This is a genomic window from Pseudomonas sp. Fl4BN1 (genome assembly GCF_009908285.1).
Classification (GTDB): Bacteria; Pseudomonadota; Gammaproteobacteria; order Pseudomonadales; family Pseudomonadaceae; genus Aquipseudomonas.
The window spans coordinates 460,497-508,873 of the sequence record NZ_JAAARM010000001.1 but is presented as its reverse complement, the minus strand read 5'-3'; the positions used below and the strand labels follow the sequence as shown (position 1 = coordinate 508,873).

The following is a 48,377-nucleotide window of genomic DNA, read 5'->3' as shown; positions in this document are numbered from 1 at the left end:
GATCCAGTCTCTCTGACCCTATACAACGGGCAGCACAAGGAAGTCGGCGATGCTGTCGCCAAGGCCTTCGAAGCCAAGACCGGCATACACGTCAACGTGCGCAAGGGCAGCAGCAATCAACTGGCCAGCCAGATTGTCGAAGAAGGCGAACGCTCTCCCGCCGACGTGATCTACACCGAAGAATCCCCTCCCCTGAACAAACTCGGCGAGCAAGGCCTGCTAGCCCAGAGCGATGCCACCACCCTCGCCATGCTGCCCAAGGAATATGTGGCCGGCAATGGCACCTGGATCGGCATTACCGCGCGCGTGAGGGTCGTGGCCTTCAACCCGAAACTGATCGACGAAAAAGACCTGCCCAAGTCAGTGTTGGAATTCTCCCAACCACAATGGCAAGGCAAGGTCGGCTTCGTACCCACCAGCGGCGCCTTCCAGGAACAGGCTGTGGCGATCATCAAGTTGCACGGGATGGACGCCGCCGAAGAATGGCTGACCGGCCTGCGGGCATTCGGCAAGGTTTACAGCAACAACATGGTGGCCCTAAAAGCCGTGGAAAACGCTGAAGTGGCTACAGTCCTAGTGAACAACTACTACTGGTTCGCCCTACAACGGGAAAAAGGCCAACTGGACTCGAAACTGCATTACTTTACCGACGGTGACGCCGGTGGACTGATTACCGTGTCCAGCGCGGCAGTACTCAAATCCAGCAAACACCCAAAAGAAGCCCAACAATTCCTCGCCTATATGGCCAGCGAAGACGGTCAGCGGGTGATCACCCAGACCACCGCAGAATACCCACTGCATAAAGGCATGGAATCAAACCGCGGACTCAAGCCGTTCAGCGAATTACAGGCGCCAAAAGTAACTCCGGCCGATCTCGGCAATGCCGAAGAAGCCCTGGACCTGGAACGTGACGTCGGCCTGAACTGATGAATCCATCGCTAACCGCCGCCTCAAGCTCCCGCCACACCCCGCGGCGCAAGCGGCCATCTATCTGGCTGCTGCTTCCGGTCCTGCTGCTGGTCTGTCTGAGCCTGCTGCCACTGCTGTATGTCGGGCTCAAGGCCTGGCAGGCTGGCTGGGCCGAAGCCTTGCACCTGCTATGGCGCCCGTATGTGTTCCGCCTGCTGCGCAATACCTTGCTGCTCATGCTCGGAGTGACCATCACCTGCGCCGTCATCGGCTTGTCCCTGGCCTGGCTGCTGGAGCGCAGTGACCTACAAGGACGACGGTTCTGGGGTGTACTGCTGTGCCTGCCTTTCGCCGTGCCGGCCTTCGTCAGCAGTTTCACCTGGGTGTCTCTGAGCTCCGGATTCGAAGGGCTCGGAGGCGCAATCCTAGTGATGACCCTGTCCAAATACCCCCTGGTGTTCCTACCGGTGGCGGCGACCCTGCGCAATCTCGACCCTTCCCTGGAGGAGTCGGCGCGCACCCTCGGACAGAACCGCTGGGGAGTGTTCTTCAAGATCACCCTCCCCCTGCTCTGGCCCTCACTGCTGGCCGGATCACTGCTGATTGCCCTGCACATGCTGGTGGAGTTCGGCGCTCTGTCGATCATCGGCCTGCAAACCTTCACTACGGCGATCTATCAACAATTCGAGTTGGAATTCAGCAATGCCAATGCGGCGATGCTCTCGGCAGTGCTGCTGTTACTGTGCCTGATGCTGCTAGGCCTGGAGCTGCGGGCTCGCGGCAAGGGACGACACGTGCGCACCGGCCAAGGAGCGGCGCGGCACGCCGAGCAGGTGCGCCTCGGGCGATGGTCCATGGCCGGCCAGTTGTATTGCCTGATTCTGACCCTGATTGGCAGCGGCGTTCCCTTGGCGATGCTCGCCTACTGGCTGGCAGTCGGCTCATCAGCAGCCTTCCCGGTCGCAGCCATCAGTGAGGCCCTGCTTTCCTCGCTGGCGCTGTCCCTCGGCGGCGCGGGCTTGTGCCTGGCCTTGGCGATGCCGGTTGGCCTGCTGGTAGTGCGCTACAAAGGGCGACTGGCAATCTGGGCCGAACGCCTGCCCTATCTGCTGCATGCCCTGCCAGGGCTGGTGATCGCGCTGAGCCTGGTGTACTTCGCCTTGCACTATGTGCCGGCGCTGTATCAGACCTCGGCGTTGCTGCTGATTGCCTATGCCCTGCTGTTCCTGCCGCTGGCGCAAGCGCCGATTCGCACCGCACTGAACAAGGCCGCACCACAACTGGAAGAGGCAGCCAGAACCTTGGGAGCGTCATCGTTCAGCGCCTTTTGTCGAGTGACCCTGCCGATCATCTTCCCGGCACTGGGCGCGGCTTTTGCCCTGGTATTCCTGGATGCGATGAAAGAGCTGACCGCGACCCTGCTACTCAGCCCAACCGGATTGAATACCTTGGCCACTGAGGTCTGGGCGCATACGGCAAATGTCGAGTTTGCGGCTGCGGCGCCTTATGCGGCGCTGCTGATTCTGGTATCGGGACTGCCGGTCTATCTGTTGACGACGCGGATGTACTTGAGTCGTTGAGAGCATCTTCGCCAGCAAGCCGCCCCCGACACGATGCTGCAGGAGCCGACTTGCCGGCGAAGCCTCAGGCGCGGAACTGTCCCAGGCTGGCCTTGAGCTGCGCCGCCAGGCTGTCCAACACCTTGCCGCTGGCGGTGGTTTCCACCACGGCCTGGGCGGCGCGCTCGGCCTGGGCATGAATGGTTTCCACCCGCCCACGCACCGCTTGCGCGCCTTGAGCCTGATGCGCCGCAGCCTGGGTGGCAAGACCAATGGCGGCATGCACCTGCTCCACCGAAGACTGCACCGACTGCTGCAACCGGGCACTGTCGCGCAACACCAGCAAACCTTCACTGGCCTGACGCCCCGCCTGACCAATAGCCGCCACCGCCTCCCGCGCGCCTTGTTGCAAGGCACCGATATGTGCCTGGATATCGCCAGTGGAACTCTGGGTCTTGCTGGCCAGGGCTCGCACTTCGTCTGCCACCACGGCAAATCCACGCCCAGTCTCACCGGCCCGAGCCGCTTCGATTGCCGCGTTCAGCGCCAGCAGGTTGGTCTGCTCGGCAATGCCGTGAATCACCGTCAGCACCACCTCGATCTGCTCACTCTGTTGAGCCAACCGCTCGATCACCTTTGCCCCGGTATCCACCTGCCCCGCCAGGGCCTCGATTAAGCTGCCAACCTGTTCCGAGGTGCGCGTGGTTTCGTCAGTCGCCTGGCGAATTTCCACCACTTGCTGCAGCGCGGCCTGCATCGCCTGGCTTTCCGCCTGAGCCTCATCGGCCATCTGCGACAAAGCCCGCAAGCTCTCCGCCACCTCGTCGCGCTGCGCCTCGGCCACAGCATCCGCCCCGGCATTACGCAGACTCATGGCACCGATCTCGACCCCGGTACGCTGCGCCACATCACCCGCCTCACGCACGATGGGCTGCAACTTATCCACAAAGCGGTTCACTGCCGATGCCATGTCACCGATCTCATCATTGCTGTTGAGCGGCACCCGCTTGGTCAGATCCCCCTCGCCCGCTGCCAGATCATTGAGTGCCGAGATCAGCAGATGCAGCTTGCTCACCACCCGTCGCCCCAGCACCACCGCCAGCAACAGCAACAGGGCCAGGCCCACCAACGCCAGGCCAACACCAATCTGCCAACGCAAGGTCGCCGCAGCCTTTTGCACCGTGCTCGCAGTATTGGCCTGCATTTCTGTGGCAGTGGCCTGCGCCGACTGCAAACGCGAACGCATCGCCGCCGAACTGTCGGCAGAGGCTCCCTTCAAGCTGTCACCGACCAACTGATCGCTGCTGGCGATCAAGACCCCAAAGCGTTGATCCAGCGCGGCGATATCCGCCTCCACCGAGGCCGTCGACACCCCCATCAACACCTTGCCGATCTCTACCCCGTTGGGGTTGATCGACGCCTCAAGGTAGTAGACCGAAGGATCGTTTTTAGCCGCATCCAGGACCTTGTCCAGCGCCCGATCACCATTGCCCTTTTCCAGCAAGGCCTTGTTGATTGGGTTCTCCCGATTCAAATAGCGAGTCAGGTGCTCACCCGCAGCATCGTCATAGACCACGAACAGCACATTGGGATTGCGCTGGGCACGCCGCGCGAACTCGGACAGAGTCGGCACATCACTGTCCCACATGGCCCTGGGCGCAACGGATGCCAGCAACTGAGCCATGTCATTGGCGGAGTCCTTCAGGTCTTTTTCCAGGGCGGCACGCAACTGAACCTGCTCTTCCTTCAGTCGCGAAGACAGGCCGGCAGTCAGGCGCTGGCGAGTGTTGCTGGACAGACTCTCCAGGCTGGAGGTGACCTCCTTAGCGGCCTGCTCGAGCTCGCCAGACAATTTCTGGCTATCAACACCCAGACGAGCAGCCAGGTCCGCCTCAAGTGCAGTCACCGTGCTCCGAGTCAGAGCAACAGCTAGCAGCACCTGCACCAAAAGGGCGATACCGAGAGTAACGAAAACAGGCCGCAATAAACGGCTTTGTAACAATGAGAGAACGGCCGACACAGGAAATCCCTCTGCTTTGACGCCATTGTTTTGATGGCACTCTAGACGAGATTTTCACAGCAAGGGTCATGCCGTGCGGCACGCAGAAATGACAAAGGGCCCGATCAAGGGCCCTTTGTTCTTTACATCAACAACTTATCAAGCGAACGGATGACGCAGAACGATGGTTTCGTTGCGGTCCGGACCTGTCGAAATAATGTCGATCGGCGCGCCGATCAGCTCTTCAACACGCTTGATGTAGGCACGGGCGTTAGCCGGCAGCTCTTCCAGGGTCTTGGCGCCCACAGTCGATTCGGTCCAGCCCGGCACTTCTTCGTACACAGGCTGCAGGCCTACGTAGCTGTCGGCGTCGGTCGGCGCAACGTCCTTGCCTTCTGCATCTTTGTAACCGATGCAGATGTTGATGGTTTCCAGGCCGTCGAGTACATCCAGCTTGGTCAGGCAGATGCCCGAGATGCTGTTCACATCGATAGCGCGACGCAGGATAACGGCGTCGAACCAGCCGCAACGACGCGCACGGCCGGTGGTGGCGCCGAATTCGTGACCTTGCTTGGCCAGGTGAGCGCCGACTTCGTCGAACAGCTCAGTCGGGAACGGACCCGAGCCTACGCGAGTGGTGTAGGCCTTGGTGATGCCCAGGATGTAGTCCAGGAACATCGGGCCAACGCCCGAACCGGTCGCCACGCCGCCAGCGGTGGTGTTGGAGCTGGTCACGTACGGGTAGGTGCCGTGGTCGATGTCCAGCAGGGAGCCTTGGGCGCCTTCGAACATGATGTCCTTGCCGGCGCGACGCAGGTCGTGCAGCTCGGCAGTGACGTCCAGCATCAACGGCTTGAGCAGCTCGGCGTATTCCTTGCACTCAGCCAGGGTCTTTTCAAACTCGATGGCCGGCTCTTTGTAGTAACCCACCAGCATGAAGTTGTGGTAATCCACCAGTTCACGCAGTTTGTCTTCAAAGCGCGGCATGTTGAGCAGATCGCCCACACGCAGGCCACGACGTGCAACCTTGTCTTCGTAGGCCGGGCCGATGCCGCGACCGGTCGTACCGATCTTCAGCTCGCCACGGGCCTTTTCACGGGCCTGGTCCAGCGCAACGTGGAAGGACAGGATCAGCGGGCAGGACGGGCTGATACGCAGGCGCTCGCGCACCGGTACGCCTTTCTCTTCCAGCTTGGTGATCTCACGCAGCAGAGCGTCAGGTGCAACCACTACGCCGTTGCCGATCAGGCACTGCACGCCTTCGCGCAGCACGCCCGACGGGATCAGGTGCAAGACGGTTTTTTCGCCATCGATGACCAGGGTGTGGCCAGCGTTGTGGCCACCTTGGTAGCGCACTACGGCGGCAGCATGTTCGGTCAGCAGATCAACGATCTTGCCTTTGCCCTCATCACCCCACTGGGTGCCCAGGACTACGACATTCTTACCCATAACACTTGTCCTCATTCGCGCAAACTTGGTGCCGGCAGCCGCCGGCAGGAAAACTCAAGAAGCCAGCGGCAATACTTGCCAAAGCCCATTCTGCTGAATCAATTGCCGGTCGCAGTCCGCTTCACGGGCGGCGGCCAAAGGCTGCCCAGGCAGAGCCTGAACGACACGCTGACCCTCACTGCGCAACTGGCAGACGGTCTGCCAGAGTGCCGCATCAGTGCTGTCAGGCATCCAGATACCGCCAGACGGTAGCTCGACTTCAGCACGCCCCAGGGTCACCAGGGTTTTCAAATCGGTGGAGAAGCCAGTCGCTGGACGGGCACGCCCGAAATCCGCGCCAATGTCATCGTAGCGACCGCCCTGAGCAATGGATTGACCCACGCCCGGTACAAACACCGCGAACACCACACCGGTGTGGTAGTGGTAGCCGCGCAACTCGCCGAGATCGAAATACAACGGCAAATTCGGGAACCGCACCGACAGGCGCTCGGCAATCGTCAGCAACTCATCCAGTGCCAGCAGCACCGAAGTCGGCGCCCCGGCCAAGCGACGGCGGGCATCGCCCAGCACTTCGCGACTGCCACACAAGTCCACCAGGGAGCGCAGCATGTCCGCCAGATCGGCAGGCAGGCCTTCGGTCAGGCTGATGACTTCATCGATCGCCTTGCGCTGCAGGGCGTCGAACAACTGTTGCTCCACGGCTCCGGACAGGCCTGCAGCCTGGGCCAGGCCACGGTAGATACCCACGTGCCCCAGGTCCATATGCACATCAGGCACATCGGCCAGTTGCAACATGGCCAGCATCAGACTGATGACCTCGACGTCGCTGCTCGGGCTGGCATCGCCATACAACTCAGCGCCCAACTGGATCGGGCTGCGTGAGGACGATAAGGCCCGCGGCTGCGCATGCAGCACGCTGCCGGCGTAGCACAGACGGCTCGGCCCTTCACGGCGCAAGGTGTGAGCATCGATACGCGCCACTTGTGGCGTGATGTCGGCACGGAACCCCATCTGCCGGCCCGACTGCGGGTCAATGACCTTGAAGGTACGCAGATCCAGATCCTGGCCGGCACCTGTCAGCAGGGATTCCAGGTATTCGATATGGGGAGTGACGACGAACTCGTAACCCCAACTCTGAAACAGATCCAACACCTGACGACGCGCCACTTCGATGCGCGCCGCTTCCGGCGGCAGTACTTCTTCGATGCCATCTGGCAGCAGCCAGCGGTCTACCGTTGCCATTACGCCATTCCCCTATGGTCCGGGCGGCAAGCCTGGGGCCAGCCTTAGAGTGAAGCAGAAAACAGTCGCATCCGACGCGAGCTCAGCCGGACAGGCAGCCAGGAATCAGCTGTACAGACCATTTTCCTCGAAAAATCTCGCCGGGCTCTGAACGAACCACGACCAATCAAAGATGCAGACGCAAAAAAGCCGGGAATTTCCCGGCTGCCGCATCATACACCCGTTTTTCCAAAGGATCACCCCGCGAGGCGTTTTAGCCGCCCGGCGGGGTGCCCCTAGGTCAGGGGCGGATCAAGGCTTGGACTTTTCCAGATAGTGGAAAAAGTCGCTGCTTGGATCCAGAACCATGACGTCGGATTTGTTCGCGAAGCTTTCACGGTAGGCACGCAGGCTACGGTAGAACGCGTAGAACTCCTGGTCCTGGCCGTAGGCCTTGGCGTAGATCGCCGCTGCCTGCGCATCACCATCACCGCGCGCCTCTTCAGACTCACGATAAGCTTCAGCCAGCAGCACGCGACGCTGACGATCAGCGTCGGCACGGATGCCTTCCGCCAGTTCGTTACCCTTGGCACGGTGCTCACGAGCCTCACGCTCACGCTCGGTGCTCATACGCTCGAACACGCTGCGGTTCACTTCCTTCGGCAGATCGATAGCCTTGACCCGGACATCGACCACTTCGATACCCAGTTCCTTTTCCGCCATCTTGTTCAGCGAAGCAGTGATATCCGCCATCAGCGCATCACGCTCACCGGAAACCACCTCATGCAGGGTGCGCTTACCAAACTGGTCACGCAGGCCCGATTCCAGACGACGGGAAAGACGCTCGTCGGCAATCTGCTTGAGACCGGAAGTCGCGGTATAGAAGCGCTCGGCATCTTTCACCCGCCACTTGGCGTAGGCATCAACCATCACGGCTTTCTTTTCCAGGGTCAGGAAACGCTGCGTCGGCGCATCCAAAGTCATCAGGCGCGCGTCGAACTTACGGACCTGGTTGATGTAGGGCACTTTCCAATGCGGGCCAGGCTGGACATCCGCCTGGACCACACGACCGAACTGCAGCAACACCGCGCGCTCGGTCTGAGCGACGATGTAGAAGCTGTTCCAGGCAACCACCGCCACGACAACGCCCACGATCAGGGCGATCAGCGATTTATTGCTCATCAGCGACTCTCCCTAGAACGCGTCTGCTGCTGTTGCTGCATATGATCAGCCGCCGCACGCGCATTCGCTTCATTGCTGGCCGCAGAAGCCGAGCCCGTTACCGGAGTGCCACCGCTACGACCACTGTCGATCATCTTGTCCAGCGGCAGGTAAAGCAGGTTGTTCTGCCCACCCTTGCTGCCAGTCACCAGGACCTTGCTGGTATTGCTGAAAACTTCCTGCATGGTGTCCAGGTACAAACGCTGACGTGTGACTTCAGGAGCCTTGCGGTACTCGGCAACCAGCTTGGTAAAGCGATCCGCCTCACCTTTGGCCCGCGATACCACCTCATCACGATAACCGTTGGCATCCTCGAGGATGCGCTGGGCCTGACCACGAGCTTCCGGAACAACGCCGTTGGCATAGGTCTCGGCCTGGTTACGCGAACGCTGCTCATCCTCACGAGCACGGATCACGTCATCAAAGGCTTCCTGCACTTCACGCGGTGCGGCTGCGCTCTGTACGTTCACCTGAGTCACGGTGATACCGGTGCGATAGTTGTCGAGGAAACGTTGCAGACGCTCCTTGATCTCGCTGGCCATCAGCTCACGGCCTTCGGTCAGTACCTGGTCCATTGCGGTGGAACCCACCACGTGGCGCAAGGCACTGTCAGTCGCATGTTGCAAGCTGATTTCCGGCTGATCGACGTTCAGCACGAAGTCTTGCAGGTTGCTGATCTTGTACTGCACGGTCAGCGGCACTTCGACGATGTTCTCGTCCTCGGTGAGCATCTGCCCTTGCTTGGTATAGGCACGCTCACGCGTGACGTTCTCCATGTACTTGCGATCCAGCGGCGGGAAGTAGATGTTCAGACCCGGCCCGACAGTCTCGTAGTATTTGCCGAGGCGCAGCACCACGGCCTGCTCCTGCTCGTCGACGACATACACCGCGCTGTACAGCCACACGGCCGCCAGCACGACAAGGCCAATACCCAGCAAGCCGAAACCACCGCCCTTGCCGGAGCTACCGCCATCGCCACCACGTTTCTTACCACCACCGAACAACCCATTCAGGCTTTCCTGCAGCTTACGGAAGGCCTCGTCAAGATCTGGTGGCCCCTTGCGATCGCCGTTATTGCGGCGTTTACCACCCCAAGGGTCCTGATTATTCGAGTTGCCACCCGGCTCATTCCAAGCCATAGCGCTCTCCATCTGATAAAGCAAAGACGCACCCACGGCGCGCCGACCAATGCTACAGAATGCCTGCTACAGCGGCACAACCGCTTGCCCAGGCTTTTATTGCAAAGTGTGTTGCTCGATGAATTCGGACGGCTGCATACCTTCGCGACTGACCAGCCGATTCAACTCGGCTCGCGGCAGGCGCACGGCCAGCAAACTGACACCCTCGTCGTCGTGTTCTTCCTTCTGCACAGCATTCAACTGGAAAAACTGTGCTCGCAGTCGAGCAAAACGCTGAGGCAAGCGCAAGGTGCCCACGAACAAATCTTCGCCCAACAGCTCCGCGATGGCCTGCTTGAGCAAATCCAGTCCCTGGCCGTCACGAGCCGATAACCAGACCCGCTGCGGCTTGCCGTCGGGGTCTCGCTGGATCTGTGGCTCAACGCCCTCGAGCAAATCGAGTTTGTTATAGACCTCCAGGATCGGCAAGTCTTGAGCCCCGATTTCCCCCAGCACCACCATCACCTGCTCGATTTGGGCCATGCGCTCAGGCTCATGGGCGTCGATCACATGAAGCAGCAAGTCGGAGTTGCTCGACTCTTCGAGCGTAGCCCGAAACGCTTCCACCAATTTGTGCGGCAAGTGGCGGATGAAGCCCACGGTATCAGCCAGCACGATCGGCCCCAGATCATCCAGCTCGAGCCGGCGCAAAGTCGGATCGAGCGTGGCGAAAAGCTGGTCGGCCGCGTACACGTCGGATTCGGTCACCGCATTGAACAGGGTCGACTTGCCGGCGTTGGTATACCCCACCAGCGATACCGTCGGAATGTCGGCGCGCTTGCGCCCTCGACGGGATTGCTCACGCTGACTGCGAACCTTTTCCAGGCGTGCCTTGATCTGCCGCAGACGCACTCGCAGCAGGCGTCGGTCAGTTTCCAACTGGGTTTCACCTGGACCGCGCAGACCAATACCGCCTTTCTGCCGTTCAAGGTGAGTCCAGCCGCGAACCAATCGCGTACTCATGTGTTCAAGCTGGGCCAGTTCAACCTGGAGCTTGCCTTCATGAGTGCGTGCGCGCTGAGCGAAGATATCGAGAATCAGGCCCGTGCGATCAATCACGCGACACTCGAATACACGTTCGAGGTTACGTTCCTGACTGGGCGTGAGGATGTGATTGAAAATCACCAGATCTACCTGTTCGGCGTTGACCAGGTCGCGTAATTCCTCGACCTTGCCGCTGCCAACCAGGTATTTGGCGGTTGGCCGATGACGCGGCACGTTTACAAACGCGACGGTCTCGGCGCCGGCCGATATTGCCAGCTCCTGAAACTCCTGCGGATCTTCGCGCGCCTCAGGGTCCTGACCATCCAAGTGAACGAGAATGGCCCGTTCACCACCACCGTGGCGCTCAAAGAACAAAGGAGACTCCTATCAGGCGTTACCTGGCTCAGCGTCACCCTGTTCGGATTCGGATGCGCTAGGCAGACGAATCGGGCGAACTGGAACTACTGTCGAGATAGCGTGCTTGTAAACCATTTGGCTGACGGTGTTTTTCAGCAGGATAACGAACTGGTCAAACGACTCGATCGTGCCTTGCAGTTTGATCCCGTTGACCAAATAGATGGAAACCCCAACCTTCTCTTTACGCAATGTATTCAAGTAAGGGTCTTGTAGCGAATGCCCTTTTGACATGTGCCGCACTCCTTTAAGGATCAATAATAAAAATCGGAAAACAGGTGGCTAAAGCCGTCACACCCCCAAGGATAGACGGCAATTACAAGGACTCAGCTCAATATGGAGATCGTCCCCAAGTATTTCAAGGCGCGTGGCAGATTGTCGCAATCCAGGCTGTCCAACCATTGCAGGTCAGCCCAACTGCGTAACCAGGTGAACTGGCGCTTCGCCAATTGGCGCGTGGCAATGATGCCCCGCTCCTGCATTTCGGCTGACGTCAGCTTGCCATCCAGATGATCCCAGACTTGGCGGTAGCCCACTGCACGTATAGACGGCAACCCGGCATGCAGGTCACTTCTCGAACGCAGAGCTACGACCTCGTCAATGAATCCCTGTTCCAACATTTGTGTGAATCTTTGTGCAATACGCTGGTGCAGTACCTGGCGATTCGCCGGAGCGATGGCCAGATTCGCGACAGTATAGGGCAATTGACTGCGTCCCGATGCGCCTGCTTCAGTACTTTGCGCCAATTGACGCTGGCGATGGGCGGTCATTGTCAAGCCGCTGACCCGATAGACTTCCAGCGCCCGGGTCAGGCGCTGGGGATCATTAGGGTGGATCCTGGCCGCAGACTCTGGATCAACCACCGCCAACTGGTCATGCAGCGCTTGCCAGCCAAGGCGTGCAGCCTCGTCTTCAAGCTCGGCGCGCACACTGGGATCCGCCGGAGGCATGTCCGCCAAACCTTCCAGCAGCGCCTTGTAATACAACATGGTGCCGCCCACCAGCAGCGGGATCTTGCCCCGCGAGGTGATATCCGCCATGGCCGCCAGGGCATCGGTGCGAAAATCCGCCGCAGAGTAACTTTCGGACGGGTCAAGGATATCGATCAGACGGTGGGGAAACTGCGCCAGCAACTCCTTGGAGGGCTTGGCGGTACCAATGTCCATGCCGCGATAGACCAATGCCGAGTCGACGCTGATCAGCTCGCAAGGCAGCACCTTGGTCAGCTCGATGGCCAGATCGGTCTTGCCCGCAGCGGTCGGGCCCATGAGGAAAATCGCTGGAGGAAGCTGAGTCATCAACGGCCGCGCAGAAAGAGTTTGTCCAGGTCGTCCAGGCCCATCTGGGTCCAGGTCGGTCGACCGTGGTTGCATTGACCACTGCGTTCGGTGTTTTCCATATCCCGCAGCAAGCCGTTCATTTCCGGCAGGGCCAGTCGCCGATTGGCGCGAATCGCTCCGTGGCAGGCCATGGTCCCCAGCAGCTCATTGAGGTGAGCCTGGATCCGGTCACTGGTGCCATATTCCATCAGGTCTGCGAGCACATCGTGCACCAGGCGATTGGCCTCGGCCTGCTTCAACAGCGCCGGGATCTGCCGGATCGCCAGGGTCTCGGGCCCAAGGCGCTGCAGCTCGAAGCCCAGGCGCTGGAACCAGCTGGCATGCTCTTCAGCACAATCGGCTTCACGCTGGCTGACCGCAATCGACTCCGGTACCAGCAATGGCTGGCCACTCAGGCCTTCGCTGGCCATCGCCACCTTCAAGCGCTCGTACATAATCCGCTCATGGGCCGCGTGCATATCCACCAGCACCAAGCCCTGGGCGTTTTCCGCCAGAATGTAGATGCCCTTGAGCTGCGCCAGGGCATACCCCAATGGGGGAATGTCCTCCTGCCCCTCTGGCAGGGCCGCAGCGGCGCCGCCCGGCAATGGCGCAAAAAACTCGCGATAGGCCCCCTGGGCCTCCGCTGCTGGCAACACTGCCTGGGGGCGTGGCGTGTACTGATATTGGTAGCCGGCGCCGGCACCAGTACCTGGCGCACTGAGGCTCGGCTGGGACTGCGGCTGCTCTAGGGCCAAATTCGCCGCCAGGCGCATCTCACCCTGGGGCCCGAACTCTCCAGCCTCGATACCGGTCGGCCGCACGATACCAGCCACCGCAGCGGGCGCCGCCAACTGGTCCTCGGGACGCACATCGCCCAAGGCTCTGTGCAAGGTGCCATAGAGGAAGTCATGCACCATGCGTCCGTCACGGAAGCGCACTTCGTGTTTGGTCGGATGCACGTTGACGTCGACCACCGAAGGATCGACTTCGAAAAACAGCACAAAGGTCGGGTGCCGGCCGTTGAACAGCACATCGCGATAAGCCTGGCGCACCGCGTGGGCTACCAGCTTGTCCCGCACGGCGCGTCCATTGACGTAGAAATACTGCAAGTCCGCCTGGCTGCGAGAAAAGGTCGGCAAGCCCACCCAGCCCCATAGATGCAGGCCATTGCGCTCGACCTCAATGGGCAGCGCCTGCTCCAGAAAGCCCGAGCCACAGACCGCTGCCACACGCCGGGCACGCGCCGCGTCGTCCTTGGCTTCGTGCAGGCTGAGGATGCTCTTGCCGTTGTGCCGCAGATGAAAGGCCACGTCAAAACGCGCCAGGGCCAGGCGCTTGATCACTTCCTGCAAGTGATCGAACTCGGTCTTCTCCGCCTTGAGGAACTTGCGCCGGGCCGGAGTATTGAAGAACAGATCACGCACTTCCACCGAAGTCCCCACCGGATGCGCCGCCGGCTGTACTCGCGGAGCCATGTCCCGGCCTTCGGTTTCCACCTGCCAGGCCTGCTCGGCATCCCGGGTACGGGAAGTCAGGGTCAGACGAGCCACGGAGCTGATGGAGGCCAAGGCTTCACCGCGGAAACCCAGGCTCATTACCCGCTCCAGGTCTTCCAGGTCGCGAATCTTGCTGGTGGCGTGACGGGCCAGCGCCAGCGGCAGGTCGTCGGAGGAAATACCACTGCCATCGTCGCGCACCCGCAACAGCTTGACCCCGGCCTGCTCAACATCCACATCGATGCGCTTGGCACCAGAGTCCAGGCTGTTTTCCAGCAACTCCTTGATCACCGAGGCCGGGCGTTCAACCACCTCGCCTGCCGCGATCTGGTTGGCCAGGCGGGGGCTGAGCAGCTCGATACGCGCGCCGCTGATTGCCGAATCACTCATTCCTTGGCCGCCAATTCAGTGCCGGGGACGGTCAGGACCTGCCCCACTTTCAACTCGTCGCTTTTCAGGTTGTTGGCGTTGCGCAAGGCAGCCGCTGAGACCTGATAGCGCACCGCAATCATGGCCAGGGTCTCACCCGGGCTGACCCGGTGATCACGTGGCCCCTGGGCGATTTTTCCGGAATCCCGCAGCCAGGCGATATACGTCCCTGGTGGTGGGTTTTGCTGGAAGAACTGCCGCACACCGCTGCTGATGGAACGCGCCAAGGCCTGCTGATGGCTGGCGGTAGCCAGCTTCGAGGCTTCGTTAGAGTTGGAGATAAAGCCGGTCTCCACCAGGATCGACGGGATGTCCGGGGACTTGAGCACCATGAACCCGGCCTGCTCCACCCGTTGTTTGTGCAGCGGCGTAACCCGGCCGATATTGTTCAGGACCTTCTGCCCGACATTCAGGCTGGAGGTCAGGGACGCGGTCATCGACAGGTCCAGCAACACCCCCGCCAGCATCCGGTCCTTGTCATCCAGACTAACGTTGCCGGCACCACCGATCAGGTCGGAACGGTTTTCACTGTCCGCCAGCCAGCGGGCAGTTTCCGAAGTGGCACCGCGCTCGGACAAGGCGAACACCGAAGCACCAAACGCAGCAGCCGAAGGGGCGGCGTCAGCGTGGATCGAAACGAACAGGTCAGCACCCTTCTTCCGAGCGATCTCGGTACGGCCACGCAACGGAATGAAGTAGTCGCCAGTACGGGTCAGTTCGGCGCGGAAGCCCTTGAGGCCATTGACCTGACGCTGCAGTTCCCGGGCGATAGCCAACACTACATCTTTCTCATGCTGCCCTCGCGAGCCGGACGCACCCGGGTCCTCACCGCCGTGACCGGCGTCGATTACCACAATGATGTCGCGCTTGCCCGCCGGAGCTGGAGGCAGCTTGATCGCTGGTTCCACCGGGGTGACCGGCACTGCCGGCACGGTCGCGACAGTGGGTGGAGGCGCAGCAGGTGGCGCGGCGTCAGCGGGATTATCGAACAGGTCGACCACCAGGCGATTGCCGTACTGGGCGTTGGGCGCCAGGGTAAAGCTTTTTGGCGTGACGGCTTTTTTCAGGTCGATGACCACCCGCAGGTCGCTGGGGGTGCGCTGCGCCGAACGCATGGCGGTAATCGGCGTGTTGGCCGTGGCAACGTTCAGCGGGCCGCCAAGAGTCGCGCCATTGATATCGATCACCAGGCGATCCGGGGCCGTCAGGGTAAAGACGCTGTGCTGAACCGGGCCGGACAAGTCGAATACCAGTCGCGTGTTATCCGGTGCCCGCCACAGGCGGACACTGCGAACCTGTGTAGCGGCCACAGCATCGACGGCCAATGCCGTAAGCAACAGTCCTACGACAGCAACCAACGCGCGAATGCGCATACCTAACCCCATCAATTATTTGAATTCCAACGCCAAAGCGGCACACCAGGACTCGCCTCGCGAGCCCTGAGACAACAGATGCACAGAACGCCCATTGTTATGCGGTGTAATGGTAATGGTCAGGTCGGGCTTTGGCAAAAAGCCTGCACCACGCTGGGGCCATTCCAAAAGGCACAATGCATCACCTTCGAAGTAGTCGCGAATCCCCAGAAACTCTAGCTCCTCCGGGTCGACCAAACGGTACAGATCGAAGTGAAAGGCCCGCACCGTACCGATCTCGTAGGGCTCTACCAGGGTAAAGGTCGGGCTTTTTACTGCGCCTACATGCCCCAATCCCCGGATGATCCCCCGAGACAAGGTGGTTTTACCGGCCCCGAGGTCGCCCTCCAGAAAAATCACTCCCACGCCCCCGGTGACCCGGGCAATACGTGCACCAAATTCCACCATGGCCTGCTCGTCGGCCAGATAAAGGGTTAACTCAGACACGGTGATTGCTCCTCCAACAACTGACGAATGGCTGGGATCAGATCACTGGCCGCCAGCCCACGGCCCAATTTTCCTTGCAGCTCGCCGGCGCTGGCATGCAGCCAGACTGCCAGGCAGGCAGCATCGAATGCCGGCAACCGCTGTGCCAGCAACGCACCGATCAACCCCGCGAGCACATCCCCCAAACCCGCAGTGGCCATCGCCGGATGCCCAGCATCACAGCGGGCCAACTGGCCGTCGGGACTGGCGATCAGGCTACCAGCGCCCTTGAGCACGGCAATCGCTGCGTATTTCTCGCTCAAGGCTCGAACAGCCGCAGGGCGATCACTCTGAACCTCGGCAATGGAAACACCCAACAGACGAGCTGCCTCCCCGGGATGTGGGGTGATCACACTGCCGGTCGGCAGTTGCAGACCGCCCAGCGCCAATAGGTTCAAGGCGTCGGCATCCCACACTTGAGGCAAAGCCGCGTTGGCCGCAGCGGACAACAGGCTACGCCCCCAGGCGCCCTGGCCCAGGCCAGGGCCGACCACCACCACGCTGGCCTGTGCCAACAGCCCCATCAACTGATTGGCCGAATGGGTACCCAGGGTCATGACTTCCGGTAGGCGCGCACCGGCCGCAGCCACATGTTCGCTGCGAGTGGCCAGGGACACCAGCCCCGCGCCACTGCGCAGAGCGCATTCAGCACTCAACAAAGCAGCACCGGCAAAGCCTCGATCGCCACCGATCAACAACAGATGGCCGAACTGGCCTTTATGAGCATCTCGGGAGCGCACGTTCAGACGCGGCAAATGGCCGGAAGTCAGCAACTGAACGTCAGGTAAAGGGTGTTTTGTCTGCGGCATGCGTCTTCAAGCTCCGATGTCTGGCAGAATTATACGCACCTCAGCCCCGGTTTCTCTCGCATCATGCCCGCTATTACCCAGGATCTCCCCGCTCTCGCCCAATCGATCAAGGACTGGGGCCGCGAACTGGGCTTTCAACAAGTCGGCATCAGCGGCCTGGACCTGGCCGAGCATGAGCAGCACCTGGAGCGTTGGCTCGCCGCCGGCTACCACGGCGAGATGGAATACATGGGCGCCCACGGCAGCAAACGCTCCCACCCCGACCAATTGGTGCCCGGCACTCTGCGAGTGGTGTCGCTGCGCATGGACTACCTCCCCGGCGATACCCAAATGGCCCAGCGCCTGGCCGAACCCTCCAAAGCCTACGTCTCGCGCTACGCCCTGGGCCGCGACTACCACAAGCTGATCCGCAAACGCGTGCAACAACTGGCAGAGCGCATCCAGCAAGCCATCGGGCCCTTTGGCTATCGGGCCTTCGTCGACAGCGCGCCCGTGCTGGAGAAGGCCATCGCCGAACAGGCCGGGCTCGGCTGGATCGGCAAGAACACCCTGGTGCTGAACCGTAAGGCCGGCAGCTACTTCTTCCTCAGCGAACTGTTCGTCGACCTACCGCTGCCAGTGGACGCGCCCCATGCCACCGAGCATTGCGGACGCTGCACAGCCTGCCTGGACATCTGCCCGACCAAGGCCTTTGTCGGCCCCTATGTGCTGGATGCGCGGCGCTGCATTTCCTACCTGACCATCGAACTGAAAAATGCCATCCCCGAAGACCTGCGCCCGCTGATTGGCAATCGGGTATTCGGCTGCGACGATTGCCAGATCGTCTGCCCCTGGAACCGCTTCGCCCGCCCCTCGGGAGAAGGTGACTTCAAGCCTCGACACAACCTGGACAACGCGGAACTGGCGGAACTGTTCCTGTGGGACGAGGACAAGTTCCTCAGCAGCACCGAGGGCTCACCGCTACGCCGTGCGGGTTACGAGCGCTGGCTACGCAACCTGGCAGTGGGCCTGGGCAATGCACCATCGAGCATTCCGGTACTGGAGGCCCTCAAGGCCCGCCAGGACTATCCATCGGAGTTGGTGCGCGAGCATGTGCAATGGGCCCTGACCCAGCACGCCAACCGTCAATGCTCGTCGTTGTAGACGAACTTGGGCATTTCCCAGTGAAAACGAATTGCCAGCAAGCGCAATAGGAAACCGCCGAACAGGGTGATCAGGATCGACTGCTCACTGGGCAGTTGCAGGTAGATGCACAGCATGTAGCACCAGGCGGCGGCAAAGGACACGCTGGCATACAGTTCGCGACGGAAGATCAGCGGAATGTCGTTGCAGAAGATATCCCGGAGGATGCCGCCAAAGACCCCGGTGATCACCCCGCTGACCGCAGCCACCAGCATGCCGTGCCCCATCTCCAGAGCGGTCATGCAGCCGATCAGGGTAAAGGCCACCAGGCCCACGGCGTCGAGCACTAAAAACAGCGAACGCAGATGGCGCATCAGCGGCGCGATGAAAATCGTCACCAAGGCTGCCACCGAGGTCAGCACCAGGTATTCCGGGTGCTTGACCCAGGTCAGCGGGTAATGCCCCAGCAGCACATCACGGACCGAACCGCCCCCCAGCGCGGTGACACAGGCGATCAGCACCACGCCGAACCAGTCCATGCCGCGACGGCCGGCAGACAGTGCGCCGGTCATGGCCTCGGCGGTAATGGCAATCAGATAAAGCATCAACAGCATGATGGCGGTCCTTACAGGAAGGCGCGCAGTCTACTCAGTTGAAGCGAGCACCAAAAGAGGGCAAGTACGGACGCGGAGTTTGCTGCGCGCCCGTTCTCCGGCAAGCCGGTTCCTGCGATCAGAGCTTGATGAAGTGCTTGCGGTAATGCTGCAGCTCAGCGATCGACTCGCGGATATCGTCCAGGGCCAGGTGGGTGCCGCCTTTCTTGAAGCTATCGCGCACGTCCGGAGCCCAGCGAGCAGCCAGCTCCTTGAGGGTCGAGACATCAAGATTGCGGTAGTGAAAGTAGCTTTCCAGGGCCTTCATGTGACGATAGAGGAAGCGTCGGTCCTGGCAGATGCTGTTGCCGCAGATCGGCGACTTGCCCTTGGGCACCCATTGCTCCAGGAAGGCAATGGTCTGGGCTTCGGCTTCGGCCATGCTGATACGGCTTTCGCGAACCCGCTGGGTCAGCCCGGAACCGCCATGCTGGCGGGTATTCCATTCATCCATGCCGGCAAGGATTTCGTCGCTCTGGTGGATGGCGATGACCGGTCCTTCAGCCAAGGTGTTGAGATTGCTGTCGGTGACAATGGTCGCCATCTCGATGATGACGTCGGTGTCAGGGTTCAGACCGGTCATTTCCAGATCGATCCAAATCAGGTTCTGCGGGTTTTGCATGGGTGGGCTCCTCGGCGTAGTTGCGCAGTTTAGCCTAGCGGGCCTGCCCGGCGTGCTAAACTCGCCGCCGTTTTACCCAACCGCCGTAATTATCGACACGGAACACCAATGGCCAAACGCCAGCTCAATCGCCGCCAAAACTGGCGCATCGAAAAGATTCAGGGTGAGCGCGCTGCTCGCGCTGCCAAACGCGAGTCCTCCGCCGTAGAGGCACTGGAAGGTGGCGACCTGGGCCCGGAACAGACCGGCCTGGTCATTGCCCACTTCGGCGTTCAGGTCGAGGTCGAGGCCCGCGAAGGCGAACTGGCCGGCCAAGTGTTCCGCTGCCACTTGCGGGCCAACCTGCCCGCCCTGGTGACTGGGGATCAAGTGGTCTGGCGCGCCGGCAACCAGGGCATCGGGGTGATCGTCGCGCAACTGCCGCGCAACACCGAGCTGTGCCGCCCGGACAGCCGCGGCCAGCTCAAGCCAGTGGCCGCCAACGTCGACATGATCGTGATCGTGTTTGCGCCCATGCCCGAGCCCCACGCCAACCTCATCGACCGTTACCTGGTGGCCGCCGAGCACGCCGGTATCCGGCCACTGCTGCTATTGAACAAGGCCGACCTGATCGACGAGCAGAACGCTCCGGCACTCAACGCCTTGCTCGCGGTCTATCGCCAGCTGGGTTATCCACTGCTGGAAGTCTCGGCCCATCACGGCGACGGCATGGAACAACTGCAAGCCCTGCTGGATGGTCGCATCAGTGTGTTCGTCGGTCAGTCCGGGGTAGGCAAGTCGTCCCTGGTGAACAGCCTGCTACCGGAAGTCGAAACCCGGGTCGGCCCACTCTCCGAGCTTTCCGGGCAGGGCACCCACACCACGACTACCGCGCGGTTGTTCCACTTCCCCGGCGGCGGTGAACTGATCGACTCCCCAGGCATTCGTGAATTCGGCCTGGGACATGTCAGCCGGGCCGATGTCGAGGCCGGCTTCATCGAGTTCAACGACTTGCTGGGCACCTGCCGCTTCCGCGACTGCAAGCACGATCGCGAACCGGGCTGCGCACTGCTCAAGGCTCTGGAAGATGGGCGCATCCAACAACAACGGATGAACAGCTACCGCTCGATCCTCGCCAGCCTGCCCGACAACAGCTACTGAACGAACGACCGTAGAAACGACAAGGCCGCGATCTTCGCGGCCTTGTCATTTGTCACTTCACCGTTCCCGGTACAGCCGGTGGCGCCGCAGGCTGGGGTGTCGGGGCCGTCGGAGCCGGCCTGGAAGCTGGCGCCTGACCTGCCGCACCCTGCTCATCCATCTTCAGCACGCCATCTTCAAAGATGTTCATCCGCTGGCGCACTTCATGAGCCGGCAGTGACTCGCTGCCCGGCGGCAGGGCATTCGGATCAGTTGCCGCACCCGGCACCGCCCCGGGAGCCCCGCTCCCCTGGGCTGGCGCCGGGGCATTCGGATCGGTCTGCTCACCCTCGATGGCGCGCTGCGCCTTCTTGGTCAGCACCACGATATCGATACGCCGGTTGACCGGGTTGAACGGATCCTTGCGATCGAACAGCGCAGAGGAGGCGAAACCCACTACTCGTGCCACTTGCGGATCAGGATAACCACCAGCCACCAACGCCCGCCGCGCAGCGTTGGCACGGTTGGCAGACAGCTCCCAGTTACCGAAGTCGCCAGTGCCCGAATACGGCTTGGCATCGGTATGACCGCTGATGCTGATCTTGTTCGGCACCGTCTTGATGGTGTCGGCCATGGCCAGCAGGATGTCTTCGAAATACGGCTTCAGACGGGCGCTGCCGGAGTCGAACATCGGCCGGTTCTCGGCGTCCATGATCTGGATGCGCAGACCGTCCGGGGTGATCTCGAAGAGGATCTGATCCTTGAACTTCTGCAGTTGGGGATTCTCTTCGACCTTGTTCTGCAACTCTTGCAGCAGCAACTCGAGACGCTCGCGCTCGACCTGCTCGGCCATGCCCTCCACCTGATCGGCATCCACCGTGACCTTGTCCGGTTGTGGCTGGGACTTGATCTCGGGGTTGAGGGTGGTATCTGGCGCCAGCTCCGGAGAGCCGCCCAGATCAATAATGTAGGGCGTGCCGCTTTCAGAGAAGCCGATCGGATCCTTGAAGTAACCGGCAATGGCGATCTTCTGTTCCGGAGTTGCAGTGGACAGCAACCACAGCACCAGGAAGAACGCCATCATCGCCGTGGCAAAGTCGGCGAAGGCGATTTTCCAGGCGCCCCCGTGATGCCCGCCAGCGAAGCGCTTGACGCGCTTGATGATAATCGGCTGATTATTTTCCATGACTTAGCGACCGCGAACCGCTTGTTCCAGCTCGGCGAAGCTAGGACGGTGCGCCGGGTACAGGACCTTGCGCCCGAACTCCACCGCCAGCGAAGGCGGCATGCCGGAAGCGGAGGCTACGAGCGAAGCCTTGATGGCCTCGTAGACATTCAGCTCTTCCTTAGCGTCATGGGACAACGAAGTGGCAAGCGGGCCGAAGAAACCATAGGCCGCAAGAATACCGAAGAAGGTACCCACCAGTGCCGCACCTACGTGCAAACCGATGGACTTCTGGTCGCCTTCACCCAGGGACGCCATGGTCACCACAATCCCCAGTACCGCCGCGACGATACCGAAGCCGGGCATGGCGTCGGCAATCCCGGTAACCGCATGGGATGGGTGCTCAAGGTCTTCCTTGAGGCTGAACAGCTCCATGTCGAACAGGCCTTCCAACTCGTGGGGAGCCATGTTGCCGGAGGACATGATGCGCAGGTAATCACAGATGAACGCAGTCATGCGCTCGTCCTTCAGAACCGCCGGGTACTTGGCGAAAATCGGGCTGGCTGCGGCGTCTTCGATATCCCCCTCAATCGCCATCATGCCTTCACGGCGGCTCTTGTTGAGGATTTCGTAGATCAGACCCAACACTTCCAAATAGAAAGTGTGAGTGAAGCGCGAACTGAACATTCCCAGGGATTTCTTGATGACGTGCATCGTCATATAACCCGGGTTGGCCTGGAGGAAAGCACCAAAGGCCGCACCGCCGATGATCAACACCTCGAAGGGCTGGATCAGGGCAGCGATTTTGCCGTGAGAGAGCACGTATCCGCCGAGCACGCTCGCGAATACGACGATGATGCCGATAATTTTAGCCATAGGTAGGGGAGTACTTACTGAGTCGGGTTCAAGGTCATATTCGGAAGTTCTTAAAACTCTTCTTCTACTTATCGGCAAAACTGCGCCAGACTATAGCCAGTTAAGGCGAAAAGCCAGTTTGGCCCGTTCTGGGCGCGTTCACAGCAAACGATGATTACGCCCAACCATGCCTAATGAAACCAGCGTCCCACATTCCCCGCCCGCCTCTCTCGACGCCTGGGTAAGACTCCTTAATGGCGTGCGCCTGCCCGTACCGCAAGCCAGCCATGACCGCGTCTGCGCAGCCATTGCCAACAATCGCAGCTCACTGCGCGATATTGCCGACCTGATGCAAAACAGTCCGGCACTGGCCTTGAGCGTGATCCGCGAAGCCAATCGGCACGCCCACGGCAGCATGACTGAACCGGCGGAAAACCTGGAGATCGCAGTCAACCGCCTGGGTCTCAAGCGCACCGAGGAATTGCTCGAACAGCTGCCGACGCTGCCCGAACAGCAGATCCCGCAGGCGCTACGCCAGTTCCAACTGATCAGCCAGCATGCCAGCCAGCAAGCCAACGGCTTCTTTGCCGGACGCCTGGCACGGCTCTGGCAAGACATCCACTGGGGCAGCCTGCTGTTTCTCTCACCCCTGTGGGCCATGGCCCTGGTGTATCCCAAGCTGCTGGAAGAGTGGGAGCTGCGGGTCATCTACAAACACGAATCCGCCCGCGAGGTCGAACTACAGCTGTTCGGTGTGCGCCTGATGGAGATGTGCCAGGCCCTGGTACAAGCCTGGCACTTGCCGATCTGGGTCCAGCAGGGCTATCGCGTGCTGACCCAGGAACAACACCTGCTGGCCAAGGCCATGCTGATCGCTCGGGACAGCGACAATCCGTTGCGCCAACAACAGCGCCTGGACGCCGACCCCGACCTGCGACGCTGGCTCAATCAGCCGGCCAACACCGTATTGCTGGCCAACGGCCTGGCACTGGCCGCGCATCAATCCTGGAACAGTCCTCACGGCCGACGCTGGCAGAATCTCACTAGCCTGTACCTGCAAATTCCCGTTGCCCAGGTCCAGCAACAGCTGCACCAACAAGCGGTACAAAGCGCTCGCAACGACACCCAGCCCGACCTCTGGCACCCGGCCCAGGCCCTGCTCTGGCCCTGGAACACCCGGCGCCTGCACCACGGCGAACTGCCAGCACCGGCCCCCACTGCGGCGGAGCTGGCCAAGTGGCGCAAACTCTGCGGCGAGCTGTTGCAGGACCCCAGCCCCTTTACCAATGCCGTGCACCTCACCGGCTTTGCCCGGGACGCCCTGGTCGCCTGCGGCATGCACCGGGTGATGCTACTGATGGTCGATCGCAGCCTGAATCATCTGCGGGTACAACAGCTCTTCGGCTTGCCCAAGGAAGCTGCCAGCCTGACGTTCCAAGCCAAGCAGAGCACGCTGCTGCAGCGCCTATTGGAAAAGTCCGCCCTGGTGCGCCTGACCCCGGCCAACAAAGCACAATTCTCCGCTCACTTGCCAGGAGCACTGCGCCAACTGTTCCGCGGTGAACACCTGCTGATCCGCTCCCTATCGTGCAACGACCGGGTGCTGATGCTGGCGATCGCCGATCAGGGCGGCGTACCGTTTTCGGAAATCAGCGTCCAGGCGTTCGGCAAGACCGCTCAGTGCATCGAAAAGGCCTTGCACAGCTTTACCAACCGCAGCCAATGACGCTTGCGCTACAATCTCTCCCTTTGCGCCCTGGGGACCTGACATGTCTGACTTCTCTGGCTTGCCGCTGGTCATCGAACCGAGCGACTTGCTCGCCCGCCTCGACGCTCGCGAACTGATCCTGGTCGACCTGACCAGCGCTGCCCGCTACGCCACCGGGCATATTCCCGGGGCACGCTTCGTCGACCCCAAGCGCACCCAGCTCGGCCAGGCTCCAGCCCCTGGGCTGCTACCGTCACAGTCCACCCTCGAAACGCTGTTTGGCGAACTCGGACACACCCCGGACGCCGTCTATGTGGTCTATGACGACGAGGGCGGTGGCTGGGCCGGGCGCTTCATCTGGCTGTTGGACGTGATCGGCCACAGCCGCTACCACTATCTGGATGGCGGCCTTACAGCCTGGTTGGGCGAAGGCCTGCCGGTTTCCACCGAAGTTCCGGCCTCGGCAGGCAACCCGGTGTCGCTGACCCTGCATGACGAGCCCATCGCCACCCGGGAATACCTGCAAAGCCGCCTCGGCGCTGCCGACCTGGCGATCTGGGACGCCCGCGGTCCGTTGGAGTATTCCGGCGAGAAGGTCCTGGCCGCCAAAGGCGGACACATCCCCGGCGCGGTGAACTTCGAGTGGACCGCCGGCATGGACCAGGCACGCCACCTGCGCATCCGCCTCGACATGCCGCAGATCCTCAAGGACCTGGGCATCAGCAAAGACAAAGAAGTGATCACCCACTGCCAGACCCACCACCGCTCTGGCTTCACCTACCTGGTGGCCAAGGCGCTCGGTTATCCACGGGTCAAGGGCTACGCCGGTTCCTGGGGCGAATGGGGCAATCATCCCGATACGCCCGTAGAGATTTAAGGTTTTTAAGGACAGTCAATGAAAAAGCGTTTGTTCATCCTCAGCCAGTACCTGCTGCCTCACCACCTGCTGTCGCGCCTGGCCGGCTGCATTGCCGAGTGCCGCGTGCGCTGGTTCAAGAATGCCTTCACCAGTTGGTTCGCCAAGCAGTATCAGGTGGACATGTCCGAGGCCCAAGTGGAGGACGTGACCGCTTACGAGCACTTCAACGCCTTCTTCACCCGCGCCCTGAAAGACGGTGTCCGGCCGCTGGACCCGACTCCGGGCGCAGTGCTCAGCCCAGCCGACGGTGCAGTCAGCCAACTGGGCCCGATCGAACACGGCCGAGTGTTCCAGGCCAAGGGCCACAGCTACAGCGTGCTGGAACTGCTGGGCGGCGACCCGGCCCTGGCCGCGCCATTCATGGGCGGTGACTTCGCCACCATCTACCTGTCGCCCAAGGACTACCACCGGGTGCACATGCCTCTGGCCGGTACCCTGCGGGAAATGGTCTACGTGCCTGGGAGGATCTTCTCGGTGAACCAGACCACCGCCGAGAACGTTCCCGAACTGTTCGCCCGCAACGAGCGCGTAGTGTGCATTTTCGACACCGAACGCGGGCCGATGGCACTGGTGCTGGTGGGTGCAATGATCGTCGCGTCGATTGAAACCGTCTGGGCCGGCCTGGTAACGCCGCCCAAGCGCGAACTCAAGACCGTGCGTTACGACGAAGCCGCCCGAGCGCCAATCCACCTGGAAAAAGGTGCCGAGATGGGCCGCTTCAAACTGGGCTCCACCGCCATCGTGCTGTTTGGCCCGGACCAGGTGAAATGGGCCGAAGACCTGACCGCTGGCTCACCCGTGCAGATGGGGCAAGGCATGGGCCTGCCTAAAGCCTGATGCTCCAACGCTAAATGAAAAACGCCGCTGATCAGCGGCGTTTTTCATGGGCTGAGGGTTTCACCCCTCGCGCGATGGCAGGAACTCAGAGCTGTCCGTCACGATCACGGAAACCCAGCAGGTACAGCACGCCATCCAGGCCCAGGGTGGAGATCGCCTGCTTGGCCGATTGCTTGACCAGTGGCTTGGCGCGGAAGGCCACGCCCAAGCCGGCAATGCCCAGCATCGGCAGATCATTGGCGCCGTCGCCGACCGCGATAGTCTGCTCCAGTCGCAAGCCTTCCTTGTGGGCCAGTTCACGCAGCAGATCGGCCTTGCGCTGAGCGTCGACAATCGGCTCCACGGCCACGCCGGTGACCTTGCCGTCCACCACTTCCAACTCGTTGGCGAACACATAGTCGATGCCCAGCTTGGCCTGCAGCTGCTTGGCGAAGTAAGTGAAGCCACCGGAGAGGATCGCGGTCTTGTAGCCCAGGCGCTTGAGCTCGGCGAACAGGGTTTCCGCACCTTCGGTCAAGCGCAGGGAGGCGCCGATGGCATCCAGAACGCTCACGTCCAGGCCCTTGAGCAGCGCCAGGCGCTCCTTGAAGCTGGCACGGAAATCCAGCTCGCCGGCCATTGCCCGCTCGGTGATTTCCGCCACCCGAGCGCCAACCCCGGCGGCCTTGGCCAGCTCGTCGATGACTTCAGCCTCGATCAATGTCGAATCCATGTCGAACACCGCCAGGCGCCGGTTACGGCGGAACAGCGAGTCCTCCTGGAAGGCGATATCGACGTTTAGCTCCTGAGCCACACTGAGGAACTCAGCGCGCAAGGCCTGTGGGTCGGCGGCTTCGCCACGCACCGAAAACTCGATGCAGCCCTTGCCCTGGTCCGCCGGCATGTCCAGAGGCATACGCCCGGACAGGCGATCGATATGGTCGATGTTCAGGCCATATTGGGCAGTAATCGAACTTACTCGCTGCAGTTGCTCAGCGGTGACCTTGCGGGTCAGCAAAGTAACGATATGGCGCTTCTTGCCTTGGCCGTCCACCCATTGCTGGTAGTCCTCTTCGGACACCGGCGTGAAGCGGACCTGCTGGTCGAGCTTGTAGGCGGTGAACAGAATATCCTTGAGCACCGACGAGCTCTGCTCGTTGCTCGGAATTTCAACCAGGATGCCGAACGACAGGGTGTCGTGGATCACCGCCTGACCAATGTCGAGAATGTTCACACCACCCTGGGCCAGAACACCGGTAATGGCCGCAGTCAGACCGGGACGATCTTCGCCGGTGATGTTTATCAGGACAATTTCGCGCAAGGCGCACCCCCGAGGTGGAAAAAAAGCTCATTCTACCCACTTTCGGTGACCATCGGGCACAGCCAGCGCTTTGCCGGCCTAGGGCCTATCGCTATACTGCGCGTCAACTTCACGGACAAAAGAGCCGAGCTCAGTGAACCGGCCCACGCCAGTTAAAACCGATAACTTCTTCCTGCTGATCTTCCGTGCACTGCGTCATCGCCGTGTGCCGATTGCATTGCGCATTGCCAGCCATAACGTGATCCTGGTCGCCCTGGCCCTGGTGATCTATGCCGGCGTGATGGGCCTGCAGTTCAAGCAAGCCATGCATGAACAGGCCGACGCCCTGGGTCAGAGCCTGACCACCCAGACCGCCACTTCGGCCACCGAGCTGCTGGTGTCCAATGACATCCTCAGCCTCAATGTCCTGCTCAACAACCTGACCAAGAACCCGCTGGTAGCCCACGCGGCAATCTATAGCGTCGACAACCGCATCCTCGCCGAAGCCGGCCAACGCCCAAAGAGCAGCCTGCTGGGTGAAACCGAGGGTGTGTACCAAACCAAGATCACCTTCCAGGACGTGACTGCCGGCAACCTGCGGATCAGCCTGGACATGGCGCAATTCCAGCAGCCGATGACCATCAGCCTGCAGAGCATGGGGATTCTCAGCGCCATCCTGCTGGCCCTGGCATTGGCCCTGAGCCTGCGCCTGGGACGCCACATCTCCACCCCACTGCTGCAACTGCGAGTCTGGCTGCGGGACCTGGATGAACACACTCCGGCCACTCAGCGCCAGGACGAAATCGGCGACCTGGCGCGCCAACTACACGCGCGCCTGGTGCCGGAAAAGCCGGAGCCGGAACCTCAGCCAGAAGACGAAGAAGAGGATTACCAGGACACCGAGGCAGACGAACCGGCGTTCGAAGTGCGCAACCTGCGCGATCCGAGCTTTGATGAAAGCGCCCCGGTGGCCGGCCTCAAGCCTGCGCCACGGCACCAGGTCAGCGCTGAGGAAGACCAGCTGGACGAGGAAGACCCGTTCGCCGACCTGCGCGATCACTCGTCGGCACCAGCGCCCAAGCCACAACCGCAATCACAACCTCAAGCCCCGAAACAGCCTCAGCACAGTGCGGTGCTCGCGGTGCAACTGGGCGCTCAGGAACAACTGCGGCGCCTGCCACGCGCGCGCCTGATGGAATTGCTGGAACGCTATCGCGATTGCCTCGATCAGGCGGCCTCGCTGTACCAGAGCGAGCTGCACACCCTGAACGACGGCAGCACGCTGATGCTGTTCCACAGCGAAGACAGCGGCGACGACTACCTGACCAATGCCATCTGCTGCGGCGAGCTGCTGCGCGCCCTGGGCCATGCCCTGCAGATCGAAGTGGCCGACAGCGGCATCACCCTGCAACTGCAGCTGGGCCTGACCCTGGGCGATGAATTGTTCGGCCTGAGCCAGATCGACCTGCTGCTGACCGAGACCGCCCAGGATGCCCTGGCACTGTCCCAACACAGCCGCAACCTGCTGCTGGTAGAGCGCAAGATCAACGATGATGCACTGATTCGTCAGCGAGCACGTATCCGCCCTATCGCCAGCCCGGAAGGTGCCTGCTGTGTCGAACGATTGATGGAGCCTTATCCGTCGATGCTGGAACGGCAACTGGCGCGCATGCACGAGACACGGGCCAAGCTGTAAGGCTGAAACCGTGCAAGAAAACGCCCGCCCAGTGCGGGCTTTTTTGTGCCTGGCTGGCGGGCGGCGTGGCGCCCTTCGCTGGCAAGCCAGCTCCTACAACAGCCCCGGCGGACTGCGTAGGAGCCGGCTTGCCGGCGAAGGCAATCGACCAGACACGCCCACTGCAGAAACGACAAGGCCCGCCAATGGGCGGGCCTTGTCTTGCAGCCAATCACCTCAGAACCTGAATACTTCCATATCCGTGCGGATCGGCGTGGCCATCGGAATCTTCGGCTGCTTCTCCTGCTCTGCCGGCTTGGCCGCTGGTGCCGGCGCGGCCTTGCGAGGCACCTCCGCCACCGCCGGCTGATTGGCCAGGGGCTTGAGAGCGACCGACAGCTGCTCGGCCAGGCGCTGCAACAACACGCCTTGAGCCTGGACCTGGGAAGCCGTGGTACCCGCGTGCTGCTCCTGCAGGTGGACGATGCGGTTGTCCCGCACCTGGCCACGACGATCGATCAAGCGCCATTGCGCATCCAGCACCGCAGGTTGCGACTTGCCGGAATCCAGACGAGTGATCGACAGCAGCACTTGTACATCCGGGGTGAAACCGCTGGTAGCCGGTGCCAGCACGACCCGTTGGCTGTCCAGTTGGCCCGCCACCTGGCGCAGCAACAGTTGGTCGATATCCGAAGACAAGCTGCCCGCCCAACGACCATCAGTGGAAGCCTGCAGGCTGCCATCGTTCTGGCGCTGCAGGAGGGTTTCACGTTGCAGGTAATCCGCGATCAGCACCGGGCCGAGCAATACCGACATGCCGGCGCTGGCCGGCTGAGCTGGACTTCCGCTGTCCAACTGATACAGCGACACCGGTTGGTGTACGCTGCAACCCGCCAGGCCAAGAACGCCGGCGAGCAAGAAAACAAGAGGAAGGCGCAGAGCAGTCATCATCCCATCCAGGTGGCGGCCATAAGGCTAGCCACAGTGTAAATACTCAAAAAAACATGAATAACGCACGGCTACGCCTGCGTTTGAAAGCGCATATCATCCGTGAATATGCGCCATGACTCCAGTGTTCTAGCGTCGATCTGGCGCTTAAATCGCAGATCGAGCGCTCTAGCCCAGCCTTAACTGAGAGTTTCTACCAACAACGCATCCACTCGTTGGAAACCGCGGGGCAATTTGTTGCCACGACGCCCGCGCTCGCCCTTGTAGTGCTCAAGGTCATCGGCCTTCAGGGACAAGGTGCGCTTGCCAGCTTGCAGGACCAAGGTCGCGCCATCCGGCAACACGGCGATGTCGGTCACGTACTCCTCGCGGCTGGCCACTCGCTCACCGGGGATACCGATGATCTTGTTGCCCTTGCCCTTGCCCAGTTGCGGCAGGTCGCTGATCTTGAACACCAGCAGTCGACCTTCGGTAGTCACCGAGGCCAGCCAGTTTTGCTCGCGATCGGCCACCGGTCGCGGTGCCAGTACCTTGGCGTTGTTCGGCAGGCTCAACAGCGCCTTGCCCGCCTTGTTCTTGGCTTGCAGATCCTCACCCTTGACCACGAAGCCGTAGCCGGCGTCGGAGGCAATCACATACAAGGCATCGTCATCCGGCAGTAGCACGCACTCGAAGGTCGCGCCCGGCGGCGGTGTCAGACGGCCAGTCAAAGGCTCACCCTGACCACGGGCCGATGGCAGTGTGTGGGCCGCCACCGAGTAGCTGCGACCAGTGGAGTCGATGAACACCGCAAACTGGTTGGAGCGTCCGGCAGCAGCGGTCTTGTAACCGTCGCCGGCCTTGTAGGACAGGCCAGTGGCGTCAATATCGTGCCCCTTGGCACAACGGACCCAGCCTTTTTCCGACAGGACGATGGTGACCGGCTCGGTAGGCATCAGCTCGTTTTCCGACAGTGCCTTGGCTTCGGCCCGGGCAACGATCGGCGAACGGCGGTCGTCGCCATAGGTTTCGGCGTCTTGCAGCAATTCCGTACGCACCAGCTTTTTCAGCTTGGCTTCGCTGCTGAGCAGGGCTTGCAGCTTGGCCTGCTCCTTGAGCAATTCATCCTGCTCGGCGCGCAGCTTCATTTCTTCCAGGCGTGCCAATTGCCGCAAGCGAGTATCGAGGATGTAGTCAGCCTGAATCTCACTGAGGGCAAAGCGCTCGATCAGCTTGGCCCGCGGATGCTCCTCGGTACGGATGATGTGGATCACTTCATCCAGGTTGAGGTAGGCAATCAGCAAACCGTCCAACAGGTGCAGGCGACGCTCGACCTTGTCCAGGCGGAACTGCAGGCGACGGCGCACAGTGGTCACCCGGAATTCCAGCCATTCCACCAGCAGCGCCCGCAGGTTCTTCAGTTGCGGCTTGCCGTCCAGGCCGATGATGTTGACGTTGACCCGGTAGGTCGACTCCAACTCGGTGGTAGCGAACAGATGCTGCATCAGCTCCTCGGGGTCGACCCGGTTGGAGCGCGGGATGATCACCATGCGGCACGGGTTCTCGTGGTCCGACTCGTCTCGCAGGTCGGCTACCATCGGCAGCTTCTTGGCCTGCATCTGCGCGGCAATCTGCTCCAGCACCTTGGCCCCGGAGACCTGATGCGGCAGCGCGGTGACGATGATGTCGCCATCCTCGATGCGGTACACGGCACGCATGCGCACCGAACCACGACCGGTTTCATAGATCTTCAGCAGATCGGCGCGAGGGGTGATGATTTCCGCTTCGGTGGGATAATCCGGGCCCTGGATATGTTCACAGAGCTGCTCCACCGTGGCCTTGGGCTCGTCCAGCAGACGCACACAGGCCGAGGCCACTTCCCTCAGGTTGTGCGGCGGCACGTCGGTGGCCATGCCCACGGCAATGCCGGTGGTGCCATTGAGCAGGATGTTCGGCAACCGGGCCGGCAATACTTGCGGCTCCTGGAGCGTACCGTCGAAGTTCGGCCCCCAGTCCGCAGTGCCCTGGCCCAGCTCGCTGAGCAGTACTTCGGAATAGCGCGACAAGCGTGCTTCGGTGTAGCGCATGGCGGCGAAGGACTTGGGATCGTCCGGCGCGCCCCAGTTGCCCTGGCCGTCCACCAGCGTGTAGCGATAGCTGAATGGCTGGGCCATCAGCACCATGGCTTCGTAGCAGGCCGAGTCGCCGTGCGGGTGGAACTTGCCGAGCACGTCACCCACGGTACGCGCGGATTTCTTGTGCTTGGAATCGGCATCCAGCCCCAACTCACTCATGGCGTAGACGATACGCCGCTGTACCGGTTTCAAGCCGTCGCCGATGTGCGGCAGAGCACGGTCCATGATCACGTACATGGAGTAGTTGAGGTAGGCATTTTCGGTGAAGTCGGCCAGTGATCGGCGTTCTACGCCATCCAGGCTGAGATCAAGGGAATCGCTCATGCGGGCCTCATTGGTTCGTAGTCTGGCGCAGCAGCATGGTGCCGCCGCGCTGAGTAAATTCAAGTTTCTTCAAAGCGCTCATGCCCAGCAAAACCTGGTCACCGTCGAGCCCCGGAGCTACCAGGGCCCTGACGTCCTGGAGGACGATGTCGCCCAGCTGTAGCCGCTCGATGCGGGTCCGATAACCCTCGCTGCGCCCATTGGCGGTGCTCCGGGTGACCGGCGCCCCACGCTCCAGGCCAAGGCGCTCGGCCAACCCGGAGGGAATCGAGACATCGGTGGCTCCGGTATCGAGCATGAATTGCACCGGTAGCCCATTGATATGGCCACTGGCGACGAAATGCCCTTGGCCATTACCGGCCAGTTTTACTTCGATGTAACCCTCATGTTGTTGCGAACTGACGACGGTATTGGGGTTCTCCTGACGCGCCTCCCAGCCGGCAAAGAATTGCGTGGCCAGAAACAGTGCCGCGGCCCAGGCCATGATCAACATCACGCGCCCGGCACTCTTGCCTGGTTGCTGGCTCATGGCTTGGCACTCCAGCCGCCTTCAGGGGCCGCAAAGCGCCAGACAATCGGACGGGCCTCGCCATCGGCGCGGGCCCAATGATTGTTGTTGTCCAGGCCGACCCAAGCGCCCTTGGCATCCACCACCAGCGCCTCCGCCAAACCAAAAGACTGTGCATAGCGCCGATGCTCCACCAGAGCTTCGGCGGCAAACGACCAGCACTGCTCGACCTTGGCAGTCTGCGCATCCCGGCGGCAGATCTGGTAGGCATTACGCTCAAGGGTGAACAGCTTGCCGTCGAACAGCGACAAGTCAGCGAAATCACGAGATACCGCCTTGGCATGGAGCACCTGCGCCGGCTGCATTTCCATACCGGCTTCGCTGAGCAGCACGCAGGCGCCGTCACAGTCCCAGAGGGTCTGCCCACGCTTGATCATCAGCATGCCGCGCCGCTGACGCTCCGCCGCCAACCAGATCCGATCCCCGGCGGGGCTCACCGCCAGGCCCTCGAACAAGGCATTGAAATGCAACAGCATGCCACTGGCACGGGCTTCGCGAAGCATGGCTGGGGAAATCTTCAACCAGGCCGGCGCACCTTGCATCGGAACCTGCAACACCGTGGCGTGGGTTTCGCTGACCACGTACTTGTTGCCGGCGGCATCACAGGAGATGCCTTCGAAATCCAACTTGCCGCCACGCACGAAGGACGCTGCCCAGGCGCTTGATTTCAATCCCCAGGGCAGACCCGTATCCGGCACGGGCGGCACCTCTATCTTGACCGTCTCGGCCTGCCAGACGGTATCGCGGGTATCGAGCCGATAGATCTGATCGTCGTCGCGGTCGGAGACCGTCCACAATGCCTGGCCACAGAGCGCCAGCCCGGACAGATTGCCACCACGCATGCCTTCCACAGGATGCTCGGACAGCAAGGTCAGTTCGGGCGCCGGCGCGGCCACCACCGAGGTTGCCAATAGCGCCAGGGCCAGGGCAAAACCCCTGTGCATCAGCCCAGCACCTCGGCCAGGTTGCCCTTGGACTCCAGCCAGGCCTTGCGATCACCGGCGCGCTTTTTCGCCAGCAGCATGTCCATGATTTCCGAGGTGGCCTCGACGTCATCCAGGGTCAACTGCACCAGACGCCGGGTGTTCGGGTCCATGGTGGTCTCACGCAGTTGCGGCGGGTTCATTTCACCCAGCCCCTTGAATCGGGTGACCTGCGGCTTGCCACGTTTCTTCTCGGCCACCAGGCGGTCGAGGATGCCGTCGCGTTCGGCGTCATCCAGGGCGTAGTAGATGTCCTTGCCCAGGTCGATGCGGTACAGCGGCGGCATGGCCACGTAGACGTGGCCGGCATTCACCAGCGGACGGAAATGCTGGACGAACAGAGCACACAGCAAGGTGGCGATGTGCAGGCCGTCGGAGTCGGCGTCGGCGAGAATGCAGATCTTGCCGTAGCGCAGTTGGCTCATGTCCTCGGCGCCCGGATCGACGCCAATGGCCACTGCAATATTGTGCACTTCCTGGCTGGCCAGGACTTCGCTGCCGTCCACTTCCCAGGTGTTGAGGATCTTGCCGCGCAACGGCAGGATCGCCTGGAATTCCTTGTCCCGCGCCTGCTTGGCCGAACCACCGGCGGAGTCACCCTCCACCAGGAACAGCTCGGAACGCATCGGGTCCTGGCCGGCGCAGTCCGCCAGCTTGCCCGGCAGTGCCGGCCCCTGGGTAATGCGCTTGCGTTCGACCTTCTTGCTGGCCTTCAAACGACGACCGGCGTTGCTGATGGCCAGTTCCGCCAGTTGCATGCCCAGCTCGGGGTTGGCGTTGAGCCACAGGCTGAAGGCGTCCTTGACCACACCGGAAACGAACGCCGCCGCCTCGCGGGACGACAAGCGTTCCTTGGTCTGGCCGGAGAACTGCGCGTCCTGCATCTTCATCGACAGGACAAAGGCAATCCGCTCCCAGACGTCTTCCGGCGCCAGCTTGAGGCCACGGGGCAGCAGGTTGCGGAACTCGCAGAACTCGCGCATGGCATCCAGCAAGCCCTGGCGCAGACCGTTGACGTGAGTGCCGCCCTGGGCTGTAGGGATCAGGTTGACGTAGCTTTCCTGGACACTGTCGCCGCCTTCGGGCAGCCACAGCAGGGCCCAGTCCACCGCTTCCTTGTTACCTGCCAGGCTGCCGCAGAACGGCTCGTCCGGCAGGCGTTCGAATTCGCTGACCGCGTCCACCAGGTAGGAACGCAGGCCATCTTCATAATGCCACTCGACCTTCTCGCCGCTGGACTTGTCTTCGAAGCTGACCAGCAGTCCCGGACACAGTACGGCCTTGGCCTTGAGCACGTGCTTGAGGCGGCTGACGGAGAACTTCGGTGAATCGAAGTATTTCGGATCCGGCGCGAAGTACACGCTGGTACCGGTGTTGCGCTTGCCTACGGTGCCGACCACTTCCAGCTCGGTGGCCTTGTAGCCGTCGGCGAAGGTCATCTGGTATTCGTTGCCGTCGCGCTTGACCCGTACCCGGACCTGGTTCGACAGAGCGTTGACCACGGAAATACCCACCCCGTGCAGACCGCCGGAGAACTGGTAGTTCTTGTTGGAAAACTTGCCGCCCGCATGGAGTTTGGTGAGGATCAGCTCGATCCCCGACACGCCCTCTTCCGGGTGGATGTCCACGGGCATGCCGCGGCCATCGTCGGAGACCTCCAGGGAATGGTCGGCGTGCAGGATGACCTGTATCGACTTCGCATGGCCGGCCAGGGCTTCGTCGACACTGTTGTCGATGACTTCCTGGGCCAGGTGGTTGGGCCGCGTAGTGTCGGTATACATGCCCGGGCGTTTGCGCACCGGGTCGAGTCCCGAGAGGACTTCGATGGCGTCTGCGTTATAAGAGCTAGCGCTGGGAGTGGCCATGGGTTCTCGTCGTTAGTCGTTCAATGAATATGGGGCGACGGTTCACAATGCAGTGAAGTCGATCGCCTGGTACTGATCGGCAGTGATGCCGGCAAAATTCAACATCGCCGGCAACTGTCCGGCAAAACCTTGGAAACTATGATCGCCGCCGGCCTGGATACGCAAGGCGCAGGCACGGTAATACAGTTGAGCGCTGCGATAATCCAGCGTCTCGTCCCCGGTCTGCAACCAGACCTGATAACGCTGTGGGTCCTGGGGCGGCGCGACTTCCAGCTCAGCCAGGGCTGCCACATGGTCGTGGGTCAGCTCCCAGGTTTCATCGGTGTACAGGTTCTTCTGCGTGCCCAGATAACCGTCGAACATCCGGTGCGGGCTGACAGCAGGGTTGATCAGCAGGGCTTTCAGGCCAAAGCGCTCGGCAAGGTGAGTCGCATAGTAGCCGCCGAGCGAGCTGCCGACCAGCAATGGTCGACCGAGTTCGGCGATCGCCTGTGCCAACTGGCCAATGGCCTGGCGCGGATGGTGATGCAAGGCCGGCACGCGCAGTTGCTCGCCCAGGCCTAGCTGCTCCATGACGCTGCGCATCTGGCTGGCCTTGGTCGAGGCGGGAGCACTGTTGAAGCCGTGGATATAGAGGATCGAACCGGACATGCAAGCTCCCTGTGCACCGAGGCAAAAGCCGCAGTTTACAGGGATGGCGCCGGGTAACGAAGCCGCTTCAGTAGCCGTTGCTGCCGTAGTCGATGGTGAATTCGTAGCCTTCGACCCGTTGCACGCCGGTTTCCAACCGTCCATCGGGCTGCAAGCGCAGCCAGCGGTAGCCTGGCGCCTGCTCCTCGACCTTGAAATCGTCGCTGCGGGGCTCGAACTGGATGCAGGTGGAGGGTGAGGCCAACAGTCGCACGTCACCCCGCAGGCGATCGATTTCTTGATGCACGTGGCCCCAGAGCAGCGCGCGAACCTGTGGAAAACCGTCGATCACGGCAAACAGCGCCTGAGCGTTGCGCAGGCCAATGGGCTCCATCCAGGCGCAGTCGATGGACACTGGATGGTGGTGCAGGCAGATCAGATGATGGCGTTCCGGGGCCTCGCTCAGGGAGCGAGTCAGCAATTGCAGTTGATCATCTTGCAGATAGCCCGGCACCGAGCCGGGCACCGCCGAGTCCAGCATGGTGATACGCCAGTTGCCGATATCCACCACCGGCTCCAGCAAGTCGCTGCCTCGCGTCGCCTGCTGCATGACCTGCGGCTCATCATGGTTGCCAGGTAGCCAGCGCCCCGGCGCACGGATCTGTCGGGTCAATTGGCGAAAGCGCTGGTAGGACTCCAGGGTGCCGTCCTGGGACAGATCACCGGTGGCCAACATCAGGTCGATCTGCGGCTGCTGCGCCAATACCAGGTCGATGACTCGCTGCAGGCTATCGGCGGTGTTCATGCCCAGCAGCGTAGCGTCCGTCTCGGCAAACAGATGGCTATCAGACAGCTGTACCAGCAACACGGAGTCGTCAGTGGACAGAGCGGATACGCTTGGCACGGCGTTCTCCCGGAGCGAAATCACAAGGCATGAAGAAGGCGACAATTATGCTGGGGGAAACGAGAAAGAGGAAACCACCGAAGTGGACCCAGTTCACATCTAGCGTACAGCTTCGAACTCATGCCCACAGGCCAGGCAGTGACTGAGCCACTCCCCGAGGAACACATTCAACTGGGCCTTTTCATCCGGCTGGTGCATGAAGGCGTTAGGGTAAGGGTAGATGCCGCGAAAACGCCGGGCATGCTCGGCGCTGATGACTTCCGCCATGCGTGCATCGTGATAGACCTGCACTTCCAGTTGCGGCACCGGCAGCCAGGGCAGGCTGTGCTCTTGGCGTACTTGCAAGGTGGTGGTGTAGGGACAGGCCAGCACCACTTCGAGGGCCAGTACGCCGAGCATCTGGTCACCCTGGGTCAGCGCAATGCGCCGGGCTACAGGCTGGTTGCGCATGTCGGGCAACAGGCGCATCAGCCGGGCATAGTTGGCCTCGCAGGAAGCTTGTAGCCCTGCGAGATCCACTCGATAGCGGTCGCGTAGCTTGTTTACGACCATAACCCCCTCACTTCAGCGCGATTGAGCGCCAGCCACTGCAAGGCAATGATGCTTGCCGCATTGCAAATCCGCCCGTCACGCATAGCCTGCAAGGCGTCCTCATAAGCCATCACCGAAACTCGAATGTCCTCCGCCTCTTCTTCCAGGCCGTGCAACCCGCCAGCGGCGCTGCTGTCGCAACGGCCCAGGTACAGATGGACGAATTCGGTGCTGCCCCCGGGCGACGGAAAATACTGGGTCATCGGCCACAACGCCAAGATGTCCAGGCCAGCTTCCTCCTGCGCTTCACGCCGAGCAACTTCTTCCGGCTGTTCATCCTTGTCGATCAGCCCGGCCACCAGCTCCACCAGCCAGGGCGTGGCGGTCTTGCCCATGGCGCCAACGCGAAACTGTTCGATCAGCACCACTTCATCATGCTGCGGATCGTAGGGCAGTACGCAGACCGCATCGTGACGGACAAAGACTTCACGATTGATTTCACGCCCCATGCCACCGGCGAACAGTTCGTGGCGCAGCTGCAAGCGGTCGAGCCGGTAGAAACCCTGGTAACAGTTTTCGCGACGGATGATCTCGACGGCATTCGGCGTGGAGTTGGCAAAGTCAGTCATAACAATCCTCGTGTACAACGTATTCGACCCGAGGATCCCCCCTCGACTTCGCGCCATCCTAACGCGCTGATGGCTGATGATGCAGCCCCTTTGCCCTCAGCGGGATAGACGGCGAGGGGCGAAACCTACTCTAATTGCCTCTATTGAGCTTAGTGGCGAACCGACTGCCTCGCAGGCAGTCGAAGCCGGTAACTTTTGCCTCCCCCTGGTTTATGAAGGACGCCCATGTCGCTTGTCAAAATCGCCTCCGTGGCCTGTATCGCCCTGACCCTGGGCGCCTGCCAAAGCCTGTTTCAATCCAGCTACAAGACCCCGCTGGAAACCAAGCGGGAGAAGTCGGAGCAACTCAAGCCCGGCTGCAGCGGCGCCGACTGCCCGCTGGTCAACCTCGACACCGTGCACTTTCCCAGCGAGCCGCAACTGGATGCCATCGTCGAAAAACGCCTGCTGCAGATGACCCGTACAAGCCCCGATGCGCCACTGCCAGCCAGCCTCGAGGCCTACCGTGAACAATTCCTGCGCAATGCCGCGGATCGCCACGGCATGTACCTGCAATCCAAAGTACGCGAACAGCATGACGGCTTGGTGATCATCGAGTTGGCCAGCTACCTGGATACCGGCGCCGCCAACGGCACGCCTGGACGCGGCTTCATCAACTACTCGCGCCAGCAGCACCAGGCACTGAACCTGGCAGATATGCTGCTGCCGGGCCAGGAGGAAGCCTTCTGGAAAGCCGCGCGGGTGGCTCACAACAACTGGCTGATCAGCACCCACCTGGATCGCGAAGCCGAATTCGTGAAAACCTGGCCCTTCCAGAAAACCTCGAATGTGGCGCTGACCCAGAACGCGGTGACCCTCAAGTACGATGTCACCGCTATCGCGCCTTCGGTCCTGGGCCACATCGAGTTGCAGATCCCCTATGACCGTCTCAAGGGCGTGCTCAAGCCTGAGCTGTTTCCCGGCGGTAACTGAAACCCCGGCCCATCAGCCACTGCAATAGCCCTGCCAGTACCAGTGACGGCAGGGTTGCACCGACATCCGGGTACAGATTGGCCAGCAGGTGATAGGTGCTCACTCCACCGAGCCAGGCCAGCAGCGCTGTCCAGCGCATTGCAGAAGCGAGGTTTTGCCCAGAGCGCCGACGCAGGATGAAGTGATCCACCAGCACCACGCCAAACAGCGGCGCAAACACCGAGCCGATCAACAACAGGAAGTTCTGGTACTGGGCCAGCGGTGCCAAACAGGCGATCAGGGTGCAGAGCACGCCAATGGCCAAGGCCAGGTGCTCAACCTTGAGCCGCAGCAGAACACCGCTGGAGACCGCCGCCGAATGAATGTCGGCAAAGGCGTTTTCCGACTCGTCCAACAGGATCAGCAGCAGCGGAATCCCCAGCCCCGCGCCCGCCAGCGCCAATAGCAGAGCATTGACTTCACCGCTGGGAGCGAACGCCAGGGCATAGGCGACGCCCAGGCTCATCAGCCAGAAGTTGCCGATGAAGAAACCCAGCGCGGTCCCGCCGAACACACTCTTGGCACGCTTGCCGAAACGCGAGTAGTCGGCGATCAGCGGCAACCAGGACAGAGGCATGGCAATGGCAATATCGAAGCCCACCGCAAACGGCATCGAGCCATCCCCGGCCTGAGCCCAGAGCGCCGCCAAATCAGCCCGGGCAAAGAGGTTCCAGGTCAGCCACAGGCACGCCGCAAGCAACAGCCAGATGCCCCACTTGCGCAGGATCTGACGGACAAAGGTCAGAGGCCCGCTGACCGCCAGCAAGGTAGCCAACGCGCCGAAAATCAGGGTCCAGAGCAACGGACTGGCCCACAGGCTGCCCTCGCTGAAGGCCCGAGCGCCCAGCAAGCTGGCGGCATCGCGCATGACAATGATTTCAAACGAGCCCCAGCCCACCAGTTGCAGCAGGTTCAGCAGCGCCGGCAGGCTGGCGCCACGATGGCCCAGGCTGAGCTTGAGCGCGGCCATGGACGACAAGCCGGTGTCGCTGCCGATCACCCCCACCGCCGCTAGCAGCAAGACGCCGACTGCCGTGCCAAGAAAAATCGCCAGCAACGAATAGGACAACCCCAGACCTGGCGCCAGCAGCGCACCGGTCTGCAGCACCATCAGGCCGATGCCAAGGGAGAACCACAGGGAAAACAGATCGCGAGCACCGAAAACACGCTTGTCGGCCGGTACCGCGAGGTTGGGAGAGTAGGTGCTGGTTGGACTGCTCAAGGCTGATATCTCGAAGGAATAGATCTGTAGGGGCCGGCTTGCCGGCGAAAGCGCCACCTCGTTGAGAACGCGGCGCCTGGTTCGCGGGCAAGCCCGCTCCTACAAGGAGAGGAGCGGGGTCAGACTTTCTTGTACAGCTGGCTACCTTCCTGCTTGAAGCGTTCAGCCTGCTCCGCCAATCCCTTGGCGACGTCCGCGTCGACGGCTTCGATACGCTGGTTGGCCGCGTACTCACGCACTTCCTGGGTGATCTTCATCGAGCAGAACTTCGGCCCGCACATGGAGCAGAAATGCGCGACCTTGGCCGAGTCCTTCGGCAGGGTTTCGTCGTGGTATGAACGCGCGGTGTCCGGGTCCAGGCCCAGGTTGAACTGGTCTTCCCAGCGGAACTCGAAGCGCGCCTTGGACAGGGCGTTGTCGCGGATCTGCGCGCCCGGGTGACCTTTGGCCAGGTCTGCGGCGTGGGCGGCAATTTTGTAGGTGATGATCCCGGTCTTCACGTCATCCTTGTTCGGCAGCCCCAGGTGTTCCTTGGGCGTGACGTAGCAGAGCATGGCGCAACCGAACCAGCCGATCATCGCCGCACCGATGCCGGAGGTGATGTGGTCGTAGCCGGGAGCGATGTCGGTGGTCAACGGACCAAGGGTGTAGAACGGCGCCTCGTCGCAGCACTCCAGCTGCTTGTCCATGTTCTCCTTGATCAACTGCATGGGCACGTGTCCCGGGCCTTCGATCATGCATTGCACATCGTGCTTCCAGGCGATTTTGGTCAGCTCGCCAAGGGTTTCCAGCTCGCCGAACTGGGCTTCGTCGTTGGCGTCGGCAATCGACCCAGGGCGCAGGCCATCTCCCAAGGAGAAGCTGACGTCGTAGGCCTTCATGATTTCGCAGATTTCGTCGAAGTGGGTGTAGAGGAAGTTCTCTTTGTGGTGCGCCAGGCACCACTTGGCCATGATCGAACCGCCACGGGAGACAATGCCGGTGACGCGCTTGGCGGTCAGCGGCACATAGCGCAGCAATACCCCGGCGTGAATGGTGAAGTAGTCCACGCCCTGCTCGGCCTGCTCGATCAGGGTGTCGCGGAACAGTTCCCAAGTCAGGTCCTCCGCTGCCCCGTTGACCTTCTCCAGCGCCTGGTAGATCGGCACGGTACCGATCGGCACCGGCGAGTTGCGGATGATCCACTCGCGGGTTTCATGGATGTGCTTGCCGGTGGACAGGTCCATCACCGTGTCCGAACCCCAGCGGATGCCCCAGGTCAGCTTCGCCACCTCTTCTTCGATGGACGAACCCAGGGCGCTGTTGCCGATGTTGCCGTTGATCTTCACCAGGAAGTTGCGGCCGATGATCATCGGTTCCAGTTCAACGTGGTTGATGTTGGCCGGAATGATCGCGCGGCCACGGGCGATTTCCTCGCGCACGAACTCGGCGGTTATTTCCTTGGGGATGCTGGCACCGAAACTGTGGCCAGGGTGTTGCTGCTTCAGCAGGCCGGCGGCGCGAGCCTCCTGCAGCTTCATGTTTTCGCGGATGGCAACGTATTCCATCTCGGCAGTAATGATGCCCTGGCGCGCGTAGTGCATCTGGCTGACGTTGACCCCGGCCTTGGCCCGACGCGGGTTGTTGACGTGGGCAAAGCGCAGCTTGGTCAGCTCCGGGTCCGCCAGGCGCTGCTGGCCAAAGTTGGAACTTAGGCCCATCAGGCGTTCGGTGTCGCCACGATCATCGATCCAGGCGGAACGCACGTCGCCCAGGCCCTTGCGCACATCGATCACCACGTTCGGGTCGGTGTAGGGGCCAGAGGTGTCATACACGGTCACCGGTGCATTGATCTCACCGCCGAAATCGGTGGGGGTCACGTCCAGGGTGATTTCCCGCATGGGCACGCGGATATCCGGGCGCGAACCCTGGACATAGATTTTTTGCGAGCGGGTAAAGGGCTGAACCGATTGTTGGTCGACTTGGGCCGACTCACTGAGGTTGCTAGCGTTTTTTAATTTTGTAGTCATCACGGGCTCTCCAGACAGCATCCAGGCGGTGGAATTTTGTCGGAGTGAACCTGTAACGGACGGACGCACCCTGTCTAAGCAACTAGTGAGTGCAGTGCTTGGTACGCGAGGGGTGTTCGATTGTCGAACAACATCCCGGACGAAGCACAAGAGGACTCGCCGGGTGACGAGAAATCTTGTTCCCTACGCAGGCGCTAACCTGATCAGGTTCAACGGGATCCGGATTATCCGATCTCAGCCTCATAGCAAGGCACCCCGACAAGAACGCGGCCAGTCTAGACAAAGCCTGCGTAGAACGCCAACCCCCGTGTGATCAGCGTGATGAATGGCGTAAATGCAGGATTGTTGCGACAGGGCAGCGCATCTACACTCCCTGGCCAGTGCCGAACCTTGACGCTCCACGAGCCTCGCCTTAGCCTTGGCGCCTGGATTATCTCCGTAATATCAACTCTAGGGATCGCCGAATGCTGCGCAAACTCTCACTGGCTATTGCCGTGTCTTGTGCGTCCAATGGAATGGCATGGGCAGCAGAAGCGCCTTTGACCACCAAGACCGACCTGGTCAGCGTCTACCAGGAAGCGGTGGACAACAATGCCGATCTGGCCGCTGCGCGCGCCCAGTACGGCGCTCAGAAAGAAGTGGTGCCCCAGGCCCGCGCCGGCCTGTTGCCGAACCTCTCGGCCGGGGCGGACGTAAGCAGTGTGCGCACCGCGATCGACCAGCCTTCGGCAGTGGCCAACCGTAGCGCCAACTCGTATCAGGCGACCCTGGCGCAGCCGCTGTTCCGTGCCGACCGCTGGTTCCAACTGCAAGCGGCCAAGGACGTCAACGAGCAAGCCTCGCTGCAGCTTTCGGCCACCGAGCAGAACCTGATTCTGCAGAGCGCGGAAAATTATTTCGCGGTGCTGCGCGCCCAAGACAACTTGGCCTCGACCAAAGCTGAGGAAGCCGCCTTCAAGCGCCAACTCGACCAATCCAACGAGCGTTTCGACGTGGGGCTTTCGGACAAGACCGACGTGCTGCAATCCCAGGCCAGCTACGACACTGCCCGGGCCAACCGGATCGTTGCCCAACGCCAGGTAGATGACGCTTTCGAAGCGTTGATCACCCTGACCAACCGTGAGTACAACTCGATCCAGGGCATCGTTCACACCCTGCCAGTGCTCCCACCGGCACCGAACGATGCCAAGGCCTGGGTCGACACCGCCGCCAAGCAGAACCTCAACCTGCTGGCCAGCAACTACGCGGTCAGTTCGGCGGAGGAAACCCTCAAGCAGCGCAAGGCCGGACATGCCCCGACCCTGGATGCAGTGGTGCAGTACAAGAAAGGCGACAACGATGCCTTGGGTTTCAGCAACCCCAGCGCTTTTGGCCAGTCTTATCATGGCGATGTCGAACAGCGCTCCATCGGCCTGCAGTTGAATATCCCGATCTACAGTGGCGGCCTGACCAGCTCCCAGGTCCGCGAGTCCTATTCGCGCCTGAACCAGACCGAACAGCAACGTGAATCCCTGCGCCGCCAGGTAGTGGAAAACACCCGCAACCTGCACCGCGCGGTGAACACCGACGTCGAGCAGGTCCAGGCCCGACGCCAGTCGATCATCTCCAACCAGAGCGCAGTGGAAGCCACGGAAATTGGCTACCAGGTGGGGACGCGCAACATCGTCGACGTGCTCGACGCCCAGCGCCAGCTGTACACCTCGGTGCGCAACTACAACAACAGCCGCTACGACTACATCCTCGATAACCTGCGCCTGAAGCAGGCCGCGGGCACCCTCAACCCGGGGGACCTGCAGGACCTGTCGCGCTACCTCAAGGCCGACTACAACCCGGATCGCGACTTCCTGCCGCCAGACCTGGCCAAGGCCGCGCAAGAGCAACTCAAGGCTCGCCCCTGAAGCCAGCGGTAATAAAAAAGGCCACCCAAGCGGGTGGCCTTTTTACATTCTGCCTATTGTCGCCATCAACCGGCGCTGCCAACCGTATGCACCACCGATCGACTGCGGAGCAGGCAAATAGTCCGTCAACGCGGCCAGCCTGGCACATCACTGGACAGGCTTGACGGTACATCGCAGCTTTCGCCGGCGCTTATGACAAGGGTTTTTCCAGCAGGCGATCGAGGCCGTCAAGCAAGCGCTGCAATGCCCCCTGATTAGCCTTCAGTACCTTGAGTCCGGCCTCGGCCATCCGCTGCGCATCCTGCGGCAACTCGAACAGGCGCTGCACCGCCACTGCCAACCCGTCTGCGTCATCTACTTCCTGCAGGGCTCCAGCGTCACGCAGCAGCGTGGCGATTTCCAGGAAGTTGAACAGATGCGGCCCACTGAGCACCGGCTTGGCCAGCGCCGCCGGCTCCAGCAGGTTGTGCCCACCATTGGCCACCAGGCTGCCGCCGACAAAGGCGCTGTCGGCCAAGGCATACAGAAACAGCAACTCGCCCATGGTGTCCCCCAGCAACACCGAGGTGGCGGCAGCTACCGGCTCCCCGGCAGAGCGCCGAACCGTCGCGAAACCTTGTTGCTGGCACAACTCGAACACCGAGTTGAAGCGCTCCGGATGCCGAGGCACCAGAATCAGCAAGGCGTTCGGGTAGCTGGCCAGCAGTTGCCGGTGAGCCTCGAGCACCACGGCGTCTTCACCCTCGTGGGTGCTGGCGGCTATCCACACCGGGCGTTCCATGGCCTGCCATTGCTGGCGCAGCTCGGTCGCGCGCTGGAGCAATTGCGGGTCGATGCTCAGGTCGAACTTGATCGATCCGGTCACTTCCACTGTCTCGGGGCGAGCACCCAACTGGCGAAAACGCTCGGCTTCAGCTGCGGTCTGCACCGCAAACAGGCTCATCTGCGCCAGCATCGGCGCGGTCAGGCCGGCAAAACGCCCATAACCCTTGGCCGAGCGCTCGGACAGTCGGGCGTTGGCCAGGGCCACCGGGATCCCCCGCCGGACACATTGGTCGATATGGTTGGGCCACAGCTCGGTTTCCATGATCACCGCCAGCTTGGGCTGTACCCGGTCAAGAAACCGCGCGGCGGCACAAGGCAAATCGTAAGGCAGGTAGCAATGCTGAATCCGTGGCTCGTTGGCGAACAGCGCCTGGATCCTCTCAGAGCCGGTGGGAGTCATGCAGGTCACGGTGATCGGCAACTGCGGATAACGCGCCAGCAGCGCGCGGATCATCGGCGCGGCGGCGATGCTTTCACCCACCGACACCGCATGCACCCAGATGCCGCCGCTGTGCATGGCCGGCAAGCCAATGGAGAAACGCTCGCCAATGCGCTTGGCGTAGGCCGGCGCCTTGCGCGAGCGCAACCATAGCCGAATCGCCACCAACGGCAGCCCCAGGTAAAACAGTGCGGTATAGAGAGTTCTATTCATGGCGGCGGAGTTTATCGGTTTTTTAGCCGATCGCCTTCAGATGCACGGCAAAACGTTCCGCCAGCCAACACGCCGCTGGCCCCAGGGGTTCATCACGCCGCCAGGCCAGCTCCACTACTAGCGCCGGCGGGGTCCATTCGCTGACCAGCTCCACCATCTGCTGCTGATAGGCCGGGTATTGCACGACGTGCCGCGGCAACCAGGCCCAACCCAAACCACGCATCAGCCACTCGGCCATGACGTAGAAGCTGTCGGCCCGCCAGACCTGGGGGCTGACTTGCTCGCCACCCGGGTAGCCGCTGAGTTGCGGAGCGATCAGCAACTGGCGGTGCAGGGCCAGGAGCTGGCGATTGACCCGTTTCTCGGTGGCCAGCGGGTGCCCAACGGCACAGACGGTAACCATCTCGACACTGCCCAGGGCCTGGCGCTCCAGGGTTTCAGGCATCTGCTCATGGTGGAACAGCAACCCTAGGTCAGCGCGCCGCTCCACCAGCTTGCGCGCGACGTCACCCTGGGCGCCGCTGGCCAGTTGCACTTCCAGGCTGGGGAAGCGTTCTGCCAGTGCTTCCAGGCTGTCGAGTACCGGTTGATAAGGCATTGCCTCGTCCTGAGCCAGTCGCAGTCGGGCCTCCTGACCACGCATCAGGGCCAGCGCCCGACCGTTAAGGCGATCGCACTGGCGCAGAATCTCCCGCGCCTCCTGCAACAACGCACTTCCGGCCTCGGTCAGCTTGGGCTGACGGCCACTGCTACGTTCAAACAGGCTCACCCCCAGGTCGTCCTCCAGCAGGGCAATCGCATTGCTGATAGCCGACTGGGCCTTGCGCTGCTGGCGGGCCACCGCGGAAAACGAACGCAGCTCGGCAACACTGACAAACAGGCGCATCTGCTCCAGGTTCCATTGCATGCTCATGAACCAACCCATCTCTAATTCAGATAGGTAATGACTTTACCCCATCTGAGTAATCTCTAAAATGCCGACCTCAGAAAGCAGCCCCAGACACGAGGAACCCTCCCATGAACGCTTACTACTACCTGGCCATCGCCATCTGCGCGGAAGTGATCGCCACTGTTTCAATGAAAGCGGTCAAGGGCCTGAGCACACCACTGCCACTGACGTTGATCATCGTCGGCTACGGCGTGGCCTTCTGGATGCTGACCCTGGTGGTGCGCACGGTTCCGGTGGGCGTGGCCTACGCAGTGTGGGCTGGCATGGGCATCGTCATGGTGAGCATCGCCGCGCTGTTCCTGTACGGCCAGAAGCTGGATATCCCGGCGATGCTGGGCATGGCGCTGATCGTCCTCGGGGTGGTGGTGATCCAGCTGTTCTCGAAAACCGCCGGGCATTAAAAATGCTGCGATCAATGGCAAGGCTCAAGCGACAAGAAGACGCAACAACCGGTTGTTGCTTGCAGCTTGAGGCTTGAAGCTAGAAACTTGCGGCTTCGATTTGTTCTCCGAGGTCGCTGCATGCCATCCGCTATTTCCACCGATGTGCTGATTGTCGGCGCAGGCGTCGCCGGTCTCTGGCTCAACGCTCGCCTACGGCGTCAGGGCTTTTCCACTGTGCTGGTGGAAAGCGCCAGCCTCGGTGGCGGACAGAGTGTGAAGTCCCAGGGGATCATCCACGGCGGAGCCAAGTACGCACTGCATGGCGCCCTCTCCGGCGCCTCGGAGGCCATTGCCGATATGCCTCGGCGCTGGCGCGAAGCCCTGGCGGGCACCGGAGAGTTGGACCTGTCCGGTGTACGCCTGCTGTCACAGGCCCACTATCTCTGGTCTCCCGGCACCCTCGCCGGCAACCTCACCAGTTTCTTCGCCAGCAAAGCTGTGCGCGGCCGGGTCGACCAGGTCAAGGGCGAGCAATTGCCCCCGGCCCTGCAGGACAAACGCTTCAAGGGCAAGGTCTATCGCCTGGCCGAGTTGGTGGTCGATGTACCGAGCCTCATAGAACGCCTGGCCGAACTGGCAGGCGACGGCTTGCTGGCGGGGCAGAAAATCGAACCGCTGGTGGAAAACGGCCAACTGGCAGGCCTGCGGGTCGATGACCGTGAGATCCGAGCGCAACGCATTGTCCTCAGTGCTGGCGCCGGCAATGCCGAGCTGCTGCAGGCCGTCGGCCTGAGCCAACCCGCCATGCAGCGGCGCCCACTGCACATGGTGCTGGTCAAGGGCCCAAGCCTGAAACCGCTGTATGCCCATTGCCTGGGCGGCGGTCCCAAGCCTCGGATCACGGTGACCACCCACCCGGCTGCCGACGGGCAATGGGTTTGGTACGTGGGCGGGGATATCGCCGAAGCCGAAGGCGTGGCCCGAGACCCTGCGGAGCAGATTGCCGCCGCACAGAAAGAACTGGGGCACCTGCTGCCCTGGGTCGATCTCAGCCAGGCGCAATGGGCCACCTTGCGGGTGGACCGGGCCG

At 61.6% G+C, this 48,377-nt stretch carries 42 protein-coding genes and 1 riboswitch (1 of these 43 only partly in view); of the genes, 12 read left to right on the top strand and 30 right to left on the bottom strand.

The features are described 5' to 3' along the window. A partial coding sequence (locus tag GV818_RS02210) for an extracellular solute-binding protein (RefSeq protein ID WP_161775729.1) occupies positions 1-927 on the top strand: 927 nt, incomplete at its 5' end. Next, positions 927-2,489, top strand: coding sequence for an ABC transporter permease (locus GV818_RS02205; RefSeq protein ID WP_161775728.1), 1,563 nt, complete (start codon positions 927-929; stop codon positions 2,487-2,489). The genes GV818_RS02210 and GV818_RS02205, both read left to right, overlap by 1 nt. Positions 2,490-2,553: 64 nt before the next feature. Here the strand turns inward: GV818_RS02205 and GV818_RS02200 are convergent, their stop codons facing one another. From GV818_RS02200 to GV818_RS02145, 12 genes are all read right to left on the bottom strand, one after another. Continuing rightward, positions 2,554-4,488: a methyl-accepting chemotaxis protein gene (locus tag GV818_RS02200; RefSeq protein WP_161758979.1), complete on the bottom strand. Its 1,935-nt coding sequence runs from the start codon at positions 4,486-4,488 to the stop codon at positions 2,554-2,556. Between the two features lie 138 nt (positions 4,489-4,626). Further along, a complete protein-coding gene (locus GV818_RS02195; protein WP_010213605.1) occupies positions 4,627-5,916 on the bottom strand; it encodes an adenylosuccinate synthase in 1,290 nt (429 codons plus the stop codon). A gap of 54 nt (positions 5,917-5,970) precedes the next feature. Next, a complete protein-coding gene (locus tag GV818_RS02190) occupies positions 5,971-7,158 on the bottom strand; it encodes an ATP phosphoribosyltransferase regulatory subunit (RefSeq protein WP_161758978.1) in 1,188 nt (395 codons plus the stop codon). A gap of 291 nt (positions 7,159-7,449) precedes the next feature. After that, positions 7,450-8,319, bottom strand: a complete 870-nt coding sequence (gene hflC, locus GV818_RS02185; protein ID WP_161758977.1) for a protease modulator HflC — start codon at positions 8,317-8,319, stop codon at positions 7,450-7,452. Further along, positions 8,319-9,497 carry an FtsH protease activity modulator HflK gene (hflK, locus tag GV818_RS02180; protein ID WP_161758976.1) on the bottom strand — a complete coding sequence of 393 codons (1,179 nt, stop codon included), beginning with the start codon at positions 9,495-9,497 and terminating at the stop codon, positions 8,319-8,321. Before hflK ends, hflC begins: the two co-directional genes overlap by 1 nt. 96 nt (positions 9,498-9,593) lie before the next feature. Then, on the bottom strand, positions 9,594-10,895 hold the full coding sequence (hflX, locus tag GV818_RS02175) for a ribosome rescue GTPase HflX (protein WP_161775727.1): 1,302 nt from the start codon (positions 10,893-10,895) through the stop codon (positions 9,594-9,596). A gap of 12 nt (positions 10,896-10,907) precedes the next feature. Continuing rightward, positions 10,908-11,168: an RNA chaperone Hfq gene (gene hfq / locus GV818_RS02170; RefSeq protein ID WP_007921378.1), complete on the bottom strand. Its 261-nt coding sequence runs from the start codon at positions 11,166-11,168 to the stop codon at positions 10,908-10,910. 92 nt (positions 11,169-11,260) lie between these two features. Further along, positions 11,261-12,232, bottom strand: a complete 972-nt coding sequence (miaA, locus tag GV818_RS02165) for a tRNA (adenosine(37)-N6)-dimethylallyltransferase MiaA (protein ID WP_161758974.1) — start codon at positions 12,230-12,232, stop codon at positions 11,261-11,263. Further along, entirely contained in the window at positions 12,232-14,142 is a 1,911-nt protein-coding gene (gene mutL / locus GV818_RS02160) for a DNA mismatch repair endonuclease MutL (RefSeq protein WP_161775726.1), read from the bottom strand. The genes miaA and mutL overlap by 1 nt, the downstream gene beginning before the upstream one ends. Beyond that, a complete protein-coding gene (locus GV818_RS02155; RefSeq protein WP_218579776.1) occupies positions 14,139-15,566 on the bottom strand; it encodes an N-acetylmuramoyl-L-alanine amidase in 1,428 nt (475 codons plus the stop codon). The genes mutL and GV818_RS02155 overlap by 4 nt, the downstream gene beginning before the upstream one ends. A gap of 3 nt (positions 15,567-15,569) precedes the next feature. Next, the gene (gene tsaE, locus GV818_RS02150) at positions 15,570-16,040 is read right to left on the bottom strand and encodes a tRNA (adenosine(37)-N6)-threonylcarbamoyltransferase complex ATPase subunit type 1 TsaE (protein WP_161758971.1); all 471 of its coding nucleotides are present in this window, start codon (positions 16,038-16,040) and stop codon (positions 15,570-15,572) included. Then, positions 16,028-16,888, bottom strand: coding sequence for an NAD(P)H-hydrate dehydratase (locus GV818_RS02145; protein WP_161758970.1), 861 nt, complete (start codon positions 16,886-16,888; stop codon positions 16,028-16,030). Before GV818_RS02145 ends, tsaE begins: the two co-directional genes overlap by 13 nt. A gap of 63 nt (positions 16,889-16,951) precedes the next feature. Here GV818_RS02145 and queG point away from each other — a divergent pair, with 63 nt between their 5' ends. Next, positions 16,952-18,031: a tRNA epoxyqueuosine(34) reductase QueG gene (queG, locus tag GV818_RS02140; protein ID WP_161758969.1), complete on the top strand. Its 1,080-nt coding sequence runs from the start codon at positions 16,952-16,954 to the stop codon at positions 18,029-18,031. On the opposite strand, the gene GV818_RS02135 is transcribed toward queG, so the two are convergent. Both GV818_RS02135 and orn read right to left on the bottom strand, forming a co-directional pair. After that, positions 18,013-18,627 carry a trimeric intracellular cation channel family protein gene (locus GV818_RS02135; protein WP_177431252.1) on the bottom strand — a complete coding sequence of 205 codons (615 nt, stop codon included), beginning with the start codon at positions 18,625-18,627 and terminating at the stop codon, positions 18,013-18,015. The two genes, queG and GV818_RS02135, sit on opposite strands and share 19 nt — an antisense overlap. Positions 18,628-18,742: 115 nt before the next feature. Next, the gene (gene orn, locus GV818_RS02130; protein WP_053277194.1) at positions 18,743-19,285 is read right to left on the bottom strand and encodes an oligoribonuclease; all 543 of its coding nucleotides are present in this window, start codon (positions 19,283-19,285) and stop codon (positions 18,743-18,745) included. A gap of 108 nt (positions 19,286-19,393) precedes the next feature. Here orn and rsgA point away from each other — a divergent pair, with 108 nt between their 5' ends. Next, entirely contained in the window at positions 19,394-20,425 is a 1,032-nt protein-coding gene (gene rsgA, locus GV818_RS02125; RefSeq protein ID WP_161758968.1) for a small ribosomal subunit biogenesis GTPase RsgA, read from the top strand. Between the two features lie 52 nt (positions 20,426-20,477). On the opposite strand, the gene motB is transcribed toward rsgA, so the two are convergent. Both motB and motA read right to left on the bottom strand, forming a co-directional pair. Further along, positions 20,478-21,590, bottom strand: coding sequence for a flagellar motor protein MotB (motB, locus tag GV818_RS02120; RefSeq protein ID WP_161758967.1), 1,113 nt, complete (start codon positions 21,588-21,590; stop codon positions 20,478-20,480). A gap of 3 nt (positions 21,591-21,593) precedes the next feature. Then, complete coding sequence (motA, locus tag GV818_RS02115) at positions 21,594-22,445, bottom strand: flagellar motor stator protein MotA (protein ID WP_161758966.1); 852 nt, start codon at positions 22,443-22,445, stop codon at positions 21,594-21,596. 166 nt (positions 22,446-22,611) lie between these two features. Here motA and GV818_RS02110 point away from each other — a divergent pair, with 166 nt between their 5' ends. The 3 genes from GV818_RS02110 to asd are packed head-to-tail and all read left to right on the top strand — an operon-like array spanning position 22,612 to position 25,888. After that, the gene (locus GV818_RS02110; RefSeq protein WP_161775725.1) at positions 22,612-24,150 is read left to right on the top strand and encodes an HDOD domain-containing protein; all 1,539 of its coding nucleotides are present in this window, start codon (positions 22,612-22,614) and stop codon (positions 24,148-24,150) included. A gap of 43 nt (positions 24,151-24,193) precedes the next feature. Beyond that, positions 24,194-25,009 (top strand): rhodanese-like domain-containing protein, encoded by an 816-nt coding sequence (locus tag GV818_RS02105; protein ID WP_161758964.1) that lies wholly within the window; start codon positions 24,194-24,196, stop codon positions 25,007-25,009. Positions 25,010-25,027: 18 nt separating this feature from the next. Then, positions 25,028-25,888, top strand: coding sequence for an archaetidylserine decarboxylase (gene asd / locus GV818_RS02100; RefSeq protein WP_161758963.1), 861 nt, complete (start codon positions 25,028-25,030; stop codon positions 25,886-25,888). An 85-nt stretch (positions 25,889-25,973) separates the two neighbouring features. Here the strand turns inward: asd and serB are convergent, their stop codons facing one another. Continuing rightward, positions 25,974-27,188, bottom strand: coding sequence for a phosphoserine phosphatase SerB (gene serB, locus GV818_RS02095; RefSeq protein WP_161758962.1), 1,215 nt, complete (start codon positions 27,186-27,188; stop codon positions 25,974-25,976). Positions 27,189-27,321: 133 nt separating this feature from the next. On the opposite strand from serB, the gene GV818_RS02090 reads away from it, so the two are divergent. Further along, positions 27,322-28,863 (top strand): AhpA/YtjB family protein, encoded by a 1,542-nt coding sequence (locus GV818_RS02090; RefSeq protein ID WP_161775724.1) that lies wholly within the window; start codon positions 27,322-27,324, stop codon positions 28,861-28,863. 216 nt (positions 28,864-29,079) lie between these two features. Here the strand turns inward: GV818_RS02090 and GV818_RS02085 are convergent, their stop codons facing one another. The 9 genes from GV818_RS02085 to GV818_RS02045 all read right to left on the bottom strand — a co-directional run bounded on the left by GV818_RS02085 (position 29,080) and on the right by GV818_RS02045 (position 38,338). Further along, on the bottom strand, positions 29,080-29,790 hold the full coding sequence (locus tag GV818_RS02085; RefSeq protein ID WP_161758960.1) for a PqiC family protein: 711 nt from the start codon (positions 29,788-29,790) through the stop codon (positions 29,080-29,082). Between the two features lie 179 nt (positions 29,791-29,969). Further along, on the bottom strand, positions 29,970-32,228 hold the full coding sequence (gene parC / locus GV818_RS02080) for a DNA topoisomerase IV subunit A (protein WP_161758959.1): 2,259 nt from the start codon (positions 32,226-32,228) through the stop codon (positions 29,970-29,972). A 7-nt stretch (positions 32,229-32,235) separates the two neighbouring features. Continuing rightward, positions 32,236-32,757, bottom strand: a complete 522-nt coding sequence (locus GV818_RS02075) for a retropepsin-like aspartic protease family protein (protein WP_161775723.1) — start codon at positions 32,755-32,757, stop codon at positions 32,236-32,238. Continuing rightward, the gene (locus tag GV818_RS02070; RefSeq protein WP_161775722.1) at positions 32,754-33,740 is read right to left on the bottom strand and encodes an esterase-like activity of phytase family protein; all 987 of its coding nucleotides are present in this window, start codon (positions 33,738-33,740) and stop codon (positions 32,754-32,756) included. The genes GV818_RS02075 and GV818_RS02070 overlap by 4 nt, the downstream gene beginning before the upstream one ends. Further along, positions 33,740-35,644, bottom strand: a complete 1,905-nt coding sequence (gene parE / locus GV818_RS02065) for a DNA topoisomerase IV subunit B (protein WP_161758956.1) — start codon at positions 35,642-35,644, stop codon at positions 33,740-33,742. The genes GV818_RS02070 and parE overlap by 1 nt, the downstream gene beginning before the upstream one ends. A gap of 42 nt (positions 35,645-35,686) precedes the next feature. After that, positions 35,687-36,295 (bottom strand): YqiA/YcfP family alpha/beta fold hydrolase, encoded by a 609-nt coding sequence (locus GV818_RS02060; protein WP_161775721.1) that lies wholly within the window; start codon positions 36,293-36,295, stop codon positions 35,687-35,689. Positions 36,296-36,362: 67 nt separating this feature from the next. Next, a complete protein-coding gene (gene cpdA, locus GV818_RS02055) occupies positions 36,363-37,178 on the bottom strand; it encodes a 3',5'-cyclic-AMP phosphodiesterase (protein WP_161775720.1) in 816 nt (271 codons plus the stop codon). Between the two features lie 99 nt (positions 37,179-37,277). Beyond that, complete coding sequence (locus tag GV818_RS02050; protein ID WP_161758953.1) at positions 37,278-37,730, bottom strand: DUF1249 domain-containing protein; 453 nt, start codon at positions 37,728-37,730, stop codon at positions 37,278-37,280. Next, a complete protein-coding gene (locus GV818_RS02045) occupies positions 37,721-38,338 on the bottom strand; it encodes an NUDIX domain-containing protein (protein WP_161775719.1) in 618 nt (205 codons plus the stop codon). The genes GV818_RS02050 and GV818_RS02045 overlap by 10 nt, the downstream gene beginning before the upstream one ends. Positions 38,339-38,563: 225 nt before the next feature. On the opposite strand from GV818_RS02045, the gene GV818_RS02040 reads away from it, so the two are divergent. Further along, on the top strand, positions 38,564-39,310 hold the full coding sequence (locus GV818_RS02040) for an RsiV family protein (RefSeq protein ID WP_161758951.1): 747 nt from the start codon (positions 38,564-38,566) through the stop codon (positions 39,308-39,310). Here GV818_RS02040 and cytX read toward each other — a convergent pair. Further along, positions 39,279-40,571 (bottom strand): putative hydroxymethylpyrimidine transporter CytX, encoded by a 1,293-nt coding sequence (gene cytX, locus GV818_RS02035; protein WP_161775718.1) that lies wholly within the window; start codon positions 40,569-40,571, stop codon positions 39,279-39,281. The genes GV818_RS02040 and cytX overlap by 32 nt on opposite strands. A gap of 119 nt (positions 40,572-40,690) precedes the next feature. After that, a complete protein-coding gene (gene thiC / locus GV818_RS02030) occupies positions 40,691-42,580 on the bottom strand; it encodes a phosphomethylpyrimidine synthase ThiC (protein ID WP_161775717.1) in 1,890 nt (629 codons plus the stop codon). A 163-nt stretch (positions 42,581-42,743) separates the two neighbouring features. After that, positions 42,744-42,848, bottom strand: a riboswitch (TPP riboswitch). Between the two features lie 196 nt (positions 42,849-43,044). Here thiC and GV818_RS02025 point away from each other — a divergent pair. Further along, the gene (locus GV818_RS02025; protein WP_161758948.1) at positions 43,045-44,478 is read left to right on the top strand and encodes a TolC family outer membrane protein; all 1,434 of its coding nucleotides are present in this window, start codon (positions 43,045-43,047) and stop codon (positions 44,476-44,478) included. Positions 44,479-44,668: 190 nt separating this feature from the next. Here the strand turns inward: GV818_RS02025 and waaA are convergent, their stop codons facing one another. Further along, positions 44,669-45,955, bottom strand: coding sequence for a lipid IV(A) 3-deoxy-D-manno-octulosonic acid transferase (gene waaA / locus GV818_RS02020; RefSeq protein ID WP_161775716.1), 1,287 nt, complete (start codon positions 45,953-45,955; stop codon positions 44,669-44,671). Positions 45,956-45,977: 22 nt separating this feature from the next. Next, complete coding sequence (locus tag GV818_RS02015) at positions 45,978-46,862, bottom strand: LysR family transcriptional regulator (RefSeq protein WP_178124689.1); 885 nt, start codon at positions 46,860-46,862, stop codon at positions 45,978-45,980. Between the two features lie 110 nt (positions 46,863-46,972). Between GV818_RS02015 and GV818_RS02010 the strand changes: the two genes are divergently transcribed. Both GV818_RS02010 and GV818_RS02005 read left to right on the top strand, forming a co-directional pair. Continuing rightward, a complete protein-coding gene (locus tag GV818_RS02010; RefSeq protein ID WP_161758945.1) occupies positions 46,973-47,305 on the top strand; it encodes a DMT family transporter in 333 nt (110 codons plus the stop codon). A gap of 120 nt (positions 47,306-47,425) precedes the next feature. After that, positions 47,426-48,377: the 5' portion of an NAD(P)/FAD-dependent oxidoreductase gene (locus GV818_RS02005; RefSeq protein WP_161758944.1), read on the top strand. Its footprint extends 224 nt past the window's final position; only the first 952 of its 1,176 coding nucleotides appear in the window; it begins with the start codon at positions 47,426-47,428; its stop codon lies off the right edge, out of view.

What these genes read in the sequence shown, in the direction of transcription:
- GV818_RS02155 (WP_218579776.1), bottom strand. Translation starts at nt 15,566, where the DNA reads ATGGGGTTAGGTATGCGCATTCGCGCGTTGGTTGCTGTCGTAGGACTG.
- miaA (WP_161758974.1), bottom strand. Translation starts at nt 12,232, where the DNA reads ATGACTCAGCTTCCTCCAGCGATTTTCCTCATGGGCCCGACCGCTGCG.
- hflK (WP_161758976.1), bottom strand. Translation starts at nt 9,497, where the DNA reads ATGGCTTGGAATGAGCCGGGTGGCAACTCGAATAATCAGGACCCTTGG.
- GV818_RS02145 (WP_161758970.1), bottom strand. Translation starts at nt 16,888, where the DNA reads ATGCCGCAGACAAAACACCCTTTACCTGACGTTCAGTTGCTGACTTCC.
- motA (WP_161758966.1), bottom strand. Translation starts at nt 22,445, where the DNA reads ATGGCTAAAATTATCGGCATCATCGTCGTATTCGCGAGCGTGCTCGGC.
- GV818_RS02045 (WP_161775719.1), bottom strand. Translation starts at nt 38,338, where the DNA reads ATGACTGACTTTGCCAACTCCACGCCGAATGCCGTCGAGATCATCCGT.
- GV818_RS02110 (WP_161775725.1), top strand. Translation starts at nt 22,612, where the DNA reads ATGCCTAATGAAACCAGCGTCCCACATTCCCCGCCCGCCTCTCTCGAC.
- orn (WP_053277194.1), bottom strand. Translation starts at nt 19,285, where the DNA reads ATGCAAAACCCGCAGAACCTGATTTGGATCGATCTGGAAATGACCGGT.
- GV818_RS02190 (WP_161758978.1), bottom strand. Translation starts at nt 7,158, where the DNA reads ATGGCAACGGTAGACCGCTGGCTGCTGCCAGATGGCATCGAAGAAGTA.
- GV818_RS02075 (WP_161775723.1), bottom strand. Translation starts at nt 32,757, where the DNA reads ATGAGCCAGCAACCAGGCAAGAGTGCCGGGCGCGTGATGTTGATCATG.
- queG (WP_161758969.1), top strand. Translation starts at nt 16,952, where the DNA reads ATGCCCGCTATTACCCAGGATCTCCCCGCTCTCGCCCAATCGATCAAG.
- GV818_RS02105 (WP_161758964.1), top strand. Translation starts at nt 24,194, where the DNA reads ATGTCTGACTTCTCTGGCTTGCCGCTGGTCATCGAACCGAGCGACTTG.
- rsgA (WP_161758968.1), top strand. Translation starts at nt 19,394, where the DNA reads ATGGCCAAACGCCAGCTCAATCGCCGCCAAAACTGGCGCATCGAAAAG.
- GV818_RS02040 (WP_161758951.1), top strand. Translation starts at nt 38,564, where the DNA reads ATGTCGCTTGTCAAAATCGCCTCCGTGGCCTGTATCGCCCTGACCCTG.
- GV818_RS02195 (WP_010213605.1), bottom strand. Translation starts at nt 5,916, where the DNA reads ATGGGTAAGAATGTCGTAGTCCTGGGCACCCAGTGGGGTGATGAGGGC.
- GV818_RS02050 (WP_161758953.1), bottom strand. Translation starts at nt 37,730, where the DNA reads ATGGTCGTAAACAAGCTACGCGACCGCTATCGAGTGGATCTCGCAGGG.
- waaA (WP_161775716.1), bottom strand. Translation starts at nt 45,955, where the DNA reads ATGAATAGAACTCTCTATACCGCACTGTTTTACCTGGGGCTGCCGTTG.
- GV818_RS02025 (WP_161758948.1), top strand. Translation starts at nt 43,045, where the DNA reads ATGCTGCGCAAACTCTCACTGGCTATTGCCGTGTCTTGTGCGTCCAAT.
- motB (WP_161758967.1), bottom strand. Translation starts at nt 21,590, where the DNA reads ATGGAAAATAATCAGCCGATTATCATCAAGCGCGTCAAGCGCTTCGCT.
- mutL (WP_161775726.1), bottom strand. Translation starts at nt 14,142, where the DNA reads ATGAGTGATTCGGCAATCAGCGGCGCGCGTATCGAGCTGCTCAGCCCC.
- GV818_RS02060 (WP_161775721.1), bottom strand. Translation starts at nt 36,295, where the DNA reads ATGTCCGGTTCGATCCTCTATATCCACGGCTTCAACAGTGCTCCCGCC.
- thiC (WP_161775717.1), bottom strand. Translation starts at nt 42,580, where the DNA reads ATGACTACAAAATTAAAAAACGCTAGCAACCTCAGTGAGTCGGCCCAA.
- GV818_RS02205 (WP_161775728.1), top strand. Translation starts at nt 927, where the DNA reads ATGAATCCATCGCTAACCGCCGCCTCAAGCTCCCGCCACACCCCGCGG.
- GV818_RS02015 (WP_178124689.1), bottom strand. Translation starts at nt 46,862, where the DNA reads ATGCAATGGAACCTGGAGCAGATGCGCCTGTTTGTCAGTGTTGCCGAG.
- GV818_RS02085 (WP_161758960.1), bottom strand. Translation starts at nt 29,790, where the DNA reads ATGACTGCTCTGCGCCTTCCTCTTGTTTTCTTGCTCGCCGGCGTTCTT.
- GV818_RS02010 (WP_161758945.1), top strand. Translation starts at nt 46,973, where the DNA reads ATGAACGCTTACTACTACCTGGCCATCGCCATCTGCGCGGAAGTGATC.
- hfq (WP_007921378.1), bottom strand. Translation starts at nt 11,168, where the DNA reads ATGTCAAAAGGGCATTCGCTACAAGACCCTTACTTGAATACATTGCGT.
- GV818_RS02070 (WP_161775722.1), bottom strand. Translation starts at nt 33,740, where the DNA reads ATGCACAGGGGTTTTGCCCTGGCCCTGGCGCTATTGGCAACCTCGGTG.
- asd (WP_161758963.1), top strand. Translation starts at nt 25,028, where the DNA reads ATGAAAAAGCGTTTGTTCATCCTCAGCCAGTACCTGCTGCCTCACCAC.
- parC (WP_161758959.1), bottom strand. Translation starts at nt 32,228, where the DNA reads ATGAGCGATTCCCTTGATCTCAGCCTGGATGGCGTAGAACGCCGATCA.
- hflC (WP_161758977.1), bottom strand. Translation starts at nt 8,319, where the DNA reads ATGAGCAATAAATCGCTGATCGCCCTGATCGTGGGCGTTGTCGTGGCG.
- parE (WP_161758956.1), bottom strand. Translation starts at nt 35,644, where the DNA reads ATGGCCACTCCCAGCGCTAGCTCTTATAACGCAGACGCCATCGAAGTC.